Below are 57,671 nucleotides of genomic sequence, written 5' to 3' on the forward strand. Positions count from 1 at the left end.
CTGCCAAGCCTGTAGTGGACTTTCACCACCGAGTTATCGCCCATGCCGGGCGCACACGTACGAAAAAAGACTCATTCTCAGCAGAGATTGAGTCTTTTTTCTCAAAATAATAGAAAGCATAAGGTTTTAACTTATCCTGTTTCTATATTTCATCGATTATATCGGTAAGCGCGCCAGTCCAAAGGATGGCGAAGCCATTTATCCTTGTTACGTAACGTTGATAATGTATGGGTACACATTTACTTGATCGTTAAACTTGAATTCCGCCCAAATTTTATATAAGCCTGGCTTATGAAAATGAGTGTGAAAAACCGTTTTATCAGAAGATATCGGATGCACGTGCACAAAATTTTCCCCAGACTCATCCAAAATCACCACATGGCCTAACGCTCCCAAGTATGGCTGCGGCTTCCCGCCCAGCATGTCGAAATCAAGCGTCACTTCTTTATGAGCTTGGATGTCCGATTCCATTTTCAGTTCTATAGCCTGAGCATTAACCATTTTAGTAAATTGAGTATCTGGAATAAGCTTAGCATCATTGTTTGCCAGATCCGTATCGCCTACATGAATTTGAATAGGTTCAACGACATAATTCAGATTTTTCGGCTTAATGTCAACAAATACGTTATAAACATTATCTTTTAAATTTATCTTTTGCGAAAAGATACCATCCCGTTGTTTTTCAGGATGCAAATGAAAATATTGCTGCAAATCCGAGCTGACAACAATGACATGCATCAGCTTGTCGTGCGACGGCTCCAGCTCAGGAGCTTGATCGGTAAAATCCTTCAGTTCGATTAACAGCTCATCTTTCAAATAAAAAGCATCAGCCGTAACTTCATTGTCCGAAGGCTCCAGCTGATAATGCTCCGTGTAATGGTCTCCGGTATCCACTTTATTGTTTAAGCTCGCGTATACTTGATATCCAGCGGCTACTGAGCCGAAGCATATCCACGCTGCAATTACGCTTTTCCTTATTCTACTTTTCAAATACTCTCCTCCTTCTTGAAAATTAAGGAATACTACTCAAAAAGTATTTCTCGTGGTCATTTTTTTATACATTCAAAGACAAAAAAAGCCTTGTCGCAAACAGCGTCACTGTCGTCAACTAACTTAAAACTATGTTCACCATCTGCAGAGTTCTCCCTTGTAACAACATGCTGGTTGGTTGGTTGGGCAGCATTACCTTTCTTCCAACCTGGAATTACTCCATCAGCCAGTATAGGACTTTCAAAACCTCCATTTTCCAACAATGGAGTGGAAGCATTCGTTCTAGGAGCTATGGATAAAAACAACATCCACATTAAGGCAAGACATAGACATACTTTAATCATATTTTTCATTTGTTCCGAAATCATCTGGTCATCTCCTTAAGAAAAATAGTAATGTAACCGAAAGCGCTTGCAAAACAAATTGTAATAGTCTTTCCTTACATTGTCGTTGTTTCTTTTTGCCTTCTTACTTGTTCAAATTTGTTTGTCGAAACCGATACAAAGGAACCTCGATTAAAAAACAAAAAAACGGGACTCGTCGTAACGAGCACCCGCTTCATACAGTTATTCTCCAAGATCTACATTATGATAAACCTGCTGGACGTCCTCTAAATCTTCAAGCGCATCAATCAGCTTCTCAAACTGCTTCAATGCATCGCCTTCAAGCGTTACCTCACTCTGAGCTAGCATCGTCAGCTCCGCTACTGTAAATTCCGTAATACCAGCTGCCTTGAACGCTTCCTGTACTTCATGAAATTGATCAGGCTCTGCGTAAACGATGACTGCATCCTCTTCTTCAATCAAATCTCTTACCTCAATGTCGGCATCCATAAGCAGCTCAAACGTTTCATCCAATGTTTTGCCTGTGATGCCTATAACAGCTGTGGCGCTGAACATATAGGCTACTGAACCGCTGACCCCCATGTTGCCGCCATTTTTATTGAAAGCGGAACGAACCTCAGGCGCTGTCCGATTCACGTTATTGGTCAATGCATCTACAATAACCATAGTTCCATTAGGACCAAAGCCCTCATAGCGCAGCTCCTCATAAATCTCTTCGCCGCTGCCTTTCGCTTTATCAAGCGCACGATCAATGATTGCTTTCGGCACATTGTAAGTTTTAGCGCGTTCCAGTACAACCTTCAGAGCGCGATTAGACTCTGGATCCGGTTCACCTTTCTTTGCCGCTACATAAATCTCTACGCCAAATTTGGCATAAATCCGGCTCGTATTCGCATCTTTACTTGCTTTTTTTTCTTTAATATTATTCCACTTGCGACCCATACTGTACCTGCTTTCCGTTATAGAATATTCAACTTATTATACCATCAATTTGTCCAATGAAAAACTGCTCATGCCTGCTATTCTTCCAATGCAGGTTCTACTGCTTGATGCCCAAGCCTATAATAACATAATAAATGCTGTGATTTGATGAACGACACGAAACTTTCACTTGATTGAAACGGTTCAAATAGCCCTAAGTAGTCATGCCTGTATTCAGGAAATGATTTATGATAATAATAAGCCTATCCCATTATTTTGCAATAAGAACAATATGAATATAATCCAATTCTCCGAAAAGGAGCTGGACCGAATTGACTAAAAGCAATCATTCTGAAACGAAGGCAGCACAGCTGCTGTTTTTCGCCTGGGGAGTCGCTTTCCTTGCAACAGCGGGAAGCTTATATATGAGCGAAGTTTTACACTATATCCCTTGCGACCTATGCTGGATTCAGCGTATTTTTATGTATCCGCTAGCTTTAATACTTGGTATTGCATTTTTTCGAGAAGAATATCAAATTATTTATTACGCGCTGCCGCTTGCCATCATCGGATCGCTTTTTTCTATCTATCACATACTGGTACAGCAATTCCCAGATACGATCGGCTCGCTGGCTGCATGTGAGGCTGGCTCATGCATCGGTGATTATTTATACTGGTTTGGGTTTATTACTATACCAATGCTTGCTTTAACTGCCTTCATCCTAATAATCATCTCACTTTTGTGGATGAAGAAGCATGCTTCACGCGTTAGTAAGACATAATAAAAACAACTTGCCAACGCTATATCAAATTTCCACCGTGCAGCTTCAATATTTTAAAGAAAGGGGAAATACTTATGAAATGGATTATGTCAGTCGTATTAGGTCTTGCTGCAGTTCTGGCTGTTTATGTTATGATCTTTCAATTTCCGGAAAAGAAAACAATCGATGAAAACAAGCCTTCTATAGAAATTCCAGAGACGCCTAATGACGCTGCCACGGCAGAGGCTGTCTATCGCAGCAATTGCATGGGCTGCCATGGCGATCAATATCAAGGAAAGGCTGGACCGGCCCTTACCGGGGTGGGCACCAAAATGTCCAGAGAAGCCATCTATAATAAAATAGTGAAGGGCGGCGGCGGCATGATCCCGTTTGAAGGAAAGCTGCCGGATGAAGACATTATTAATTTGACCAACTGGCTTTCCACCTTCAAATAATACAATAAACAGCTTCGCCGTTCTTTGGACAGGGATGAGCAAAGGGAATGTAACAAGCATTTTCCTCTGCTCGTCTTTTTTGCTTCCCCACTCTACAGACCGCGTTCATACGCATATCTTGCCAGCTGAACACGATTTTCCAGATGCAGCTTCTGCAGTATATTTTTTAAATGATTTTTTACAGTATGCTCAGATATAATCAGTGTGTCCGCAATATCCCGATTCAGCATCCCGCGGGCAACGAGCGTCAATATTTCTTTTTCTCTCGGTGTCAAAGGAGTGTCTTCAGGTTCAGGCCTGTTCGCTTGGGAAAACTCATTCAGTATACGCTGCGCAAGCTCCTGCGACATAGGCGCCTGATCGAGCGCGACCGCTTTTAAATATTCATGCCAAGCGCTTGGATTTAAATTTTTGATCAAATATCCTTGTGCTCCTTTTTTAAGCGCTTCAAACAAATGAGCAATATTGTCAGATACAGTTACCATAACAATTTTAACGTAGGGATATTTATCTTTTATAAGCTTGGTAGCCTCCAGGCCATCCATCCGCTTCATATTTATGTCCATAAGTATAAGGTCAGGCATAACCTGCTCCGTCCATTCTATCGCCTGCTCGCCATTTTCCGCTTCGCCAACAACCTCGAATAATGGATCAAGTCCAAGAATGGAGCGCATCCCTTCTCTCGCATGAGGATGATCATCCACAATCAGCACTCTAATCGGCTGAGTCATATCATGCCACTTCCTTCCCAATTTTCATAACCTCTACAATTGTGTACGGTTCCTGCCGCTGGATAGAAAACTGCCATCCCAGCTCAAGCGCTCGTTCCTTTACAATTTTTAACCCGTAGCTTTCCGCCTTCTGAAGCGATTGCGGTGTAAAGCCTTGCCCATCGTCCATAATGCGGCATCTCCAGCCCGTATCCGTATACTCCACATAAATAAAAATATGCTTGGCATTATGAGCATGTTTGCGAATATTTACAAGCGCTTCGCGAATAAACTCATACAATCCAATTTTTTCTTTGACGGATAATGCTTCTTCCTCGATCTTCCATTCATATTCTATTTTTATATTAGTCTCCAGGTATATATCACGAATCAGCATCTCCATCGATTCCTTCCAAGGCACAGTAACGAGCTCAGGCGGATAGCGAAGATTGGATATCGATTGCCTCACATACTGATTCACTTCATGCACAGTTTGTTTAATAGATTGCAGCTTGCTATTTTCTTCCGCCAAAGCGGACTGCTGAGCCAGCTCTTCAACCTTGATCGACATCAAGAACAAAGATTGTGCAATGCCGTCATGAAGCTCTTTGGCCAAATTTTCTCTTTCATGCAGAGCTGCCTGAACTAATTTGGATTGCTGCAGTTCAGCTTGAATCGTCTCAAGCACACTGAACAGCTTCGTCAACAGCAGCATAGTTACTAGAAAAACGATAACCGGAGCTAGCCAGTTCCCTAAATCCATCGACACATACGACAACAAATATTCATGACGAACATATTCCCAAACGCCGATTGTAATCGTCGGAATCGTTAATATGAGCCATTTAATTCGTTTATACAACATGAGCTCTCCCTTCTAGCGCTTGCAATGCCTGCAGCTTCACTATCTATTATGGATGATCGAAACAAAGTTAGAAATGACTCTTTCGGGCTACTGCTTGCCAAGAAACAGAAAGCGACCGAAAAGTGTCGAGAAGTATTAGGAATCGAATCCCAATTTCTGACAAACATTGCATACAAGCTTTGGTATGATTACATTCGTGTCTCATTCGTTAAAAAATATGAGAATGGTATGAAGTGTACAAAAAGGAGTGTTACTCAGCATGGAATGGATTACAGATGAGCTGTTTGAAAATGAAACGATCAGCTTGGACGGGTTTAATTTTAAAAACTGCACCTTCCGCAAATGTGTCATTATGATTCAATCATTGGATATTAACTTACTTCACTGTTCATTTCTCGAATCGATGCTTTATATCAAACCGATGCTCTCCGCCGCTGATATATCTCATCGCTTATCGAAATCCACATATGACAAAACGACTTATTTTATAAGAAATGATTGCCGGTATCCCAGAACAGTACTTCAGCTTCAACTTCAGTAATCACATAATAACAGGGCTGCCACCCCGTCCATGAGACGTAATGACAGCCCTGCTGTATCCTTATTTGATAATGGATTGACAGGATACATAGCCGGCAATCTGCTCGTTCTCAATTCCGCATATTGCCTTTTGCTTATCCGTTACGAGCACCCGCTGCCCGTTTGGCACGCGCTCCACCTCTAGTTTCTCCAATACCTGTTTGAATTCAGGAGTTCTGCGCGCCTGGTCAAGCAGCTCCATATCCCCTATCGATTGTGTAACGAAGCTGCCTTCCAGCACTTCATATGTTTTGCCGACTTCAATTTCATTGCGATTAAATAACATATAGATGACTGCGACAATAAAAGATACAATAAAAATAATCTGCAAAATTCTGCTGAGCGTCAAGGCTTTACCGGTAAACATAACAAACTCCCTTTAATCCGATCATGCGGTGTATTTATGCTGCTCCTTCCAGTCTACAACAATGCAGACGCGCTAACAACCCGTCGGCTGATAGCTTAGCTTCTCTTTACGCCTACGGTATGCCTCTGGCACGATAATGCCAACTAGCACAAGCAATACCCCTGCCCATTTCAACCAGCTTACCTGCTCATGGAGTACGAGCGTAGACAGCATGACAGCCACAGGAAGCTCTACTGCTCCGAGAATGCCGGCCAAGCCTTCTCCAATATGCGGTACACCATAGGCGAAGAGCAGCGGCGGTATAAATGCGCCAAAACAGCCTAATAAAAGCCCGAACAAAAGCAAATCGCCCCACAAACGTCCATTTATCAAATGATGCGGCGGGAAGATCAGGCTTACAAAGAGCAGTGCGCCTGCTACCATCCAAAGCGTGCGATGCAAAGGGTTTGCTTTTGGCAGCACGCCTCCGCTTATAAGAATAAATACTGTATAGCTGACTGCTGCAAGTAGCCCAAATAGGATACCTGTCATGCTGACGGCTTGTACTTGCTCCTCCAATACACCAGCTGCAAGAACAGTTCCAGCAATTACGATAGCCAGCGACACCAGCATTATCGCCTGCGGCCATTTTCTCTGCCTCACGGCTTGTATTACCAAGCTGATCCATACAAATTGAAAAAGCAAAATAATTGCCAATGAAGCCGGAATGTATTTTAATGCATTATAGTATAACAAGCCTGTAGCAGCCTGAGGAACGCCTGCCAGCATCAGCCACGCAACCTTTTTGCCATTTAATCTCTCAAATGCTGCACCTGCCTGCTTCTGCTGACCTTTGCCTTTCCATTTCATTGCCAGACTTAACAGGCTTAATAATAAAAAACCAACCAGCAGCTGTGTGCCGACAACCTCCTGCAGTTTATAACCTTTATCATAAGCCAGAACGACAAAGGTTGATAAAATGCCATAGCTCGCGGCTCCAAAAAAAACTGCAATCATATGCTTCATAATACTATTGACCTCCTTAGTGCTGTAAAAATAAAAAAATCCTAGCCTCGAATAGGAATAATCTTCATAAGATCATATCCGCTATTCGTAGCTAGGAAGTTAAGGCTTCCTGTAGAGACCCTCACCCTAATGAAAGTGACTTTGTGAGGCTATACGAAATATTGCACAACAAAATATATTTTATCGTTTTTAATCATATTGTCAAGCGCTCAATTTTATTCTACCTCATGAATGCGGATTAAGTTTGTTGCCCCAGCCTTGCCGATCGGCACTCCTGCCGAAATGACAATATAATCTCCGCGCTGTATCAGGCGGGCTTCAACTGCTCTTTGTATCGACATATCGAATAAATCATCTGTGCTAGTAACAGGCTCGCCTTTTAGCGGCGTAACGCCTCGGACAAGCGTTAATCGCTTCATCACATGGTCATGAGCCGTAATCGCAATGATTGGCGCCTTCGGTCTATGCTTCGATACCATCCGGGCGGAAAATCCGCTTTCCGTAGGCGTAACTATCGCGCTTGTAGCAAGCTGCAAGGAGGTTGCCACAACTGCCTGGCTGATCACCTCAGTCGTTGTAGCAGGATGAGCATTGCGCTTTGCCGTAAATTGATCCTCATAATTAATCGTCGATTCTGTCCGGTGAGCGATTGTCGCCATCATTTTCACTGATTCAAGCGGATAATTTCCTGCCGCTGTTTCACCGGAAAGCATAATTGCATCGGCACCTTGCAGCACCGCATTTGCAACGTCGCTTACTTCAGCGCGCGTCGGCCTTGGATTAACCTGCATTGAATCAAGCATTTGAGTTGCAACAATGACAGGCTTGCCTGCTGCATTGCATTTATCGATCATTTGCTTCTGAATCATGGGAACATCCTCAGCAGGAATTTCTACGCCCAAATCACCGCGAGCAACCATAATGCCATCAGAGGTTTCAATTATACCGTCTAGATTGTCGACGCCTTCTTCATTTTCGATTTTGGAAATAATCTGAATATGACCTGCTCCTGCTTGTTCCAGCAGCTGTCTGACATGGAGCACATCCTCGGCCTTGCGGACAAAAGACATGGCAATCATATCTACTCCTGCAGCAACTCCAAATTGAATATGCTGCTTATCCCTTTCCGTTACGCCCGGCAACGATGTGCGGATACCCGGCAAATTAACGCCTTTGCGCGGCTTTAATGTACCGCCATTTACAATACGGCACTTGGTTTCCGTCCCTTGGGCAGAAATGACCGTAAGCTCAATTAGTCCGTCATCGATTAAAATACGGTCTCCCGCTTGTACATCTGCGGCCAGTTCAGCATAATTAACACTTACGACTGAAGCAGTACCCTCCGTCTGCTCGCTAGTTAGAATAATTTCAGCTCCGCTGACAAGCTCTACCGACTTCTCCTTCAGCGTGCCTATTCTAATTTCAGGTCCTTTAATATCCATCATTACTGCCACAACTGTGTCAGCTTTCTTCGCTGCCTGTCTAACAAGATCAATTCGCCCTTGATGATCCTGCAGCTCGCCGTGCGCCATATTCAAGCGCGCAACACTCATACCGGCAAGCATCATTTGCTCAAGCATTTCAACGGATTCACAAGCCGGTCCCATCGTACATACAATTTTCGTTTGATTCATAACGTTCATCCTCCGTTCTTGACTGCTGTTATTGTAATGGATAAAACAGACAACGTACATGAACTATAGTATGATAGAAAGACTATAGTACAACGAGGTGACTGGATGATTACGATACCGCATTGGCGCCGCGACCAGGGAATGAGCTGGTATGACAGTGCAGAACTAGCGAAAAAGCAGCATCATTTTATTGTTGTTACGTATGGAAGCTGCCTGTACTGGATAAATGGAGAAAAGGTAATGGTGAGTAAAGGCGATTTTTTATTTATACCTAGCTCTGTTCCATACTACGGAAAAAGCATTCCAACCGTTTTCCATGAGAAGCTGCATTTTGAAGTGCAGGAATTGCCGCCGTTCAGCGGGATAACGCCCCCAAGCAAAACTGTAAGACTGCCGTTGTTTCAATCTGACAGCTGGATAAAATCGAAAGCTGGCTGCTATGACTTAAGCGTGGAAAGAATTCGGACTGCTTTAAAGGAAATAGAAGAGGGGTTAGCCTTTGCGGAAGGGCGCTTGCTGGCAGCTTTGCTGGAGACGCTGACCTTGTGGAGCCGCGAGCTTGAGCAGGGAGAAATGACAGAGCCTGTCGTACAGCATGTGGAAAAAATGAAAAAGTACATCGCAGAGCATTATCGCCAGGCCATTACCAAGCAGCATCTGGGCAGCTGCATTAAACGCTCGCCAAACTATGCTGCGGCGATATTCAGTAAAGTGACGGGCCAGCCTATAAGTGCATATGTCCATGCCGCCAGAATAAAAACAGCTGTCTATTTGCTGCAGGAATCGCTGCTGACCGTCAGCGAAATAGCCGAATATCTCGGCTATCGCGACGTCACATATTTTCAGCGAATTTTCAAACGAATGCTTGGCCATCCTCCATCCGTTCTGATGAAGGATCGCCCTCCAACGCCTTAGCTAAGCCTGCGGGCAACATTTTGCGGCTGCGCTTCAATCAGTGCCATTTTCAAATTTTTTGCGCCCAGCATCGCCATATTAAATCTTGTATTATCGGTTGCTGAGCCGATATGAGGCAAAGTCAGCACATTTTTCATTTGCAGCAGCGGATGATCCTTCTGAATAGGCTCCTGCTTAAAAACATCCAGTCCAGCTCCTGCAATCCAGCCTTCCGACAGTGCTTCTACGAGCGCTTCCTCGTCAATCGTTTGTCCGCGCGACACATTAATGAAATAAGCAGACTTCTTCATCAGCTTGAATTGGTCGCGCCCAATCATGCCCTCTGTCGCTTTCGTTAACGGGGTTAACAAAAGCACGAAATCAGAAGTTTTAAGCAGCTCCTCCAAGGACGAATACCTTACGCCAAGCTGTTGTTCAACCGCTTCCTTCCGGCTGCGGTTATAGTATTGAACATCCATTGAAAATCCCAGCTTGGCTCTGCGGGCCACAGCCTCGCCTATTCTGCCCATTCCAATAATGCCAAGCGTAGCATGATGAACATCGGTTCCAAATATCGTACGTCCCGCATTGGCATTCCACAGTCCCTGTTTCACAAAATGATCAAGCTCAGCCACTCTGCGCGCGCAGCCCAATATTAGCGCAAATGAAAGATCGGCAACCGTCTCGTCAAGCACATTTGGCGTATGCATGCCAATTACTCCATGCTTCTCCATCGCATCGAAATGAAAATGATCATAGCCAACGCTGATCGTGCTGACCGCTCTCAGCTTAGGAGCCGCTTCCAACAAACGCTCATCGATCGTTCTGCCAGCAGTCAGTATGCCTTCTGCACGGCTCAAATAAAGCATCAAAGTTTCTTTGTCTATTTTTTCATTTTTATCCCAATAGTCAAGATTGAAGCTCTCTTCCAAATATTGCTTCACCTCAAGCGGCAATGGTCGATCAATAAATATCGTCGGTTTCATCACATAACTCCTTTGCGTCGTTATAAGTATGTGTTTCATTATAAATAATACGATGCCGTTTGGATAGGCTTGACTGAGCATTTTACAAGAAGAAACGGCTCGACCTTATATAAGGACGAACCGTTTCTTGAAAATTATTTTGCCTGAAGCTGTTTCACCAAGTCCTCACTCTTCACTCCAGGGCTGCCATTAATCCGTTTCAGCGCAAACAAAGTTCGCGGATCGCCCTTCACCAAGTAATTGACGCCAGATTCAGTAGTAAGTGTAGCCCGATAGCCCAGATCTTTAATTATCTGTTCGGATAGATGCGAATAATATCCAAATGGATAAGTAAACACCGTTACCTTCTGGCCTGTCTTCTCCTCAATGATTTGGCTTAAACCATTTATATCCGCTTCAAGCGCTTTAGCATAAGCTCCTGTCGTTTCACCATCCATCTGTAAAATACCGACACGCGTCTGGCCGTCATCCTTGCTCTCATGCATGTCTATCGTATGATTCTGCAAATCGACCAAGCCCGAATCAACCATTTCCTTTGCTTGCTCCCATGTAAAATGCGGATAAAAATTAACGCCTGGCAAGCGATGCTCCGTCCGTCCAGCTGACCAGCCGATCGGCGAAATAGTTGCCTTCATATTAAGCTCCTTCAACACTGGAAAAGCATGCTCGTAATTGCTTAAGTAACCATCATCAAACGTTATTGCAACCGGATTTGGCGGCAGCTCCTTCTTGCCGTCTACAAAATCGATCAGATCAGGTATAGATACCGTATTGAACCCCGCTTTCGCAATAGCGAGCATATCACTTCTGAATTTATCCGGCGGCGTAATTAATGAGTTCGGCTCAAAAGGATCTGCATCGATATGATGATAGACTAAAATCGGCACTTTTGTTTTTTCAGCTGCCGCCGCTGCTGGCGCTGTGAACACCTTTTCCGCATGAGCCGCTGCATTGTCCTTCGTTGTGTAATGACCAAAGTCAGCAGGCACGTATATATTCTCATCTTCGAAAATATATCCCAGCATCATTGTGCCAAGCGAATTGCGATAATGCATCGTATCATAAAAATATCTTGGGTCGCCGCTAACTCCCGTATAACCGGTAAAATCCCAAAAATCCGTTACTTCGGCGATCTTTACCCAATATTTTTTCAGATCGTCAAGATTGTAGCTTTTCAGCTCCTGCTCGGAAGTAGCACCTGTAATCAGCCTGAAGCTGATGCCGCGCTCATCGCAATATTGCTTCATTCTCTTTAATGACTCTACATTATTGTCCAGAGCGATTGGCTCCATCTTCCCGAAAGGAGCAAAAGCCGCTTTATTACGATCCATATATTGACCTAAATTATTAACATCCTCTGCATCTCGTTTAACCTTGTTGTAGACGCCGTTTTCAGGTATGAATTGAGCGTATTCAAAGGAATCTATTTGTCTTTCAGCCAATCCCTGCAGTTTATCGTAGCCGTAAGACGGATTGAGCAACAAATATTTCAAATAAAACGTCAGCTTCGACTCGCCAGAAACTTTGGCGTGCAAAGACTGCTTGAAGTCAGTCGCCTTCTCATTATAGTGGCTGATCTCCTGCAAGCTCATATGAATAACAATGTTTTTAGGCTTATATTGATCTACAATATAATACATCGTTTTTTCATAATCATGAAAATCGCCGCCATACATCAGCATGCTGTAAAATTTTGAGTCATCCCCATAATATTGATTTAACAATTCTGGAGAGATCGAGCTTGATTTGGAGCCTCCGATAATATAGGAATTATACTGCTCATGCCGCTCGTCCAAGTAAGCGATTTTTGCTACTCTCGGGTTATTAACCATATTGTATGAATGCCATTTTAAAAACTTATCACCGAACACTCCAAAAGGATCGACAATAATATTGAAGCCGCCAACTGCCAGCCCGCCTACGACAAGCGCAGCTGCAAAAGCTATTAACCATTTACGCAAGCTCATATGCTCACCTCAGCCTTAAAATTGAAAATACAAAAATTTAGAAACAGAAGTCATTTGCGTTAATGAAATGCCTAATAGAAAGGCAGCTGCAAAGGCATAGCGATAGCGCGGCTTGAAATCCTTCGTTATTTCGCTTGAATTTGGCGCAAAAAAAGCAATAATCATCGCAATAGCAAGCAGCACAATCGTATACAGATGATAGGCGCCAAAGGTAAGGAACTGGTAATACACAGCATTGCCTACGCCGTATTCCTTCCAGACAAACATCATTTTCATCACTTCCAGCGCATGTGGAAGATTGTCAGAAACGAATAAAATACGTGTGCCGACTACGCCCGCAAATGTAATTACCCATGCTAAAATAAAAGGCAGCTTCCACTTTTTGCGATACATGAAATGAGACATGCATACAAATACGCCATTAATAACGCCCCATAAAACAAACTCCCAGCCTGCTCCATGCCAAAAGCCGGATACAAAAAAGGTAATCATTACAGCACTATAGAAGTTAAAGCTGCCCTTTCCCTTTCGATATACGCTGCGAAATACATAATCGGATAAAAAGCGCGACAGCGTCATATGCCAGCGATTCCAATATTCTCTGAAATTTCTTGCCTTATATGGTGAATTGAAATTTTGCGGAAGACGAATATTAAACAGCAAAGCAAGTCCGATCGCCATATCAGCGTAACCGGATAAATCAAAATAGTAAGAAAGCGTATAGCCTACCGATGACAACCAGGCTGTAAGTGTATCACCCGCACTAATATTAGCAAAAAATTGCTGGGAGTAATTCGTTAGAGGATCAGCCAGCATTATTTTTTTGGCACAGCCAATTGAAAACAAGAATAGCCCCAGCATAATATTGGAAGCATTGAACAAGCGCTGCTTATTGTCCTGGTATTGCGGCAATACTTCAGCATGATGAACGATTGGACCTACAATCAACTGCGGGAAAAATGTAATAAATAAAAAGAAATCAATCGCTGGCGTAGGCTTAGCCGTACCGCGATAACTGTCTACCAAATAAGCAATCAACTGGAAGGTATAAAAGGATATGCCCAGCGGCAGCACAATATTAACAAGCCCGTAAGCTTGCCCAGTAATCATATTTACATTATCGATCATAAAATTCGCATATTTATAATAGCCCAAAAATAAAATATTCAGCGTCAGCCCTGCTGCCAAAAGCAATCGCTTGAGCCCATTCCTGCCGGCATTGCCACTCTTGATCATTAAATTGCCGAGCATTAAATTGACGCACATATCAATAATAAAAATTATAGTAAAGCTGCCGCTGCCTTGCGCGTAAAAGTATACCGAGGCTATAACGAGCCATAGCTTGGCCCAAAAATGAAGCTTAAAATGACTAAGCAGCCTGAATCCTAAAAAAACAATCGGCAAAAAAATAAAAATAAATGAATATGTTGAAAAAATCACTAAATACGACCTTCCTTCATCCGAATGCATAACTAGAATGAAATGGCAGTTGCCAAGAATTATTTCATTATAGCACAGATAAAGATCAATGCATAAATCGACAAATCTCTTTCTATTATTAACCAAGTGTTGAAAATCAGCGCAAACAGTTCTATCATAGAAATAATAATATGATAAAGATAGGAAGGTTTACCCAATGACACAAAAAGGCGGTTACCGCGTTTTATTGTACTATAAATTTGTTCCAATTCCCGATGCTGCAAGCTTTACAGCTGAGCATTTGACTTATTGCAAGGAGCTTGGCGTAAAAGGCAGAATTTTAATTGCGGATGAGGGCATTAACGGCACCTTATCAGGCACTTATGAGCAAACAGAGCAATATATGCAGCATATGCATGCCAACCCTCTGTTTGCCGATATGGTTTTCAAAATTGACGAAGCTGATAAGCATGCTTTCCGCAAAATTTTTGTAAGGCACAAAAAAGAGCTCGTCACTTTGCGGTATGAAAAGCCTTTAGATCCAAACAGCTTGAGCGGCAAGCGCTTATCGCCCAAGGAATTTCATGATTATTTGCAGCGCGAAGACGTCATTGTCCTCGACGGACGCAGCGATTATGAATATGATCTGGGTCATTTCCGCAACGCGATTAAGCCTACGCTGGAAACATTCAAGGAATTTCCGAAGTGGCTGCGTGAAAATATGCAAGACTATAAGGACAAGCCCATTTTGACTTATTGTACGGGAGGCATCCGCTGCGAGAAGCTTACAGGTGTTATGCTAAGTGAAGGCTTCACTGATGTATATCAGCTGGAAGGCGGGATCGTAACGTACGGCAAAGATGATGAAGTAAAGGGCAGACTGTGGGACGGCAAATGCTACGTATTCGATGAGCGTATTTCTGTAGATATTAATCATACTGATGAAGCGGTAGTTGTCGGCAAATGCTATCATTGCGGCACTCCTGCAGAAACGTATATTAATTGCGCGGATGATACCTGTCATCGACAGCATATTGTATGCGATAATTGCGAACAGCAATATAATCATTACTGTTCGCCCGAATGCGAAGAGCATGTGCATAGCCTAGCCCAGGGATAAACGTGCCCCGCTCCAAGGCATATAATAAACAGGGATATCGGCAACAACAACCGATATCCCTGTTTTATGGTTCGTCCCACTACGCAGACGAGCATTGTTTTTCATGCTATATTAAAAAGCTAATGAAGGATAGCTTTTTTGTAGTCACTCTTCATAATGGACTTCACTAATGAAGGCCATTTACTATTAGTTGGACAATACTTTTTAGCCACCTTTTCAATGGTATCCAAGCCTTTGCCCACATAATTTTTTGAAATCAGCTGCGCAAACTTCTCCACACTGTCGCTTTTCGTCTTAAAACTAAAGCCTTTATTAAACCCGTCACCGTCAATGGCATTCAATCCGAACAAGTTATTTTTCTGCTTGGCAAGCTTACTTTTGCCGTGACCGCTCTCCAGCTTCATCACCGCTACCGTGAAAAAAGCATTAACGCCGTACTTCACTTCCATTTCAAGCACAGCCTCGCCAAGCCCATGGCCTGCCAGAGCTGAATCTCCAAACAGCTTTTCAATTTGCTCGCTCGTAAGACCGGAAGCCTGGTCAACCGTCGAGGTAGGCTGATTGGCCTTTTTGTCTTTTTGAACGGTTTTCACAATTTTAGGCAAAGCTTCGCTCTTCAGCTTGGCAGACAGCTGCTGAGGATGCTGGTCTGTTGCCGACGATACTGCTTCCATATAGCTTTGAATCGTAACTGGCTTGTTCATTTCACGCTGTTCTAATGCTCCCTCTTCTGCTTGCTCAATCCGTTTCACATAATTTCCATTTATGTATCCATCCGACTCCAGCTCAAGCCAGCCATTTTCAAGCTCGCTTACAATAGTGAGCTGGTCGCCTTGCTTCACCGTTTTAAGTATTTTAGAATCGGCATGACCCTGCTCCCGTATATTCAAAAAGTAAGCTGTAACTTCAACCATGAAGGATGGGAGGCTGCCAGTAATCTCTGTTTTCTCGTTATATGTAATTTCATTCCTTTGCAATACCTTTTCTAAACTCTCTGTGATCGTTTCAGCATACAAGCTTGAATATGCCTCATCCATCGTTATGCTTTCATCCGCTAGAGCTCTATTATCGTCTTCCTCATCATTTTCCTCATAAATTTTATTCCATGCATTATTCAGCTTTTGAAAGGCGGCTAACCAGGCTGGCTTCCAATCGCTATGATGCGCTACGTCAATATGAACAGCCTCACTAGCAGGAACTTCCTCCATGACTGAGCTCGATGTTTCCAGATGGGCGGATTCAGTGCGTTGAGGCGGATTAAGCAAAAGGGTTATCACTAGCAATAAACAAATAGTCATTATACTTATTGGATGATTGATCATTTTTCTCATATCAAGTACCTCTTTCCTAAATTTATTTAAGAAGATCGGTCTTGGAAGAGTATATGTGGCAACGTCCAAGCTAAGACTGTCATTTTAAAAAAAATGCTTAAAAATAATAAAAAAACAGCTTTCCTGTAATAGGAAAACTGTTGATATTAGTGGATTTTCAGTCCTTAAAAAATATTTTTTCGCTATTTATTAATTTTTTTTCAGACAATTTATTAATGCTATTAAATTTATAGGCGTTTAGCAGAGAGAATACCGGGATACTGGCATTATTTGAATGATTTTATTCAAAATCGCATCATCCATTAACTGCTCGGACAGCAATACGATTTGACCGGCATCCTCGCGCGCCCGAATCAACCGGCCGATGCCTTGTCGCAATCTCAGCAGCATATAAGGCATATCAATTTGCTCGAACGACTGCTCCGCTTCCGCACGCAGCGCTGTAAAGACAGGATCATTAGGCGGAAACGGCAGATCCCAAATAATGACCTGTGTCAATGCAGGACCCGGAATATCAAGGCCCTCCCACAAGGTAGAAGCGCAAAGCACGCTGCTTTTATCCATTTGAAACTGTTTAATTAAATGACTGATTTCCTGTGTGCCTTCAAACAGCATACCGCTCAAATCGGCATTGGAATAACAATATTGTATAAACACTTCAAGCTGCTGCTGCGAGGAAAACAGGACGAGTGTGCTGCCACCATTTTTTTCTATCAGCTCAATCGTTTTTCGGGATTTTTCCGCTAAGGATATGGCTGGCTGCTTCATGATGGAAAGCTTCATTTGCACATCATAATCATATGGCGACTGAACGGTGAAGGATAGATGGCTTCCGATGCCAAGCGCATCGGCAAGCAGCTTGAAATCACCGTTAACAGATAAGGTAGCAGAGGAAAATACGATCGGCATCGTGCCGTTAAACACGTACTCCTTTAGCATTTCCTTTACTTTTTTGGGCATAATGATAAGCGACAACCCTAATTTGTCCTTGCTTGCCCAGCTAATAGGCTGTACAGGCTGCCGAAATTGTGACAAAGCTTGCTGAATCGTATCCAAATGCTCTTCGACAATTTTGAGCTGATAAGAATCGATCGTAAACATGCCGCCTTCATACACAAGCTGCTCTTCAATCTCGTTAATAGCGGCATGAAATTGATGCAGCTCTTTTGTCAGTCTGTCACTCCATAAAATCTCCATTCGGTCAGATGCTTCAACCTGCCTGCTGGACTGCTCCAACTGCTGAAACAAGCGTTCACTGGCCGATATCGCTTCCTCAATCGCAAGTGCGAGTGATTCTCGAATTTCACCCTGCAGCAGACGAACAACAATTTCTTCAAACACATCATGATTAAGCTTATAGGTCAATGCTTTTTGAGCCGCGGTTTCAAGCAGATGCCCTTCATCGAATACAACCGAGCTGTGTTCCGGCAGCAATGGAAGCTGTCCTTCACGCTTGCGTGATTCAAATGTCCATACATGCTGCATATAAAAATCATGCGAGCAAATAATGGCATCTGCTGTTTTACGGTAATAATCTCTCGACAGCGTTTGTCCGCAGCGATGCCTGCGATCGCAGACGAAGCAATCCTGAAATACATCCCAGCCAATCCTCGACCATTCCTTATCACTTAAATCCGGATAATCTCTGCGATCTCCGTACGGATAAAAGCTTTGCATCGTAGTCGGCTTCGTAACGAAATCTGGCAGCCCTTCATATATGTCGAACAAGCGGTCCGCGAACAGCTCATTCTCCTCTTCGCCTCTAGCTTCATCAAGCTTTTCCAAGCACAGATACTGATCTTTAGATTTCGCGAGTCTGGCATCAATTTGAAAATCCAAATGCTTGGCTATCTTGGCAAGATCGCCTTCCTCTTTTACGAGCTGCTCAATTAAGGACTCATCTGCACAAGCTATAATTGCCGGCTTTCCGCTATAGCGCGCGTAGCTGATTGCATATAACAAATAAGCTAGCGTTTTTCCTGTGCCTACACCAGCCTCGGCAAAAATAATCTCACGATCCGCATACGCGCGTTCCAACTGAAACGCCATATAAATTTGCTCATCACGCACTTCAAAGCCTGATTCTGGCAGCTTTTCATAAAAAACATCTGCAATCCAATCGCTAGCCTGCTGAATAAACGGCTGCTTATGGTCATAGTCAAACGGATAATGGTTAAGCTTCACTTCTCTGTTTCTCCTTTAAGATGAACCTTCCCATCGAATGGAATCTGTTCATGTACATACCTTATTTTTGGCGAAAATGCTTCAACTACTAGTGAAAATTTGTGTATAATACAATTGGAATTGCAAAGGAGAACCTAGTCATATGAATCATATTAAATTTATGCTATACACGATTGCAGCAGGCTTGCTGGCAGGTACTCTATCTGCTTTTTTTCTGGTTAGCTTAGAATGGGTCACCAGTATGCAAAACACTTATCATTGGCTGCTTTGGCTGCTTCCGCTTGGAGGAGCACTTGTATCGTATGCTTATATTAAATTTGGCAAAGATACAAGCCGCGGCAATGCGCTTATTTTTGAACAGATTCAGACCGGGCGAGGCAGCGTTCCCTTTCGCATCGTGCCGTTTGTACTTGGCGGAACATTGATCACCCATCTATTTGGCGGTTCCGCAGGCCGGGAAGGGACAGCGATGCAAATGGGCGGCGGAGCTGCCAGCTGGCTTGGTGCTGTCGGCAATTTAAACGCAGAACAGATCAGACTATTGCTGCTTGCCGGCATTAGCGCAGGCTTCGGCTCCTTATTCGGAACGCCGCTGGCAGCGGCTGTTTTCGCATTGGAGGCTGCAGCCAGAGGCAAGCAGCGCCTTCACGCTATCATCCCTTGCCTTGCAGCCAGTTATACCGCCCATTTCGTATGTCTGCTCTGGGGCGCAAAGCATCAGCATTACTTTATTAGCCTAGTACCTCATTTTAATTTCATAATTTTAATCAAGCTTATAGCAGCCTCAGCAGCGATTGGCGCAGCTGCCTGGCTGTTTAAAAAAGCACTCTCCAGCTTGAAAAGACTGTTTCAAGCCTATTTGCCGCATACGGCTTGGCGAAGCTTCGCAGGGGGAATCATCATCATTGCACTTGTCTATGCACTGGGCACCAGAGCTTACCTTGGCTTAGGGCTTCCCTTAATCGAGCAAGCATTCGATCAGCCGGCAGCAGCACAATGGTTCGCCCTCAAACTCATATTTACTGTTATAACACTGGCAGCAGGCTTTATCGGCGGCGAGGTTACGCCATTATTCGCTATAGGCGCAACGCTTGGCAGCGCGCTTGCTCCGCTAATAGGCACATCGCCTTCGTTTTTGGCGGCAATCGGCCTTTCTGCCATGTTTGGCGCTGCCACGAAAGCGCCGCTCGCCGCATTTGTGCTTGGCCTAGAATTGTTTGGCACGGATGCAGCCTTATATTTGCTGGCAGCTTGTCTTATCAGCAGCCTGTGCTCCGGGAAAAACAGCATTTATGCTGCCCCTGTCCGCCAATCGATGTGATTAGCCGAATCGCTTCCGATAGCCGCACTTCTTGCAAAGCTCCTCAACGGCTTCTCTTCTTGAGAAGCCGTCATAAATCCGCGTTGCCCGCTCTCCATCAATAATGTCCGAAAAGCTCTGTTCATGCACGTTGCCTAAGTTGATAATACCTTCACCATCCAGACAGCAAGGAATCACAGTTCCATCGATCAGCACTCCAGCCTGATTGCGCAGCGCGTAGCAAAAGCCTTTTCCCTCGTCTGCTGGAGCAGCCAGATCAGGCCAATCGAATTCAGGATCCTGATTCAAATAAATGCGATCAGCAATTTTGACGCCAGTGCCTGGCTTGAAGCGCTCTTCTATCTGATAATCCAGGCTATATTCCTTTTCTATCATCGCCAGCAGTTCGCGATTTTTTTGCTTTTGCTGATTTAGCTCATTGTCCATGTCGAGATTCCACAATCTGTACGAAACAATCAAGTTGCTGGCGGCATTTGCCTCTCGGACAAAATCTAAAATTTGCGACAGATAGCCTTCCTTATCCTTAGATCCGGGATGCCCGTCAAAGCTGTGCAAGGAAAAATTAATCTGGCGCAGTGCAGGTTTTCCGAGCAGCTTATGCTTATTTTTCGCAATCAGCGTGCCATTAGTCGTAATATTTACTTTAAAGCCCTTCTCATGGCTAATATCGAGCAATTGGTCAAGCTTCGGATGCAAAAGCGGCTCGCCCTTCACATGGAAATAAATATAGTCGGTAAAGGGCTTGACCTGATCCAGCGTTTTACTGAAATCTGCAACAGAAATAAACCCTTTGGCACGCTGAGTAGGCGGACAAAAGGTGCAGGATAAATTGCAAATGCTCGTCGTTTCTATATAAAATTTTTTAAATCGCTTCACTGCAATCACAATTCCTATCTTGTTAAAATCGTATTGATTATCCATCTAGTATACACTAGTTAACTGCTGTAGTCTCTAGCCCAAAAAAGCTTAAAAAACAAGTTGACCCCTGCTGAAAATCATAATATAATGGCGGTACGAATGAGGTAAACAGTTTTCTAGGGTTCCGCAGTCATCCACGGCTGGCCTGGTCCGAGAGAAAACACGCGTATTAGCCGCGTTAACACGGAGGGATAAAAGCCCGGGAGATATCATCGTGATATTTCTCGAGGCTTTTTTTGTTTTTTGCGCATCCTATAAAAATATTTGCAAGTATCCACTCGTGTGCGACGCGATTATTCGCGGCTACAAAATAGAAAGGGAGAGCAGCTATGACTGTAAATCGAAATGTGTACTGGATTTTGCTAATTGTTGCAGGCTTTTTTGAAATTATGTGGGTTGTAGGATTAAAGCATGCCGATTCTGTGCTGCTTTGGGGTATGACAGTCATCGCCATACTCGTCAGCTTTGGATTGCTTATACACACCAGCAAATTTTTGCCTACTAGCACAGCATATGCCGTTTTCGTTGGCATCGGCACCGCAGGAACGGTCGTATCCGAAATGACCATATTCGGGGAGCCATTCAGCTGGGGCAAAATTATACTCATTATTGTTCTGCTTATTGGAATCATCGGACTGAAGCTTGTTACAGACGAGCATTCGCAGGCACAAGAAACAAGTAATGCTAACGAGAAAGGAGCAGGAGTAAGCAAATGAGCTGGATATATATCATTTTGGCTGGATTATTTGAAGTTGTAGGCGTTTCTGGAATAGCTAGAATCAGTCAAGCAGGAACGATTAAAAATTATTTCATTATGATTGCCGGTTTTACGATCAGCTTCCTGTTTCTTGCTCTTGCCATGGAATCCATGCCAATGGGCACTGCATATGCCGTTTGGACTGGAATTGGCACGATCGGCAGCGCCATCGTCGGCATAGTAGTATTTCATGAATCGCGCAGTAAAAAAAGAGTGTTTTTTATCGCCCTCGTTCTTTTTTCTGTTATTGGATTAAAATTGATTGAATAGGCGTTTACAGCAAAAAGGCTGAAAACAGGGGCTATCCCTGCTTCAGCCTTTTTGAACTTGATCGCTGTGCATTCCCTTTTCATTTGCTAGCTGCTATTTTTGGACTTCAAGCATACGAAGCAATACTGTGATGACTTCTGCACGGGTTGCATGCCCATTAGGAATAAACTGTTTTTTGCCGCGTCCTTGCATAATGCCAGCTTCATGAACAGCGTTTACGCTTTCTCTCGCCCATTTTGGAATATCATGATAATCGGTATAGCTCCCTGTATTATCCTTTTTTGCCGGCAAATCGAGTGCACGAGCAATCATAACAGCAAGCTGTGCACGTGTAATATACGCCGCCGGTCTGAAAGTTCCATCCTCATAACCGCTTATTATGCCTGCATGAATTGCTTTCTCAACGGATTCCCGCGCCCAAGAGCTTATTGATGCATGATCGGCAAATGAAATTCCCCCCTTCGTACTATCAGACTTCAACGCATTCATTAGCATGACTGTAAATTGCTCCCTTGTCACATCGTCATTCGGTCTGAATGTGCCGTCAGGAAAACCATTTATTAAGTTTAAAGCCGCGGCACGCTTAATTAAGCTTTCAGCCCAATGATTTTTAATGTCATTAAATGTTGCTCCATTTTCAACCGCTGATTCGCTCTCGTTTTCATTTTCTTTCGAGCCGCTGGAATTATCGCCATCACCATCATCGGTGTCTCCCCCATTGCCGCCATTCTCATTTCCCCCTCCGGGAGTTTCTGTATCAGGAGGCCCAGCATCTGCAGCAGGACCGAATATAGCCACCTCCGCAATACTATTCCAGGCGTTGGATGTATTGCCGAATCCTTTTATGCGCACGTATCGTGCGGTTACAGGTGAAAAAGAATGCAATTCAAGCTCAATACTGCTGCCCGAGCTGAATCCGTCGAAAACCTTGCTCCATGCTATTCCATCCTCAGACAGTTCAATTTGAAAATAGCTGGACCTTATATTGCCTTGATACCATGCGACTGCCAGAGCGGCCACCTTTTTCAGCCCGCCCAAGTCATATTGTATCCACTGATCGCCTTCAGCCGACCAGCGCGTATTAAAATTATTGTCGAGCGTATTTTCCGGCACATTCCCGTCATGTGTACTTGCCGTCACACCGGCAGGAATTATTTTTCTATCCTCCGGCGGCATAGTCTGATCCACCGTCTGCTTAAACACGATGTAATATACAGCCGGTTTTTTCTGAGCATTCGGGTCTTTTACTTTAATGATGGTCGTACCTGGAAGCTGTGCAGCAGGCTGTACACTTACTTCAAATTGGCTGCTTGTACCTGTAACAACAGGTACGGTTTGACGATCACGCGGCAGCTCCACATCGTAAACATATCGATCCGATTGAAAATCAGCCAACGGCACTCCATCAATTGCCAAGCCGCTGAGCACTGCAATTTCCCCGGCCTCAATCTCCCACTCATCCAGCGGAACGACCGGCACATCGTCGAGCATCGACAAATCACCGTTTATTATTGGCGTCATACGAACAGTAATCGCAGCCTCCTTCACTTCCTCCAAATGAATTGCCAGCTTCTGAACACCGACATTCCTCGTTTGGCCGGCCGGATTCAATGAAGTTGGCAGGGGCTCGGCAGGCATAACGCTAAAGGAAGCATTGACCGGACTTAAAATCTCGACTGCAAGCTGCCGCCCATCTTGACTCAACAAGGCAATCGTCCCATTCTGCTTTAACTCAATGTCGGCACGCGTATGCATAAACCAATACAGCTCGGAAGGCACCTTCAGCTTGACCTCATCCTGTACGAGAAATTGACGGCGATGATCAATAAGCGCTGTCCCCCGCTTCACAGATACGGCAGATTTTTGATAAGCTGGCGTCAAATCAGCAATTGCAAATGCTCCCTCGCTGGATTCGAACGATGTTCGCGTAATTTCTGATATAGAGCTTGCGGACTGATCTACACCTGCAGACGGCTGTATGACGAGTGTATTATGGCCTTCCGCACGTTTACGGTAATAGGTCCATCTCAATCCGGTTTCACTCATATCCCAATATCCCGGCAAGTTATAATTTTCCGAACCCAGATCCAGCGCCCAGCGAACCCCATTCGCATCAAAGACAAATGAGCCCGTGTCAAGATCGCCGTGCGGCGCGCCGTTTTCCCCTCCTTTGAAGCCAACGAACAAAGCATTCGGATCATTCCAGCTGCTTCTCATAGTGACAGCCTTGGGAAGAATAAAATGCTGATCCAAATCTGCTGGCGGTGCTGCTCCATAGCTTCCTTCACGATACCAAAGCATATCGTATAAGCCAGGATTAATCGAAGCCCCGCTTGCAAACTGATGGTACCAGGTATATTCCGGCTTGTTAAAATGCTCTGCGAACCAAAGCAAAAGTCTGCCTGGGATTAAGGAGCTGCCATTGTCAAAATAATTGAATGCCCCTTTCGGTCCCGCAATGTAAATCGGATATTCAGCAGTTTCGGCTATTCCTTCTCTTTCTGAAAAGCCAAAATCATGACCAAATACACTATTTAATGAAGAAAGAAAGTAAATGAGATACATTGTACCGTATTCCCAATAAGCAGGCCCCTCAGTTGCCGAACCGTCGGGTGCATACTGCGGCAGCCCAAACTGAATCGATTTGAAGGCTTCCCTTAAAATCAGCCCGGCAAGCTCCTCCTCCTCATCGGCGATGGCAAGCGCGCCAAGCGTCATCCCTGCATTCGATACAAAATTCCAATTGTCGCGGTTATAAACCCACCAGTAGGTTTTGTTCAAATACATAGGCACTGCCGGCGTTAATCCTTTGTCAGCTATCGCCTCGCGAATCGTTGCCCGCTGCTGCTCTGTAAGCACATGGTAAAGCCAGTCATATCCTAGCGACACCCCGTGGGTCATCATTGCCGTATCCAGAAAGTGACCGGGACTCCAATCGGGATATGCGGCGCTAGACACATGCTCCAGCTCTTGCCAGGCTCTTTGCGCATAGCTATCGTCCTCTGTAATTTGATAAACAAATGCCAGAGTAGCGATTCTCGTTGCTGAGGTTGTATCGAGACGCAAGCCGTCCGGCTTGTTATAAACGCGCGGCTGCTCGGACAACATGGCATCTGCCTGCGATTTTACAAACTTGAACCACTCCTTCATTTGTGGATTATTATCAGCCAATTGCTGACGGATACGTGCAAAATCATCGGCAGTTGCCATCAATCTCGGATGGCTGTTGTTCGGCTGCTCCGCCTTCAGCTCAGCAATAATTTCTTCTGCTGTTGGAGCCGTGTATACATGAATGTAAGTTGAGGAGCTCCCTCCTAAAGAACTGGTCACACGCACGTAGAAAGTATCATTTCCTACATAATCTTGATTTGGCGTATACGTCCAGCTTCCTAGGCCGTCCATAACGAGCTGTCCATTGGCTGGCTGCTGCTCTACTTCATACTGCAAACCTTCCGGATGATTGCTAAGTGCTTTTAATGTACCGGAAACTGCAGTGTTTTTATTCGTCGGGTAGATCCCTTCCTCCAATTGTGGCGGCTTATGGACTGGTGTAACCGTAATAGCTACTCTAGCGGCAGCCAGATCGCCAGCTTCATTTTTAACAGTTACATAAAAGCTGTCTTCCCCCGTGAAGGATGGATCAGGATAATACTCCCATTTTCCATCAACCGTTAAATATGCCAGACCATGTGCAGGCTCTGTAAATAACTCATAGGCAAGCAAGCCTTCATCCGCTGATTCCGCTTCGATGGCACCGCTTACAAATCCTCCTTGCAGAACGGTTTCTTGAACATTCGATACCGTAATTCCAGATGGTTCACCCACATAGACAACAGCAACAGCCGATTTCCCCTTATTGGTCCCTTCTGTTTTGGCTGTTATTAGTGCGATCCCATCAGAAAGACCCGTCACTGCACCATCCGATACAGTTGCAACGGCTGGATTCGAGCTTTCCCATGAAATTAATGTCTCCACGGCGTCTTCAGGTGAAATTTGAAGGCTTAATGATTTTGTTTCGCCTGGCAGTAGAATGACCTGCTCCTCTAGTAACTTGATTCCATCAATCGGAATCCACTGCAGCATACTGGAATCATCAAACCAAACTTTTCCAGTCCCATTTTCGTAAAAACTTTCCCAAGTGACTTTGTGTGCGTCCGCTGGAATGTCTACCACCTTTTCTATTAATGTCCAGTCCTCCGCTGCAGCAAGGGAAGTTGATTCGATATAGGCAATGCGAGTGTTCGATTGATCGTAGACCTGAATTCTATAATATACCTTGCCAGTATAATCTTCCGTCTTAACCCATTGCTGCATCCGGTATTGCTTTCCTTTTTGACTGGCAGACAAAACGATACTCTGAATAAGCGCTCCCCGGCTCATGCTGTCCGCTTCTATTTTATAAGCGTTGCTTCCTGTTCTTGCAATCGTTTGATCAACCGAATATACCGGACTTCCTGAAAATGTATAAGTGGTCCATGGCGGGCTGGCACCATTGTTCATTGTTTCATAGCCGCCATTTACAAGAAGCTCTGCCGGTGCCGCATATTCATATAACTGAATATCATCAAACCATGCAGTCCCTGTTGAATTTTCTAAGAAACCTTCCCACATGATTCTCACAGTTCCTTCCGGTATATAAATCTGCTTTTGAATAAGCGTCCAATCATTCGTTCCCCGCAAAACACTGCTTTCAACAAGCACGGTTCTAGTGCCGCCGCTGTCATACATTTGAACTCTCGCATAAACACGGCCCGTAGATATGATATCTTCTGTTTTTACCCATTGCTGAAACACATAATCTTTACCTGCTTGTCCGCTTGTCAAATGAACAACTTGCCTGACTTGCCCTCTCGCTTGCTCGCTTGCACGAATCTGATAAGAATGTTCACCTTCCTTGGACTCGGAGTTCGTAACCCCATATTGAGGCGTACCTGTGAAAGTATACGTTTCCCAATGGCTCGGATTACTGCTGCCGTCGAGCATTTCAAAGCTGCCATTCGAAATCAAGTTGGCCGGGCCAGAGGCAAAGCTTTTTTCTGCATTACCGCCAATCCATGGGATACTTGGAATGAGCAGCACTATACACAGCAGCATTGCAATACTTTTTCTCCATAAGCTTCCTTTCATACAGTCTTTACTCCTCCTTCATATAAGTGTTGAGATTTACATAGCTGAAATTCATGTACATCTCCCTTTCACAATAAAAGAGGACCTCTCCATTTTCTATAAACAGTCTTGCAACGTGCTATCCAGATCACATCATTACAGCTATCTATTCTTAAAACAACTATTCATATTTAATATTTTGCCTCAATCTGACTTGTCTTTTGACTTTTTATAATATTCCTTTACAGGAATATTCCCTTTATGGTATATTCTTATTACGATATTATTGAATGGAAATGAGGAGTGAGACAGCTGTAAACAATGGACATTTCGATTTTTGCAGCACTTGCTGAACCAAGCCGGTTTCAAATCGTTGAACTTTTGCGGGATGGCCCACTCACTGTTGGGGATATCGCAGAACGAACTGGACTGCGGCAGCCGCAAGCCTCCAAGCATCTTCGCGTACTAAGCGAAGCCGGTCTTGTCGAAGTAAATGCCGAAGCCAATAAACGATTCTATAAGCTGCGACAGGAACCGTTTAAGGAAATGGAGCAATGGCTGGAGTCATGGCACCGTGTTTGGGATGAAAGATTCGACCGCTTAGACGATTATTTAAAAGAGCTGCAGAGCAAGGAAAAAGAAGACACTTAAGTCATGATTGCACACAAATTCAAATTATTTTATTTGGGAGTGAATGAAAATGACAACAAAAAATGATGCAACGAGCAAAACCGCAGTAAAAGTTGAAGGCCGCGAATTGATTATTTCCCGCAGTTTCCATGCGTCACGAGAGCTTGTATTTAAAGCTTGGACTGACCCTAAGCATTTGCCTCAATGGTGGGGACCAAAACAATTTACGACCACAGTGCAGGAAATCAATATTCAGCCTGGCGGAGTATGGCGTTATGTTATGCACGGGCCTGATGGTAATGATTACAACAACAAGATCACCTTTATCAAAGTAGAATCCCCTGAATATCTCGAGTATGCTCATGGGGACGATACAGATGATGAACAGTTCCGGGTAACGGTAACTTTCGGCCAAGAAGGCCAGTCAACTCAGCTTACGATGCGTATGCAGTTCAAATCCATCGAAGAGCTGGAGCAATCTGTCAAGCAATATGGAGCGATAGAAGGAGCACAGTCTACTCTAGACAGGCTTGAGGTGCAGCTCCCTAAAATTATGTTGACGAAGGCTCAAGGCCAAGCGTTTATGTTAGAGCGCATTTTCGATGCGCCCAAAGAGCACGTATTCAAAGCTTTTTCAGAAGCGGAGCATCTGAAAAATTGGTGGGGGCCTCGTGGATGGACGCTTACCCATTGCAATGTTGATTTTAGACCGGGCGGCTCCTGGCATTATTGCATGAAATGCATGGATAAAAACCAAGGCGATTTTTACGGCTTTGAATCATGGGGCAAAGCGGTTTACAAAGAGATTGCAGCAGGAGAAAAAATTGTATACGTTGATTATTTCTCAGACGCTGAGGGTAATGAATCAACGGAGCTGCCTCCAAGTGAAGTTATATTGCATTTCGAAGAGGCCGATGGCAAAACAATCGTTAGAAGCCAGTCCATATTCCATTCCGAGGATGCTTTGAAGACCGTTATCGAAATGGGCATGGAGCAAGGTATTACCGAGACTTGGGATCGTCTCGCCGAGCATCTGCTTTCGGTTATCAAATCATAAGGGTTATTCTACCAAACGCACAAGAAGCTGTTCATGAACCGAATCGTTCATGAACAGCTTCTTTCAACTTTTACTGCTGCAACCTTTCATTCGTTTCTAACAATCTGACGATAATCACTGCCGCTTCAGCCCGGGTGACAATGCCGTCTGCTACGAAACGGTTGCCTCCGCGGCCTTCGATCAGACCTCTCTCTGCCGCTGTAGCAGCGTAACCTTTGGCCCAGACCGGAATGAGCTCGTCATCCGCGAATCCGGTATTTCCGCCGTTTTTCACCGGAAGATTCATTGCACGGACAATAACAGCCGTCATCTCGGCCCGCGTCATATTGGCCTGCGGGCGGAAGCTGCCATCGCTATAGCCATTAATCCAGCCGGCTTGCACAGCAGACTTCACTGCATCAGCTGCCCATGCACCGATTTGTTTTTGATCTGCAAAGTCAAGCGCGGCTGTTTCATCCGACGGATCAAGAGCACGAACCAGCATAGATATCAACTCCTGGCGGCTTACCGCTTTATCAGGCTGGAAGGTATGATTGCTATAGCCCTGCACAATTCCAAGCTGTGTTGCCTTTTCGATCCAGACTTGTCCCCAATGCCCTTTGATGTCGGTCAATATGACTTGCTCTGGCTGCCCTGGCGTCCGATCCATGGCAAATACAGCAAATTTCCCAAAACTGCCGATCTCCGCCTTAATCATATCGCCATCCGCTTCCCCGCCGACTTCAATCCATTTCTCCTGCTTTTCGTCGTACTGCCAAATAGACGGATATTGTGATTCTCCCAGCTTCTTCTTGTCGAATGCAAGACTCAAGAGCGCCGGCTTATTCAGTTTAACCTCCGGCTCCCCTTGTACATCGACGATCGGACTAAGCAGTTGGCGCAACATACTGGCATAGTCGATGATCTCCTTATCATCCAGCTCCAGCAGCAACAGCTTCGTGCTTTGGTCTGTCGTGCCCTCGGCAATGATCAGCTTGGCGATATTGCCCAGGCTTACTTCCCCTGCTGCCTTGCCCGGCAAATACAATTGACCCGTATGCGAAATATTAGAACTCGGACCAGATCCTCCCTGATACGGCGGAGTTACAACCGCTTTTTCAATATCGACCTTTATAGTCGCAAGATTGGAATATTCAAAACCATCATATACCCGGAACGTAAACGTATCCTCTCCCGAGACAGCAGCATCCGCTGTGTAGACAAACTTACCCTCAGCCGCATCAGTAAGCACGGCTGTCCCTTTCTTGCCGTTTGCCACTATTTCGTAAGTAAGCTTAGTCCCTTCTACATGCTCCGCTTGCAGGCTTCCTTGTACATTCTGGCCGGCTTTAACGGTATAAGCGTCATCTTGGGCGGTTGGAATTGCCTGATTGAACATCCACTGCATCGACCGGAACTGACTTGGTCTCTTCTCAAGGCCAATACCGGAGCCCCATTCCATCCAGCCTCTTCTGCCAGCGCCGTTGTTATCATTCACAAGCAGCGATAGGCTCATCACATCTCCGCGCCCGGGCCGAATCGGCGTCAGTTCCGACCAAGGCAGAGCAAGCTTATAGATCGTCAGCTTCTGCTCTTCATCCCTCGTTACCGCAGCTTTGCCGTTAGATACCGGCCCTGCCGGCAATTCTCCCATCGTCGTCCAGCGATAAATTTGCGGGCCACCAGGCGTATCCGATATGCCATATTCATACCAGCCCAGGCTTTCACCGGGAATTCCGGGAGACAAGGCAAACTGGATACTGTCATTATTCCATATGTCAGCTCCGGAGGCCGGCGCCGCATGAACATCATCCTTTATTTTTGCAGTCAAATATAACTGATCCTGATCGTAGTGCAGCCAAACTTGCCCTCTCACTTCAATGCTGCCGGTATGACCGGACAACAACACGGGTTTCCCTTGCGACAAGTCGATTGTAGGTGGAAGAACATCAATCTCCGGCTCGATATGATCGTTGATCGCAATCGTGCCCCGGTTGACCGGATTAAAGCTGAAATTTCCTGTATACACATAGGGGTCTTGCTGAGCAAACTCAACGCGAATGGATGCCTGCTGGTCCCCTCCAAGAGAAATCGGGTCAAGCGCGATGCTAAATAACTGTTTGCCGCCCGGCTGTATAGTCGTGTTAACAAGCTCTTGGCCGGATTGTCCGCCAACTTTCCAGGTTATGTTGTTGACAGTAAGTTCTGCAGCTTCTCTAAAGTTTTCTACATTTACATTCAATATTTGAGTCAATGATCCTTCATTCTGCAGCAGCGCTGGTCTAATTGTAACCTTATGCGATATGCCGGTTGCAACCTCATGCCGCAGCTTGCCGATCTTGTTGCCTGCTCCGTCCAACAAATGAACCGCTACCGAACGGAAGCCTTCCCGCGTCTCGCCAATGGTCAGAGAAAGCTCTGCCGATTGCCCCTGCGCAGCCGCAAGCGAATATCTGTTTTCCTGCATTTTTGCAGTTACAGCCAGCTGCTGAGGTCCGGTTTTGTTGTTCATGGTTACCGTGAATGTATACGGATCACCTATTGCCGCTTGCTCGCCGGCAACTGCAAAAGTATCGTCCTGTACGATCCTGTCTATGCTTCCTTTGATATAGAAAGGTTCCCCCGACAGTGTCATATAAATTTTGCCGTTATACGGCGTATAGATCTCCGTGTTGCCCATCAGATCCGTAATTTCCAGATTGTTGTTCGTTTCGATAACAGCTTGGGTTTCTTGTTGGGCCCAGACGACCCGAAGAGCTTCGCCATCCTTGGTGAACCGATGGCTGCTGATCACGCTGCCGAATGACTCGATCTTCTGGAAAACCGCATCGGCAAGCTGCCTACTTGTGGCCGCGTAGCTCGCATAAGCCGGTTTTGGCGTGTAGGCTCCCATCAGATCATTCTTATGCCGGACCAAACCAAAATTGTCTTCATTGTAATCAGGTTGCAGCCCATCATTCATAAAATCGTACCAGGCCATCCGCTCCACTCCGTGCCCCAGTCCAAACACAAATGCCCGCAGCAAATAGTTGGCCTGTGTCTTCTCATCGACTCCTTTGGTAGATTGATGCGTCGGTATACCAAATTCCGTCACCCAGATCGGCACAAGCTCATCATCATTGTATTGCTTAATCAACGTTTTCAGGTCTGCCATCGGGTCGAATATTTCGTCCGGAGTGTTCGGGACCATGTATTTCTGTATGGACATGGCATCCAGATAGTTCAGACCGGCGTTTTTGTCCTCGCCTTCTCCCACACCTTTGAACACGCCTTCGATCCAGTTCAGATCGATGCCTGCAGAGACGATGCCTACAATTGGCACATCGGGATATGCCGGCTTTACTGCGTTATAGGTCTCCTTCATCAGCTTGAAGTAATAGTCCGGCTGCGAATTGGCAGGACTGTTGCCCCGTTTGCCAAAGCCGCCATTGAATTCATTGTACACATTCAGCCCAATAATCTGATCCTTATATCTCCCCACATAGGCCTTGGCGTATTCAGCAAACCCTTTTCTGCCCGCATCCGTATAAGGCGTGCCATTGTTGTCGTAAAACGGGTTATTGAAAGCCGCGACCAGAAGTACTTTAAGGTCATTCTCCGCAAGCTTCGCCATGTAATCATTCGGCGAAGGTTCAAAGGTGTATTTGCCTTTTTCCTTCTCAAGGGTCATCCATTCCACGCCGTCTCGTACGTAGGAAGCTCCCATATAACGAATAATCTCGGCCAGCTCCTTGCTCCACCCGCCAGCCGTTCTGTTCAGATGCGTATTGATGCCAAACGGCGAGTCACCGTTGCCGGGAGGCAAAGCAGAGGAGACAACCGCATAAGCGGTTTTGCGAACCAGCGGTTCAGTGCCTGGCCGCTCAGCTGAAACTTCCAGCGTAAAATATCCCAATTTGCTGAAAGGCACCGTAATCCCGGCCTGCCCGACATTTGTGTTCTCACTTCCCGATGCGACTTGCTCCCCGTAAATATCGAAAGCAGCCCAATTGATCACTGGCCAGGATGATCTTACGATAAATGTATTCGGTTCATCATCCAGAAATATGTTGCCAAGCGTCGTTTGCTGAATTTTCAGCTCCGGAAGCCAGTCGCCGATTCGAGCCGTAAACTGATCGAACAGCACTGTGGCAGTTAGCGCGGGGTTCTTAATGTCAAATCGGTCAAAAAGAATCGTAATCGCTACGGCCGGTTTATGCCATTCCCCATCATTCGCTCCGTTCCAATACTCAAACGATTTGGAACCCATTTCATTGATAACAACTTGCTGCCAATCAGATGTATCCTGCAACGTAATTCGCTGCTGGAATGTCTGTCCCGTCGCATCTGTTGTTCTTACACGCACGGACTTCAGATCCGAAGTTTTAATCCAGAAAGCCATTTGTTCAATATCAAGTTCGTCCACCTCTTTTTTGATGGAGGCATAGGGCGAGCCTGTAGGTCTTTGGCTGAAATCCGCCAGTATTTTCCCTGCATGGCTTCCTCTGTAGCTCTCAGCCGATTCGATCACCTGGTAACTGCTCTTGACGGCCGACGTATCTCCAAAGCTGAAGATCCATTCATCATTTGCTTGCTCGAAATCACTGATTACGCTATCAAAATCCTCCGGCGGCAGAGTGACATCAGCCGTAATCTGGTCGACCAGCACCGCGGCAGTTAAAGCGCCATTCTTAATGTCAAATCGATCAAAAAGAATCGATATGTTGTTCGTCGGTGCGTGCCATACCCCATCACTCGCCCCGTTCCAATGCTCAAACGATTTGGAACCCATTTCACTGATAACAACTTGCTGCCAATCGGATGTCTCCTGCAGCGTAATACGCTGTTGGAATGTCTGCCCTGTTGAATCCGTAGTTCGTATACGTATTGACTTCAGATCCGAAGTTTTTACCCAGAACGCCATTTGGGTAATGTCTAGGCCACTCATCTCTTTTTTGATGAGCACATACGGCGAACCGGTAGGCCTTTGGCTGAAATCTGCCAATAATTGCCCCATATAATTCCCTACGTAACTATCATCTGATTCGATCACTTCAAAGCTTCCCTGCACGGCAGGCGTATCGCCGAGACTAAAAATCCATTGATCAGTTCCTTGTTCAAAATCGCTGATTACGTAATTAAAATCCGTTGCAGCAGGAGCGAAGTCCGTTTCTTCAGCTGCAAACGCATGTTCTGTATTAAAATGAGCTATAACGTTCCAGATGCCTGACAAACAAAGGACCAGAAGGATGACACCAAACTTTTTAATCATACGCCTTTCATTCCTCCCTAATGTATTTTATATACATTCTTTTAGCTTAAATCTGTTATCCTTTGACAGCGGAACTTGAAAACCCTTGAATAATATACTTCTGACCCAGGAAGAAGACGATGAGCAGCGGCACGACTCCTGCCGTGGCGGCGGCCATCATCATGTTGTAGTCCACCCCCGCTTCTAGCATAAAATTTTGCATGCCGAGCGGTACCGTATACAATCTCTTGTCAAGCAGAAATATCAAGGCGTTCTCGTAATCGTTCCACGTCCATGTAAAATCAATAATGGCGAAGGTTGCCAGAACCGGCTTGGAAAGCGGCAGAAACAATTGAAAGAAAATCCGGAAATGGCCGGCTCCATCAATAAAAGCCGCTTCCGATATTTCATGGGGTATGCTCATGAAAAATTGCCGGATCATAAAGACGCCGAATACCGTAAACAAGCCCGGCAGAATGAGCGCCCAATGGGTATTGTAAATTTTCATCCAATCAAACATGATAAATTTCGGGACAAACAGCACTTGGGGCGGAATCATCATCAAACATAAATAAAGCAAAAAGATAGCATCCCTTCCTTTGAAAGGAATCCGGCTAAACCCATAAGCAGCAAATGCGGCCAACAAAGGAGCGCCGATCATTAAGATCAATGATATTTTTAAAGAGTTCAAATAAAACATCATAAATCCATCGCCTGTCATCCATACCTTGAAATGGTTAGTCCATACTGGATCAAGCGGAATCCACTGAATCGGATAAGTGAAGACGTCCTTCGGCTTCTTGAATGAGGTACTGATCATCCAGATCATTGGTGACAGCAGCAGCAAACTGGCTAGCGCCATAAGGATTGTGTTTAAGCTTTTGACCAACCGTTCTCTGAATATTCTGAAATTTCTTGTATCCATTTTACGTCTCCTCTCCCTTTAATAATGGACCCACTTTTTCTGGCCTACCCATTGAATAAGTGTGATACAAAGGATAATTAGGAACATGGTCCACGAGACAGCTGACGCATATCCCATTTCATAGAAGTTAAACGCTTTCTTATAAGCAAAAATAGAGAAAACCGTCGTACTATTGGCCGGGCCTCCTTGCGTGATGGCGTAAATCATGCCAAAGCCTTTAATGGAGCCGATAAAGCCGGTAATCGTCAGGAAAAGTGTCGTCGGGCTTACCAAAGGAAATATAATCAGTCGCAGCAGCTGCCCAAACGTCGCTCCGTCTATCTTGGCGGCTTCCAGTTGCTCTGAGGACAATTCCTGAAGTGCGGCTAAATAAATAATCATGTTATATCCGATGCCGCCTGCAGTCATCATCACTAGCACCGCATACATCGCTGTATCCGGAGAAGCGAACCATAAGGGAGGATCGGATACACCAACGGATCGCAGGAATGCGTTAATCGGACCATTGGTCGGTTGAAAAAGCACCATCCATACGAAGGCAACGGCTATGCCGCTGGTGAAATATGGTGCAAAAAAGAATGCTCGTAGCGTCTTCTGAAAATAAGTCCGATTGTTAAGCATGACTGCAATTATAAATCCAAGCATAATTGAAATCGGTACAGGAATTAACACCAGCAAGGTGTTCTTGACCGATACAGCAAACAAATCGTCCTCCACCATCATCCTGAAATTATCCAATCCGATAAAACGCGGACTTTGCCCGCTAGCGAATATCCAATCCGTAAACATTAAGTAAAATGAAAACAAGGCTGGAACTAGCATAAACACCGTCATTCCAATTAAATTGGGAGCAATGAATATATAACCAATCAGCCTCTGACGTTTCATCCAGTTCACGATCAGTCACCGCCTTTCTCTCTGTATAGTGTGTAGTATGAACCATCATGCAGCTTTCGGCCAAAGAGGAAGACGGCGCTCAAGCACCGCCTTCCCTAAATGCGGCTTTATTTAGATGACTCTTGCAAATTTTTGTTATGAACCCGCGCTAATTCCTTCGCGCCTTCCTCAGGAGTCAGCTTGCGTGAAAACACGTTGTCATAGACAGCCTGCTGCTCGCTTCCCGTTTTCCGGTCCAAACGGCTTAGACCGAGCGGAAGGTTCCCGAAAATGACCCGCTTAATTGATTCAAGGTCATACGTATCCTCTGCCCCTTTGAACATAAGCGCAACGGCCCCATCAATCGGGAAGTCCTTGGATGCCGGCACTCTGCCGCCTGCCGCCATCGGCAGCATTCCGCCATCCGCATACCACTGGATAAACTTCCAGGCTGCTTCTGGATGTTTGGTGCGAGGATTGATAGAAATAACATCACCCAAACCGCCGGCATAAATATAATCCGTTTGATCCTTTTCTACCTTTGGAGCTGGAGCCGCAGCCACTTTGAATGTCCGCGGAAATTCCGCCAGATTGTTCGTTGTACGGAAGACCTGATTCGTGGAGAACAGCATCGCTGTTTCACCTTTTACAAACATTTGATCCAGGGCAGGCTTTGAAGTAATCTGCTCCGTATGAGGCATCAAGCTTTTATCGGTGAACATCATGTCCGAATAAACTTGCAGCGTTTTTACCGTAAACGGATTATCAAAAGCCGAGGTGCCATCTGGATTCGTCAGCTGCAAACTCTGCTTCCTCATAGAACCATTGATCGGCACATTGAAGTAATAATCGCTTTGTGCAAGTCCCCATACGTTGTCATCCTTCAGCTTGGCAGCATAATCCCTAAACTCGTCCAGCCCCCATTCTGTCGGAACCTCCAGTCCCTTCGCATCGAGCATATCCTTGTTCAGCCAGACAAACGAAGGACCTTTCGTAGTCGGAACACCATAATACTTGTCATCCACTGTCCAGAAAGCGGCGCCTTCGCCCATTTTGTCATCCACGCTGTAGTCGGTGAATGCACTCAGATCAAGCGCATTCCCGGCTTTGATCCGCTTCTCGTAAAGACTGTAATCATAAGTTACGTACATGTCCACAGGCTGGCTGGACATCAGTGCTGTATCGAGCTTCAAATTACCAGCTTCGTCATTTACGAACCGCACATATTCCAATTTAATATCTGGATTTTCCTTGTTCCAGTTGTCGACTACCTCTTGGGGTCCGCTCTCGGGCGGCACGCCTCCCCACAACGTCAGCTTGATTGGGTCTGCGCTTGCTGTTGGGCTGGGCTCGACGCTTGAGGACGGCTTGGACGAAGGCGTCCCTTCTGCTCCTCCATTACCGTTATTGCTATTACTGTTTCCTCCGCAGCCTGCAAGCATCAGAGACACCGCCACTATCCATGCCAATCCTGCAACTAACCGCTTTCTTTTTCTCATCTTTCCTGTAACCTCCCTAAATGGATGTTTGATTCATCCCAAATATACCAATTCGCTCCTAATCCTATAAGGGACGAAACTTGCAGATTAGCAGTACAAAACTTATATATTATTCTCTCTCCTGAAAGAACTGGGAGTTTGTCCAACCAGGCGTTTGAATATTTTAATAAAGTAAGCATCGTCGGTAAAGCCCGTCTGACTCGCAATTTCCTCCATACTGAGTTTGGAATGCAGCAACAGGCGCTTGGCTTGTTCGATCCGAATATTCCGTAAATAGGCTATAGGCGTCAATCCTGTTTTTTTGCCGAACACGGTGCTCAAGTAGTCCACATTCATAGCTACCTGTCTGGCCAGATCTGTCACTTTAATGTTTTCCTTGTAATGCTCCAGCATAAATTGAATCACCAGGTTCACCTCTGGATGATCCGTAAAGCTCACGTGCTCTTCCTGTTTCTGACGAATAAGCTCACGTATTTCCTGCGCAACATGCGCAAGCAGCGATTCATGGCTGACTGCAGAGTAGATTTCTGCCCAATCCCCCGGTTTTCGTCCTGCCAGCATCGTCAACATATGAAGCAGATGAACCGCAGTTTTTTTCACTTCCACATGGGAAAATGACGATTCTTTCATGCTCTCCCAAATTTGCGACGTTACTTCAGCGCATTTGGATTCACTCCGCTCTTCAAAGCATCGAATAAGCTCAGCCTCCAACTCACCTAGTGGTGTTGTTACACTTTTATTATCTGTTGTATAGGTATCACAACCATACCAATTACCGTTTAATAGATTCAGAGCTTGCAGCCAATCATGGGATAAACGGGCTAAGCTGCTGTCTGACACCGATTCCATCATACGATCCGTTTGCATTCGGCATAATTCCATCTCCTTCTGAAAGCCCCAGCAAAAAAAGGTCGTTTGACCTGCATCATGAAACGATTGGACAAGCAAATATTGTTCCGGCCTGATATATGCCTGTTCAGCTTTTGCAGGAACAGCACCGCTTAACACAACTACAATTTCCAAACTCAGACTGCGAAATTTCTCCATCGGCATGAAGAGCTCAACTGAATCAGCTTGTAGGGATGCTCCCGTTCCCCAAATAACCGCCCAAATCCGATGATAAAGCGGATAAAGTGCCTCTCCCGCCGCTTTTAGCTCAGCAAGCAATTCATCCTTGATCCGCGCCAGACTATCCAGCAAAATATCATCATTTAAAGACAGTTTCAGCAAATAATTGGAAGCCCCGTATTGAAGGGCGTCCCGCGCATAATCAAAGTGGCTCATAGCCGTCAGCATAATAAAGCGACTGCGAATTCCTGCCTTCCTCGTTTCCTTCAGCAGTTCAATACCATCCATGCCGGGCATAACAATATCGGCGATGACGACATCGGGCTTCAACTCTAGAATAGTGGCTAACGCTTCACTGCCGTTTCCCGCTTCCCCGACAACACAAAAGCCGTGTCGTTCCCAATCCAAAATTTCTCTAATCGCTTCGCGGACAAACACTTCATCTTCCACCAATAAAATCGTCCACATGCCTGTCATCTCCTTTCTGTGAATACGGCGCTGCAATCAACAGAGGCAAACGAATGCGAACCAGGGTACCTTCTGAGTCCGATATAAGTTCCAAAGCTCCCTCCCGCTTAAAAAGCAGTTCCAGCCTTTCCCTTAAATTGCTCAGTCCGATCCCGTGTCCGCTGCGTCTTCCTGGCCTGCGTGCTGCCTCTTCCATACCGATGCCGTTATCTTCCACTTCCAGAACAAGCTCGCTTCCCTCTGCCCGCGCCCTGACCCATATGGTCCCTCGGCCTTCGGTCATGTTAAAGCCATGAGCGATACAATTTTCTGCCAAAGGCTGTAAACTAAACTTGGGAACGAGTGCATATTGCACCGCTTCCTCCGTTTCATAGATGATTGTGAAATGTTCCCTGAATCGAAACGCCTGTATAGATTCATAGGACCGCAACAGTTTGATCTCTTCTTGAAGAGGAATCAACTCGATATCTGAATTAAGACTAGCCTCCAGAATTAAACCCAATGAAGTGCAAATTCCCGCAATGGCGTCCTGCTTTTCTTTTCTGGCAATCCATTTGACAGTATTCAAGGTATTCAAAAGAAAATGCGGGTTCATCTGGTAAAGCAGCATTTGGAAACGAACCGCCTGTTTTTGCCGCTCCTCCTGTTTAAGCTTTGCAATGAGCGCAACAACATCATCGATCATCCGATTGAAGCTATCGCTAAGAGAACGAATCTCATCGGTTGCGCCTTTTTCGATGGCGATTTTAACATTCAACTTTTTGTCCGACGCTTCCTCCATGCTTCGCTTCAATACATAAAGTGGCTGAGTCATACGAGATGCCAAGAAGAAGGTTACCAATATGAAAACGATTACCAGGATAATCAGAAACAAATATATCATCAGCCTTAATCGTTGAACTTCCTGCTGCAGCTCACTCAAGGGCATTTGACTAACCACATACCAGTCTAAATCCTCCACATAACTATAATTGACAAGAGACAAAGCATGTTCATCCTTGAAATGCCCATTTTGTGTCTGAGAAGAAATGATTCTTTTCAAACTCTCCGGACTGAAAGCAGTCTCCTTGTTTTGCATAACTGTCTCACCCTGGCCTGTAAAAATGGTCAGATCCTGATAGGCTGGATTATCTTTTAGTGTATTGCGAAACCATTCTTGAATGTTGATGCTAATACGTGCCAATCCGTAATTTCCCCGAAGATCGTCATCCAGCATTATATATAGACTCAGAAGCTTGTTTCCTTGACTTCCTCTTACATCATTCCAATCATCCGCAACCCAGCGATAAGGGCGGTCGCCGGCTTGCAGTTTATTGTGCCAATCCTGCAGTTCTTTCTGCTCATTAGTCAACTGGTCATTGGGAGCATAGGAGGTATATACATTGCCGTTACGGTCGATTAAACGAAAATAAAGCTCTGTCTGATGGAAAAAAAAGCTGTTGTTGATTCCAAACATTTTGCTCTCTATTATTTTCTTTCGTTCAAGAGGATCATACTTATCAGGGGCATGCATAATCTGGATCAAGCTTTCATCCTGGCTCAGCATAATATTCGCTTTATAAGCAAATGCCATCATATCCGTTAAAGATATATAAACCTGCTGCATACGCTCAGACATGCGGTCTATCATATCAATCTGCCTAATGGATTCGAAATGTTGAAAAAGGTAATAAATACCGATGCACAGAGGAATCATTAAAAGTGTGATATAAGCGATAAAAAGTCTGTTTTTCAGCGTATTCGGAAGCCATTTTCGCCTGGTCTGCATCCTGTTTAAGTCACTCCTTATATGTACTCGAGTCTCCAAAATGTACCCTTCATTTTATCACATTCCAAAACTATATCAGCAGATTAAAAACTTGTATATCAGTATAACAATTCTAAGATGATAGAAGATTAAACATCTTTGAGCATCCAAATCATAAGGAGTATTCCGACAAACGCATAAGAAGCTGTCCATGAACCGGCTCGGTCATGAACAGCTTCTTTCTTGTGTACATCGGGAGTGTAGGAGTTCCATTTTTGAATATAAATCAATAATAAAGTCTAACCAAATTACATTTTAAAGCGATATGCTCTTTCCGGTAGCGATTGATTCATCTACAGCAAAGCTAGCTTCCATCGTTTTATAAGCATCGCGAAATTCGCATCTGGTTGGCGTTCCATTACGCAATGCCCGAATAAAATCATCAATCTCTTCGACAAAAGGATGATGGGAGACGTCCCCGCTATCCGGCAAAATCGTCGGTATAACAGCATATTCTGTTTGTCCAGGCAGCTTGTGTGTAAAGAGCTGATTATTCATAATCGCTCCCTTCTCCCCTAGCAAATGCACATTGAACCGATAAGGTGTTTTACACTCCAAGGAAGATGAGACTTTACCGATTCCGCCATTTTTGAGCTTGAAAATGGCAATAGCATTGGGGTCAAACTCATATTCAGAGTCAGCCCAGGTGCTGCAGCTGTAAGCTGTTACCTCTGAAATTTCACCGGCAAAATAACGAAGAGCATCAATCGCGTGGCAGCCAGCTGACAGCATGCTGCTTCCGCCTCTAGCCTTCGTCTTGCTCCAACGATACTGGCCATATTGCGGGCCAACATGATGCCAATAATCAATTTGAGCCATGTAGACGCGTCCGATCGCATCATCATCAATTAAAGCCTTCGTATTTGTAAAAGAAGGATTCCACCGCAAAACAAAGCTGACAGCTGTGCGAACCGGGTGCTTCTCGAACGCCTCGGACATCGCATAGAGCCCTGCTCTATCCATCGCCAGCGGCTTCTCCAGCACCAAATGCTTGCCGTATTGTGCTGCTAGAACGGCCTGTTCAGGACGAAGATCAGGCGTGGAGCACAATACTACTGCGTCTACATCCGACGCCTGGATAGCCTGCTCATAATTATTCGTAACATCCGCTTGGATTCCCAATTGTACCAGCCTGCTTTTTGCAAATTCGATATTTTGACTTACTACTGCTGCAACTTCAGCATCAGCTCTCTCTGCAATCGCTTTCAAATATTCACCAGCTACCCAACCCGTACTTACTACAACAAACCTCAACTTTCCCATACGATTTGTCCTCCTAGAATTGTACTTTTTTGTTTTTGCTGTCTCATATTCTTTTACTTATGCGGAGTAAGTCCTTAGAAATACCACTAATTTTAAGACCGTAACGCTTTGAGGTACCATTGCTCTTCTGCGGGCCGCTCCTTCGCAAGCAGCCATATTTCTGTGAATGCAGCTGATGGTGCTGCGATTTTGTCCCAGGCATTATTAAAATCACTCCAGCCGAAGCTTGGGGACAAGTTCCGGATAAGCAAGGCTAGTGGATAATCTGAGCTATACCCCTTGCTTTTAGCTTCCTTTCGCAAAACCAGCTGATTTAACGATTCGATTAAACTATCGATCGATTCGATACAAATAATGGAACGATGTTCTCTCAGAAACAATTGCCGTGCCTCCTGCTCGCTGTAAAACAAATGGGTAATCTCCAATCCCAGCTTGCTCCCCCGGCTATCCATCAAAACAGCATCCGGCTTTTCCTGCTGATAAAGCAGTCTCAAACGATTGTCCGCCGTTTTGTTATACAAGCTAATAAACAGATCAACCGCTTCGCGCTCCAGCTTTTTTTTCGTGCTGACCGCCATATTCCGTTCACCTCACTGCCCATAAATGCCTTGGAAGGCGTGCAGTTCCTTCCAACTCTCTTTATATAATCATATTATCATTTTTGCCGCTTAGTTACACGACTCGTTTCACTCTAAAAAACGATCCCGCAAACCGTCAACCCCAGCCCTGCATAAACTTTGCGGAAAAGGGCATTATACCAGATAATGTATTTTCCTGTATTGGAGGAATTTTAGTGCAAGTATCTTTCTCAAGACTGCAGCTTATATTTTTGCTGCTGCTGTCGCTTGGCATATCCAATCATGTACTTATTATTCCACACCTTCTCCAAGAAGCAGGCCGGGATGCATGGGTAAGTATTTTAGCTGCGTATGTGATCCTTATAGGCTGGAGTTTTTTTCTATATCTCATTTTAAAATCAATGGGGATCACTCCGTTCAACAGCTGGCTTGAAGCCAAGGGCGGAAAAATCGGATACTGGATTATCGTCAGCGGATTAACTTTATATTTACTGGTTGCCGGAACGATGATTATTTTTGATACTGTAAAAAATATTAATATATTTTTTCTGCCAAGTACGCCTAATGCCGTTATTATTTTCAGTTTTATTATTTTGTCCTTCGGCGCAGCCAGGTCAGGTCTGAAAACTTTAATCTATTTGTCTGTTCTGCTATTGCCTATTGTGTGGATTTTAGGAATCGGCGTTTCATTCATGACTGTTAAAAGCAAGGATTACAGTATGCTGTACCCGCTTTTTACGGAAGGTTTTACACCCGATTTGCGAGGCATAGTCATTGTATTCGGCGGGAGTATAGATTTAATGATTTTATTGCTCTTGCAACATAAATTAAAAAAACCATTAAATTATGGCACGGTTGCTATATTATTGACGCTGTTGGCAGGATTGATTATGGGTCCGACAATCGGATCCATTACTGCATTTGGCCCTTTTCAAGCCGCTAATATGAGGTTTCCCGCATTCGAACAATGGAGATTGGTTATGATTGGCAACCATATTTCCCATGTCGATTTTTTGGCCGCCTTTCAACTGATGGCAGGCAGTGTAATGAGAACGGCGTTGATTATTTTTTTAGCAGCTGAGCTTATCGGATACCGCATGCAAAAATATAAACAAGCAATTATGGTCGTCGCCACACTCATTATGGCCCTGCCTTCTATTATGCAATTAAGCGATATTAGAGCTCAAAAAATAATTCACAGTTATTTTTACGGCTATTCGTTTTGGTTTGGAGTAATGATTACGGCTGCTCTTTTGGTTATAGCTTATTTTCCTAGAAAGAAGGCGGATATTGCAAATGAAAACTTCACCTGAAGAAAAAGCATTATTTGCAGATTTGGATATCTTGCTAAGCAAAGGATCCTTGAAAATAAGCCGATTAAAGGAAGTATTGTCCTTTTATGCAGACATTCACTTTCCTACACTTCCGGAATTGGAAACAGCAAACAAGCTGACCGCCTTTTATTGCGAGGGGATGGTCGATAAAATACAGCTTAACGAGTATTTGTCCAAAATGTGTCAATATATAATAAATCAGCCTTCCTTAGATCCTCTCAGTTTTTCAAAAGATTTGGAAAGCTTGCCACTATTCGAAATTAACCATACATTTCTCGAGTTATTTGAAAAGCTGTTTACAGGATATTTAATTATTTATCATGAGGGCGATAAAGGCTTCTGGGCAATAAATATTTGCAATGTACCCCAGCGCTCACTGCAAGAATCCAATACAGAAATTTCCATAAAAGGACCAAAGGATGCTTTCACGGAAGATCTTTTTACCAATATATCGCTTATTAGGAAGCGGCTTCAAACCAGTCTGCTATATAATGAACAATTTATGGTCGGAACGTTAAGTAAAACGCGCATTTCTTTGCTTTACCTCAAGCACAAAGCAAATCCGGAAATGATTACAGAAGCGCGCCAACGCTTAAATACTTTTAAAGTGGAAAGCCTGGTAAGCAGCGGGCAGTTAGAGCAATGGCTGTCAAACCGCACCTTTTCCTTATTTCCATTGATTGATTATATTGGACGGCCAGACTTTGTCGTGGAAACATTATTACGCGGCCGATTCATCCTGATTGTAGATGGGTCCCCTATGGCGCTGATTGGCCCAAGTAATTTTCTAGAACTGCTGAAGTCGCCTGAAGACGTTCATTTTCCCTATTACTATGTAATGTTTCAAAGAATATTGCGAATCATCGGCTTGCTGCTCAGTATATTTTTGCCCGGCTTCTGGATTGCTATCGCAACCGTTAATTTGGATCAAATCCCTTTCGCCCTGCTTGCAACTGTCGTCATTTCACGGGAAGGCATACCGCTCCCCTCTTTTCTTGAAGCGTTGCTGCTGCTGTTCCAATTCGAGCTGCTTCGCGAAGCGGGCATCCGGCTGCCTAAAGCGGTTGGCCAGACAATCGGAATTGTTGGCGGTTTAATTATCGGTGATTCACTTATTCGCGCCGGTCTAGCCTCACCTACACTGCTGGTTGTTATCGCGATATCAGCTGTTGCTACATTTTGCTTAGTCAATCAATCGTTATCAGGGACGGTAGGCTTGTTAAGAGCATTTATCTTGTTGGTCTCCTCTTACCTTGGCGTATATGGATTTTTTTTAAGCATGTTTGCGATTTTAATTTATCTTTGCCGGCTCGAATCATTCGGACTTGCCTATCTTGAGCCTTTAACCTCCTTGAAATTCAAACAATGGATGGATGCGTTTTTAATGAATCCGTTCAAACGATCACGAATGTCCTCCGCCATGCTAAACAAACGAAAAAGGTGAGCGCTTTGAATAATATCAAACGATATTTTCTGAGTATAACAACATTTGCAATATTGATCTTCATCTCCGGATGTGCTTCCACCGACATTTATGACATTGAAAAACTAAACTATGCATCAGCAATTGGTGTCGATTTTAAGGATGGAAAATATCACGGATATATTCAGTTTCTCGACTTTCAATCCGTTGCAAAAACGAGCGGTCAAAAAAAATCTGTTAATGTATGGGTTGGCGAAGGAGTAGGAAATTCTTTTGAGGAAGCCTTTTTCAATTTATATAAAAGCTCTCAGGAAAGAGTGTATTGGGGGCATGTGACTTCCGTTTTAATAACAGAAGCTGCCTTCAAGAAAGGTTTTGAGTCCATCTCTGACAGTATTAGCCGATACTATGAATTTCGCTTGACTCCTTGGGTATTCGGTACACGTGAATCGATTAAGGATATTTTTTCCACTGCAGGCTTCTTCGGCCAATCGCCGCTCAGCACGATTCTCCATGAGCCGGAAGGCACTTATTCACAAGCATCTATCATTAAATCAATCAAGCTGCATCGATTAATTGCGCAAGTCCATGAACCTGGTTATACAACAGCCATTCCTGTATTGTCTTTAGATAGCAAAAATTGGAGCAACAAAGAAAAAAAAGAGCCTAAACTGACATTTGATGGGGCCTTTTTTCTTAAAAACACTACTTTTCAGAACTATATGACGTTAAAAGATTTGGAAGGCTTGCGCTGGATTCAAAAAGGCTCCATACGCATCGGTGTCCCGGTTCCGAGAAATGAACCTACCCTGCAAATCGTATTTGAAAAACCAAAAACAAAGTTGAATTATGTTCCTGCAGAAAAAAAACCTAGTTTTACAGTTAACATAAAGGCAAGAGGGTATATCGTCAATCGCTCTAAAAATGATCTGCAGGATCTCGATCAGTTGACAGAAAAAACAAAAGAAGAAATTAAGCGGGAAATTGAAGAAACATTTCGTGCAGGCAAAGAAAAACATATAGATGTTTACAATCTTGAGCATACCCTTTATCAAAAACATTTTCACAACTGGAAATCCCTATCTTCCTCAGACAGTCCATTGATCGACGATACTGCCATTCGCGAAATTAATCTCAATATCGATATAGAGCATTCAAGCTCAGACAAAAACAGGCAAATTAAAAGTAATAAATAGTCAAGGATAAACGGCTCCGCCGTCCTTTGGACAGGCGCGTTTACTGGTGAAATATAAGAACAGATATAAGGTTGCAAAAACTTATACTTTCTTAGATTGCAAAAAAAGCTTCCAACTCCATAACAATTATGGAATTGGAAGCTTCTTTTTTAATGCTAGTGCTGACGATGCAGCTCAATAAGCGCATCTGCATTCAGCTCTGCTGTGCAGCTATAAGTTACATGAGCATGGGGGAAATGCTCCTTTTTGCCAATTGCAACAGCTGTCATATGGGCGGAACGGATCGCTTCAACACCAGCGACTGCATCTTCTATGCCAACGCATGCCTCTGGCTTTACGCCAAGCTGCTCGGCTGCTGCGAGAAACACTTCTGGATCAGGCTTGGAGTTTTTGATTTCGGCAGCATCGACGATAATATCGAATTGCTCTTCCATCTTCAAGTTTTTAATAACGGAAAAAGCGTTTTTGCTGGCAGAAGCAATGGCTGTTTTAATCCCTAACCGCTTCAGCTGACCAAGCAGCTCCGGTATGCCCGGCAGCACATCGGAAGGCTTGATCTGAGCGATCAGCTCCTTGTACAAATCATTTTTTCTCTCTGCCAACGCATTTAATTGTTCTTCTGAATAATTGAGCTCTACAGGCGACAGACTGAGCAGCAGGCGCAAAGACTCCAATCGGGAAACTCCCTTCAAATTCTCGTTGAAGTCTCGAGTAAATGGAAGATTAAGCTCATCACCGATTGCTTTCCATGCGAGGTAATGGTGCTCGGCTGTATCAGTTATAACGCCATCCAGATCAAAGATGACGGCTTGCAGCTTATCGCTCATTGCATTTTCTCTCACTTTCTATACTTGGATTAGCTCAGCCTTGTAAGTCTCGTGCGGCTGTAAAGGTATGCTCTTTCCGAAAAGTGTAACGGATAGCGAATCGCCACTTGCCAAAGTAAGCTCAATACCTGATTTTGAAACAACCATTTCAATTGAACGCCCTTTGTATTGCAGCTTAAATTGATATTGGTCCCAATCGGCTGGCAGCTTCGGTGCAAGTGATAAAGTGTCTGGCTTAATACGCACTCCCGCGAAGCCGAATACGATTGCCATCCAAGTGCCGCCCATGTTGGCAAGATGCAGACCATCCTTGGTATTCCCATGCGTGTTATCCAAATCTAAACGGGCAGTTTCTTTGAAATAGTGATAGGCTTTATCCGCATAGCCGATTTTTGAAGCCATAATGCTGAAGATACAAGTCGATAACGAAGAGTCATGTGTTGTAATCTGTTCATAATAATCATAGGAACGTTTAATCGTTTCTTCCGTCTGCTCATCCTCCAGCAGAAAATGCGCCAACACAGTATCTGCCTGCTTGCAAACCTGGTAACGATAAATCGTCAACGGATGGAAATGAAGCAGCAGCGGATACTTTTCCTTCGGGGTGTTTTCAAAATCCCATACTTTTTTATTTAAAAATGAATCGTCCTGCGGGTTAATGCCAAGCGCCGCGTCATACGGCAAGTACATGTTTTGCGCCGCATTTGCCCAAACGGAAATTTCATCCTCAGACAACTCCAGCTGTATTAGCAGTTCATTGTAGCGCTGCTCGTTATGAGCTTGCAGAAGCTTCAGCGTTTTTGCTGCCCATGCTAAATTATGCTTGGCCATAACATTCGTATAGTAGTTATTATTTACGCAGCATGTATATTCGTCCGGACCGGTAACCTCGTCAATATAAAAGCGGCCGTCACGTTCATGGCCAACTTCGATCCAAAGCCTGGCAGTCTCGGCCAGCACCTCGCACCCGTAGCCCGCTAAGAAATCATAATCCTCTGTTGCCATAAAATATTGAATGTAGCTATAAGCGATATCAGCGCTAATATGGTACTGTGCCGTACCTGATGGGAAAAAGGACGAGCACTCCGTGCCAGCAATCGTACGCCATGGATAAAGAGCCCCCTTCTTATGGCCCATCTCTCGAGCGCGCTGCTTCGCAAACGGCAAAATATGATGACGGTAAATAAGCAGCCCCCTGGCAATATCGGGTTGCGTAAGCAGAAAGACAGGCAGCATATATATTTCTGTATCCCAGAAATAATGTCCCTCATAACCTTCTCCCGAAAGCCCCTTCGCTGCAATATTGCTGTATTCATCGCGGCCTGCCGATTGCAGCAGCTGGAAAACATTAAAGCGAATGCCTTCCTGCAGCTCATCATCATTTGAAATGACGATATCAGAACGAAGCCAAAAATCTGCTAAATATTGCTGTTGCTGCTCCATGATCTGGGCAAAGCTTAGAGCAGTCAGCTCAGATGCTTTTTGCTTCGCAATAACAAGCGATTGCTCACCATGCCGAAGTGTATCCGTAAATACATTCCACTTCGTGAATGTGATCGGCTCAGCAGCAGCAAACACTGTGCGATATTTTACTTGCTCGGTTAAGACAATATGTTCATTTTCTAATGCTTCTGAATGGCTGTATGTGGTTGCGCAGTTGACTGAAAGCTTAGAAGCCAATGTCTCATTGCGCACAAATCCGATGCCGCTTTCCGTACCGATCGCTTTTGTTGTAAGCAGCTTTGCATGTCCAGAAGCTACGCGCGGATCATTGACAGCGGTATAGTTTTCAACATCGCCATTCAAATGTGATTCGATAGCAATTGTCCCTTGCACAGCGATTGGCTCAATGAGAATATGAATGGCAAGCAATTCACGAACCGTAAACGAAACTAGGCGTCGAAACGTTATTTTAAGCTCCTGCCCGGAAGGCGATTTCCAATGAATGAAGCGTTCGGATATGCCTTCCTTGAGCTTGAGCTCCCGCTTATAGGAAATGACTTCTCCCGTAAAAAGATTAAAATGCTCCCGCGCATCTCCTACGTAGATATCAATGCCTTGGGCATCCATAATATTAACCAGCTTTTGCTGCGTAGAAGGAAAACCGTAGAGCTTTTCACCATATGGAATATTGATGACATCATGAAAGGCGTTAATATAGCTCCCGCGAATCGTTTTCATATTGCCGCTATAGCCTTCCTCGAAATTGCCGCGTACTCCCAGATAACCGTTGCCAAGCGCATAGATACTTTCCTGGTTAAGCAAATCAGCTTCTGCAAGCGATGTATGATTAATAGACCAAGTCATTTTGATTGCTCCTATCCGTGTTATTCGGTAACGATCTTTACGTCCAGACCTGTTGTATTCGTTAAAATAGTTGCATACGTTTCATCGCTGTCCTGATCGATGTACAAATATAAATCTAGTTTTCCTGATCCGATTGTTAGTCCCACAACATTCATATCTTGAATATCAAGCGGCAAGCTTGGCGACAGCGTAATGATGCCATTGGGCACATCAACCTGCAGTCCAAGCATCGCCTGCAGCATAACAAACGCAGTTGCAGCTGACCAGGCCTGAGGGGAGCAAGTCGTCGGATAAGGCACAAGGCGATCGCATTCCTGTCTGCTATATCCGCAAAACAATTCTGGGAAGCGCTGATCTGGAACTTCAGCAGCAGCATGCAGCAAGCCCGAAACGAGCAGCTTAGCTTCCTTCAAGCGGCCGCTTCGCAAAAATCCGAGCAATATCATCCCATTATCATGCGGCCAAACACTTCCGTTATGGTAGCCCATCGGATAATAGCCTGTTGAATGGCTGCTCATTGTGCGAATTCCGTAGCCTGTAAACATATCCTCGCTCAGCAGTCTGCTGCTTACCGCTTCCTTCTTCGCATCGTTTAATATCGAGGACAATAGCAAATGGCCTGGATTAGAAGTTATGGAACGCACTGGCTTAAGCTCTCCATCAAGCGCAATGCTGAAAAACTGTTCTTCCTCCAGCCAGAAATACTGAACAATTTGCTCGGCTAGATGATTGGCTTCGGAACGTAATTTCCCACTTCGCTCATATTGATTAAGCGATTCGTAAATCGACGACAGGCCCTGCTTCGCCCAGCAAATATAACCCTGTACTTCAATGAGCGCGATAGGCGCAGCAGCAAGCTGCCCATTCTCTTGGACAATACTATTGCTAGAATCTTTCCAGCCTTGATTCGGAAAGCCTTGCTCCGCCTCTTGCTTATAGGTCAGAAAACCGGCAGCATTTCCTTGGCTGCGCCGGTCAATCCAGCCAAGGGCTGCATCGACCGCATCCTGCAGCTCATTGATGATGGAGATATCTCCGCTCCACTTCACATATTCGACAAGCAGCACGAGAAATAATGGAGTAGAATCTACCCCTCCATAATAAGGCGAAAAAGGGGACTGGCCCGTTTGTACAAGCTCGCCAAATCGAATTTCATGCATTATTTTCCCGACTTCCTCATCGCGCCACGGATCTTCTTTTTTACCTAGATGAGCTGCAAGCGTGCGCAGCGTGCCAAGCGCGTGAGCGGGATGAAGAGGCAGCATGAATAATGCTGTAATAAGACTGTCTCTGCCAAATACAGTTGCAAACCATGGCAATCCTGCAACCGTTGTAGCCCCGTAGCCAATATCGGTTTGCAGCATGCGCAAATCCTGCAGGCTCCGCTCGTATAGCGAATTAAACATGGCATTTGAACTCGTCATTCTCGTATTGCGCGTTAACCATAAATCATAGCTGAACTGCAGCTTTTCTAGCCCCTGTTCAAACGGCAACAACGCTCGCTCGGTTTGATTGGTTACAGGTACGAATGCAAACTGGATTGCAGTATGCTTTCCAGCTTCTAGTGTCAGCTCATACATCAGCTCTTGTTCCTGTTCATTGACATCAGGATTGCCATCCCATTGAATGAGCGTTTGCCGCAGCTGCACATCTTTTCCTATATATTGAAGCAGCATGCTATTGCTTTTAAATACGGCAGCAGTCTTCTCTCCTACTTCACCGGAACGATAGCGGCGCACGATAAACATATCCTGAAAATCTGCATCAAATTTCACAGAAAGCTTAATTGGCTGTTCAGTTAAGAAATAGTTCGTCAGCGTCAACTGCTCACGCAAGGCGCCATCATATAAATAACTGCTTCTTTTGATCTCTATAGCGCCGCAATCCTTGATTTCATGCTTTAAAATGGTGGTCTGCATATAGCTTTCAGTCGTTCCCTCGCCTAACAGCTCAGGCTGCTCCCCGTTAATACGCAGCTCGTAGTGGCTTAGAAACCGTGTATCCTTCATATATAATCCATGTCCTAAATCTTGCCGTGAATCGGCATTGCCATATTGATCGGTTACATAAAACAACGGATGCTCCATCAAAACTTTGTTGCTCATATAGCTCCTATTCTCGCATCAGATAAGCCATTATTTAACGGCTCCTGCGGCTATTCCTTTAATGATGTATTTTTGCGCAAAAGCATAGAATATGACAACTGGAATGATCGTTAATGTCAGGCCTGCCATAGCTTGATTCCATACGATTGTAAATTCACCGAAGAAATAGAAGGTTGACAGCTGTATCGTACGCAAACCTTTGTCTGAAAGCACAAGTGAAGGAAGCAAATAGTCGTTCCAGGATGCAATAACATCCAAAATGGCTACAGTCACCGTAATGCTTTTCAACAATGGAAATACGATGCGCCAAAACACGCCAAAAGTGCTGCAGCCGTCCAGGATCGCCGCTTCCTCAAGAGCAATCGGGATCGATTTGATAAATCCGTGGTATAGAAAAACAGCAATGCCTGCATGGAAGCCGATATTCATAAAAATCAAGCCCTCATGTGTGTTTAATACAGGCAAGTGCAAATAAGTACGGATCCAGTCCATAACCTGCATAAGCGGCATCATTAACGTTTGGAATGGAATGAGCATCGTCGCTACGAAGGAGAAAAATATTATTTTACTCATTGCATTATCGCGGCGCACCAGCATCCACGCCGTCATTGATGAAAGCACGATAACGAAAACTACGGTAGCTATCGTGACATACAACGAATTGCCGAAGACGGTCAGAAAGTTCATTTTTTTCATTGCGCCAGCATAATATTCGAAGCTAAAGCTTGAAGGCAGCGCAAGTACATTTTCATAAAGCTCGGATCTCGTCTTGAACGAGTTAACAAGCATGATATAAATCGGAGACAAAAAGATAAGCGCAGCAATAATGATTAGCACGGAAATGACGCCATTATTAGCTTTTCTCATTACATTTGCACCTCTTTTCGTTTCGTAATAATAACCTGTGTAATGGTAACAAGTGCAACGATGACAAAGAATATAATCGCTTTTGCTTGACCTAACCCATAGTTGCCATAGCCGAATATTTCATTGAAAATATTCATGGCAAACAGCTCTGTTTTATGCATAGGTCCGCCATTAGTCAAGGAAAGGTTGACGTCGTAAATTTTGAAGGCTCCTGACAGCGTCAAGAACAGACAAATTGTAAAAGACGGCATAAGCAGCGGGAATATAATTTTGGTCATGCGATGCCATAAATTTGCCCCGTCAACCTTTGCAGCCTCCATAACCTCATCAGAAATACCTTGAATGCCTGCAATATAAATAACCATTGTGTAGCCTGCCATTTGCCAGGTAAACACTATTACTAGCGCAACCAATGCAAATTGCGGGTTGATCAGCCAGTTAAAGAAAACAGAATCAATTCCTGTAATTGAACCGATTTGCTTGAAGCCGTCCGTAAATATAAAGCGCCAAATATATCCTAAAATCAATCCGCCAATCAGGTTCGGCATAAAGAGCAATGTACGTGCAAGATTGCTCGTTTTAAATCCGGCAGTTACGATTAATGCGAAAATTATACCCAGTAAATTAACGCTGATTAAAGCGAAGATTGTAAATTTGATCGTAACCCAGGCTGAATCTAAAAAACGCTGGTCTTGAAACAAAGTGGAGTAATTATCAAAACCAACAAACACTTTCGGGTTGCTAGGGATGCCATCCCAATTAATAAACGAGTAATAAATACCGATTAGAAATGGGATTACGACTACGATCAGAAATATTAAAAATAACGGCATTGTGAACAAGCAATACCAAAGCTTGCTTTTGTTATTCGACACGGGTACCACCCTCTCACTTGTCTAGTCTTAACGGATATGAAGAAAGCCTAACATCCTTCAAGAAAGAGTTAGGCTTTCGATATTGAATGTCTGAGTATTATTTAGCAGCTTTTACCCATACCTCTTCGATTTTCTCCAAAAATTGCTGTGGAGTCATAGAAGCGTTAAGGAAGAACTCAGAAGTTAGCGGTGCAAGATCGTTTATAATAATACCTTGAGGGAAGTAATTAAGAGCCCAAGGAATCGTATTTCCTGCTTTCGTTGCCTCGAATACTTCTTGAGATAGCGGATCAAGTCCAGTTGCCTCAATTGTGGTTACCGCAGGAATAAAGCCAAAGTCATTCACGATTGTGTTTTTACCTGTTTCGCTAGTGTATAGCCAGTCAATGAATGCATTTGCCGCAGCAATTTGCTCTTTGGATGCTTTATTGTTAATTACCCAGCCTGCCGGGATATCAACTGCAAGCTTGTTATTTCCCGTAATTGGAAGTGGAGCCATGCCGATTTCCATTTTGTCATAATCAGCTAACATGCCGTAGCTCCAGTTGCCTTGGTGAACGATAGCCGTTTTGCCTGTTGCAAGATCACCCATTTGTGTATCATATGTGACTTCCATAGGGTTCGTGGAGTTGGCGCGAATCGCTTCCATCACTTGTGCAAACTCTTGGAATGCCGGCACTTCATTAAGTTTAACTTCGCCTTTGTTCATTTTCTCAATAAATGCAATCGGATCTTCTTGAAGTGCAAACGGTGTATTAATAATGTGACCGATTAAGAAGTATGCTTCTTGAGACAAGCTTAATCCATTTACGCCGTCTGCTTTAAGCTTCTCTAGCGCCTTGATAAAGGAGCTTGTATCGGTAGCTGCTGATGGATCATACAATTTTTTGTTGTATACCAAGCCAAAGCCTTCAACCCCAGTTGGCACACCAACGATTTTACCATCAATTTCTAGCGCCATATTTGGTGAAATATAAGATGCATATTTTTCATTGCTCATGTCGTAGTAGTAAGAAGCGAATTTTTCAGCCTCTGCACCTGGTTGAACGGAGAAGATCGTTGGACCTTCATTTGCTGCAAGCTTTGTTTGCAGCTGTGTAATGTAAGAGTCTCCGGCAGAGCCCCAAACCTCTACTTCATTGCCTGTTTCCTTCTTGTACTTTTCAACAAGGTTTTCCAGAGATTCAGCAATTTCTACCTTACTCTGGAACAATGTAATTTTGGCTTGAGCCGTTGATTGATTGCCTTCATTGCCAGCGCCATTGTCTTTGTTGCCGTTTGAGCTCTTGCCGCCGCATGCCGATAATGTCAGCATAATCGCAAGCAGTAAGAAAATAAAACTTCTTTTCTTCATGATGATACCCCCTAATCGATTGTCGATTTGTATACCCTCATTATAAGTTCTATGGTTTACAGCCTACAGGTGATATATTCGCCTAAATGAGTAAATTTTGAATCTGCTTATAATTAAACATAAAAAAAGCACATGAAACAGAACATTTCTTTCTTAAAAGGACTCGTTCTGTGTCATGCGCCTAGTCATTTATTGCTTGAATTTTTTTCTATAGCTCGTCGGAGAAAGATTAAAGTGCTTTCGGAATACTTTTCCAAAATAATTTAGTTCTTCAAAACCGCTTTCTATAGCGACATCCTGAATAGATAAGTCAGTATGAATTAATAATGAACTTGCCTTCTCCATACGCAAATGTGTTAAGTAATGGATAATTGTCGTATTATATTCCTCTTTAAATCGCTTTGCCAAGTATTGTGCTGAAAAATGAAAACGCTCTGCCAAGCTGGCGAGTGTAATATCGTCCTTAATATGGTCGTTAATATAGTTGCGTATAGCAAGGATATGCTGAGTATGGTTTAATTCCAACTTGCTATAATCAATCAATTCCATCATATCGCTAAAAATTTGCTCCAGCCGAACTGCCCACTCATCTAAACGGCTGATCCATAACGGCATCGTTTCATGCAAGCGATCATCCTTAAACTGAGAATAAATACGCATAAGCAATAAGTTGATTTCAACGGTATAATGCTGCAATTCCCGCAAAGTAACAACTTGCTTGGCAGTTAGCTCATCTAAAAAGCTGGCGATCATTTCTTTGATATGCTGTATGTTTTTCGTACGGACCGCTTCCAGAATGACAATTTCCTTATCCATAAAAGAGTAAAAGAAAGCAGGATGATCACCTTGCTTGCCATTGTTAATAATATTGCTGCTTAGTATCAATGACTTTTCTTCTAACAATGTCGGCTGCAGCAGCTCATAAGAAATCTGCTCGTTATGAAAGCCCACGAAAGTCGTTAATCGAAGGGTTCGATTCCAAGCCTCTTGCAGCTGGTTTATTTTACTTGGCACAATATACGGCGCTCGATTCGAGCTGATCAAGATCACAATAAACGATTCATGCTGTATAAAGTACCATTCTCCAACAGAATCAAAAAATTCCTTTGTAATATTTTTTAAAGCAAAATTGAACAGCCGCTCATCTCCGGCATAATATTGTCTAACAAGCTCGTCCTTGTTTCTGGGCAGAAAAGTAACGACATAAAAGTTGTTTGCAGCTATGCCCAGCGAGTTAAGAAAAGCTGAGATTTCCTCTTTTTCAAGGTCCTCCTTTTCAAATAAGCTTGAAAAACGCTGCTCCTTGGCTAAATGATTCGCCTCATTAATACGAAAATTTGTACTCAGCTCATTTAATTGCTTCTGCCTCTCTTCGTTCACCTGTGAGCATGCTTTTCGTATCGCTTGATCAAGATCATGAATTTTAAACGGTTTTAGCAAATAATCAACACCGCTTGCAAGAAGCGTGGCCCGTGCATAATCGAATTGCTGGTATCCGCTAAGCACGATAACCTTTGAAGTCCAGCCTTCCTCTCGCAGCTTTTCTAAAAATTGCGGGCCATCCATAATATGCATGCTCATGTCGCAAATAATAATTTCAGGCTGATGCGCTCTAACTAATTCAAGTGCCTCCAGACCATTTTCCGCCATATAGATTTGATCAATATGATGACTTTCCCAATCGATCGAAAGCTCGATCCCTTCTCTTACATGCTCTTCATCATCAACGATCAGAAGCTTCATGCTCGTTCCCCCCTGTTGTTTCAAATGGCAAATACAAGGCTACTACTGTGCTTTCGTAAGATCTGCTTGTAATCGACCAATGGAATTGCGGCCCGAAATATAACCGCAATCGTTTCAATACATTAGATAAGCCAATGCCCTGCCTCTCTGCGGCAACAATCTGATGCTCCAAGTAAGAGCTTTTGATGTTTTCAATTTGCTCATCCGTAAAGCCTTTGCCGTTATCCATGACCTGGATTAATATCGTGTCAGGCAAAACAGAAATGTGAACTGAAATTTTAATCTGCCCCTTTCCACGCTCTAAACCGTGAATAATACTATTTTCAACTAGAGGCTGAAGGATCATTTTGGGAACACGAATTTTGGCTGCTTCTTCAGGACAGTCAAGCTCATACTCCAGCTTTTGCTTATAGCGTCCCTTTTGCAAAATGGCATAGTGCTCCAGATGCTCAATTTCTTGATATAAATATACATTTTCGCTTTCAATATCCATAGAATAACGGAACAAAGCGCCAAATTCAGCCAAACGATCACTTACTTCACGCGCGTTTGATTTAATCGCAAGCGTACCTATAGATTGCAAGGTGTTATAAAAAAAGTGCGGATTAATTTGTGCCTGCAGCATTTTCAGCTGAGCCTGCGACAGCTCCAGCTGATGCCTGTACTGCTTGTTCCATAGCTCATCCAATTCACTTGCCATTTCTTGAAATCTTATTTCAAGTAAATCAAGCTCATCCGGGGTAGCGGGCACAGGCTTGCGCTTCAACTGAAAATTTCCCATCTGCAGCTTTTTAATATGCTGTAAAATAAGTTTAATTCTTCGCAGCATATAATAAGCGACGAAAGCGGCTAGTATAGATACAAAAGCAATCGAACCAATTTGAATCGCTAAAGTTTTGCTCAAGGCATTAGTCCTGGCTTCATTAATTAAAGACTGCGGAATTAGCTTTACTATCGTTAACGCTATTCCATTATGTGAGTCGCGGTAGTATACATAGCTTCCTTCAGATGCTTGCAGCTCGCCTTTTTCTATTGCCGAAGCATGAACCAGCTTGCGATTTAGCTCAGGCTGCCAAGGCAAGGCTTGCTCGCTATTTCTATCTGTTGTATAAAGCAGCTCCAAGTCATCACCTAAAAAAACATAGATAGGTCCCAGCTCGCTTGTTGATAATGAATGAACGACAGATCGGATATGAGCCGGCTTCACATCGAAGGTCGTCAAGCCGATGACTTCGCGAGTTGATATGTCAATAAAAGGCTTATTGATTCTAAGCCGCCGCTCTTTATTAAAAAATGTTACTTGATAAGGCTGCTGAAGCTCGTTATGGGCAGAAGACAGCTCTCCATCAATGAAAT

Annotated in this window: 44 protein-coding genes, 1 pseudogene and 2 riboswitches (1 of these 47 running past the window's edge); of the genes and pseudogenes, 14 read left to right on the top strand and 31 right to left on the bottom strand. The window is 44.3% G+C overall.

Going from position 1 to position 57,671, the window contains the following annotated elements:
* Window positions 1–207: 207 nt before the first annotated feature.
* The 3 genes from V1L65_RS12490 to V1L65_RS12500 all read right to left on the bottom strand — a co-directional run bounded on the left by V1L65_RS12490 (window position 208) and on the right by V1L65_RS12500 (window position 2,276).
* On the bottom strand, window positions 208–990 hold the full coding sequence (locus V1L65_RS12490) for a hypothetical protein (protein WP_331699490.1): 783 nt from the start codon (window positions 988–990) through the stop codon (window positions 208–210).
* A gap of 56 nt (window positions 991–1,046) precedes the next feature.
* Window positions 1,047–1,358, bottom strand: coding sequence for a hypothetical protein (locus tag V1L65_RS12495; RefSeq protein ID WP_331699491.1), 312 nt, complete (start codon window positions 1,356–1,358; stop codon window positions 1,047–1,049).
* Window positions 1,359–1,556: 198 nt separating this feature from the next.
* A complete protein-coding gene (locus tag V1L65_RS12500; RefSeq protein ID WP_331699492.1) occupies window positions 1,557–2,276 on the bottom strand; it encodes a YebC/PmpR family DNA-binding transcriptional regulator in 720 nt (239 codons plus the stop codon).
* 311 nt (window positions 2,277–2,587) lie between these two features.
* On the opposite strand from V1L65_RS12500, the gene V1L65_RS12505 reads away from it, so the two are divergent.
* Window positions 2,588–3,037 (top strand): disulfide oxidoreductase, encoded by a 450-nt coding sequence (locus tag V1L65_RS12505; RefSeq protein WP_331699493.1) that lies wholly within the window; start codon window positions 2,588–2,590, stop codon window positions 3,035–3,037.
* A gap of 74 nt (window positions 3,038–3,111) precedes the next feature.
* Window positions 3,112–3,471 (top strand): c-type cytochrome, encoded by a 360-nt coding sequence (locus V1L65_RS12510; RefSeq protein ID WP_331699494.1) that lies wholly within the window; start codon window positions 3,112–3,114, stop codon window positions 3,469–3,471.
* Between the two features lie 92 nt (window positions 3,472–3,563).
* On the opposite strand, the gene V1L65_RS12515 is transcribed toward V1L65_RS12510, so the two are convergent.
* Complete coding sequence (locus tag V1L65_RS12515; protein WP_331699495.1) at window positions 3,564–4,202, bottom strand: response regulator transcription factor; 639 nt, start codon at window positions 4,200–4,202, stop codon at window positions 3,564–3,566.
* A gap of 1 nt (window position 4,203) precedes the next feature.
* Window positions 4,204–5,046 (bottom strand): sensor histidine kinase, encoded by an 843-nt coding sequence (locus V1L65_RS12520; protein ID WP_331699496.1) that lies wholly within the window; start codon window positions 5,044–5,046, stop codon window positions 4,204–4,206.
* Between the two features lie 259 nt (window positions 5,047–5,305).
* Here V1L65_RS12520 and V1L65_RS12525 point away from each other — a divergent pair, with 259 nt between their 5' ends.
* Window positions 5,306–5,587 (top strand): hypothetical protein, encoded by a 282-nt coding sequence (locus V1L65_RS12525; protein WP_331699497.1) that lies wholly within the window; start codon window positions 5,306–5,308, stop codon window positions 5,585–5,587.
* A gap of 60 nt (window positions 5,588–5,647) precedes the next feature.
* Here the strand turns inward: V1L65_RS12525 and V1L65_RS12530 are convergent, their stop codons facing one another.
* The 3 genes from V1L65_RS12530 to pyk all read right to left on the bottom strand — a co-directional run bounded on the left by V1L65_RS12530 (window position 5,648) and on the right by pyk (window position 8,631).
* The gene (locus tag V1L65_RS12530) at window positions 5,648–5,992 is read right to left on the bottom strand and encodes a hypothetical protein (RefSeq protein ID WP_331699498.1); all 345 of its coding nucleotides are present in this window, start codon (window positions 5,990–5,992) and stop codon (window positions 5,648–5,650) included.
* Window positions 5,993–6,064: 72 nt separating this feature from the next.
* Entirely contained in the window at window positions 6,065–6,997 is a 933-nt protein-coding gene (locus V1L65_RS12535; protein ID WP_331699499.1) for an EamA family transporter, read from the bottom strand.
* Window positions 6,998–7,065: 68 nt separating this feature from the next.
* Window positions 7,066–7,174, bottom strand: a riboswitch (purine riboswitch).
* 38 nt (window positions 7,175–7,212) lie between these two features.
* Window positions 7,213–8,631, bottom strand: coding sequence for a pyruvate kinase (gene pyk, locus V1L65_RS12540; protein WP_331699500.1), 1,419 nt, complete (start codon window positions 8,629–8,631; stop codon window positions 7,213–7,215).
* 105 nt (window positions 8,632–8,736) lie between these two features.
* Between pyk and V1L65_RS12545 the strand changes: the two genes are divergently transcribed.
* Window positions 8,737–9,546, top strand: coding sequence for an AraC family transcriptional regulator (locus V1L65_RS12545; RefSeq protein ID WP_331699501.1), 810 nt, complete (start codon window positions 8,737–8,739; stop codon window positions 9,544–9,546).
* Here V1L65_RS12545 and V1L65_RS12550 read toward each other — a convergent pair.
* The 3 genes from V1L65_RS12550 to V1L65_RS12560 all read right to left on the bottom strand — a co-directional run bounded on the left by V1L65_RS12550 (window position 9,543) and on the right by V1L65_RS12560 (window position 13,918).
* Complete coding sequence (locus V1L65_RS12550; protein ID WP_331699502.1) at window positions 9,543–10,511, bottom strand: 2-hydroxyacid dehydrogenase; 969 nt, start codon at window positions 10,509–10,511, stop codon at window positions 9,543–9,545. The two genes, V1L65_RS12545 and V1L65_RS12550, sit on opposite strands and share 4 nt — an antisense overlap.
* Before the next feature lie 134 nt (window positions 10,512–10,645).
* Complete coding sequence (locus V1L65_RS12555) at window positions 10,646–12,478, bottom strand: polysaccharide deacetylase family protein (protein WP_331699503.1); 1,833 nt, start codon at window positions 12,476–12,478, stop codon at window positions 10,646–10,648.
* A gap of 15 nt (window positions 12,479–12,493) precedes the next feature.
* Window positions 12,494–13,918: an MBOAT family O-acyltransferase gene (locus tag V1L65_RS12560; RefSeq protein WP_331699504.1), complete on the bottom strand. Its 1,425-nt coding sequence runs from the start codon at window positions 13,916–13,918 to the stop codon at window positions 12,494–12,496.
* 196 nt (window positions 13,919–14,114) lie between these two features.
* Here V1L65_RS12560 and trhO point away from each other — a divergent pair, with 196 nt between their 5' ends.
* Window positions 14,115–15,017 carry an oxygen-dependent tRNA uridine(34) hydroxylase TrhO gene (trhO, locus tag V1L65_RS12565; protein ID WP_331699505.1) on the top strand — a complete coding sequence of 301 codons (903 nt, stop codon included), beginning with the start codon at window positions 14,115–14,117 and terminating at the stop codon, window positions 15,015–15,017.
* 119 nt (window positions 15,018–15,136) lie between these two features.
* Here the strand turns inward: trhO and V1L65_RS12570 are convergent, their stop codons facing one another.
* Both V1L65_RS12570 and V1L65_RS12575 read right to left on the bottom strand, forming a co-directional pair.
* The gene (locus V1L65_RS12570; protein ID WP_331699506.1) at window positions 15,137–16,348 is read right to left on the bottom strand and encodes a glucosaminidase domain-containing protein; all 1,212 of its coding nucleotides are present in this window, start codon (window positions 16,346–16,348) and stop codon (window positions 15,137–15,139) included.
* A gap of 237 nt (window positions 16,349–16,585) precedes the next feature.
* Entirely contained in the window at window positions 16,586–18,532 is a 1,947-nt protein-coding gene (locus tag V1L65_RS12575; protein WP_331699507.1) for an ATP-dependent DNA helicase, read from the bottom strand.
* Window positions 18,533–18,674: 142 nt separating this feature from the next.
* Between V1L65_RS12575 and V1L65_RS12580 the strand changes: the two genes are divergently transcribed.
* Window positions 18,675–19,853 (top strand): chloride channel protein, encoded by a 1,179-nt coding sequence (locus V1L65_RS12580; protein ID WP_331699508.1) that lies wholly within the window; start codon window positions 18,675–18,677, stop codon window positions 19,851–19,853.
* Here the strand turns inward: V1L65_RS12580 and V1L65_RS12585 are convergent, their stop codons facing one another.
* Window positions 19,854–20,729 carry a radical SAM/SPASM domain-containing protein gene (locus V1L65_RS12585; protein WP_331699627.1) on the bottom strand — a complete coding sequence of 292 codons (876 nt, stop codon included), beginning with the start codon at window positions 20,727–20,729 and terminating at the stop codon, window positions 19,854–19,856.
* 147 nt (window positions 20,730–20,876) lie between these two features.
* Window positions 20,877–20,979: riboswitch (guanidine-I (ykkC/yxkD leader) on the top strand.
* A gap of 121 nt (window positions 20,980–21,100) precedes the next feature.
* On the opposite strand from V1L65_RS12585, the gene V1L65_RS12590 reads away from it, so the two are divergent.
* Complete coding sequence (locus V1L65_RS12590) at window positions 21,101–21,487, top strand: DMT family transporter (protein ID WP_331699509.1); 387 nt, start codon at window positions 21,101–21,103, stop codon at window positions 21,485–21,487.
* Window positions 21,484–21,798 (top strand): DMT family transporter, encoded by a 315-nt coding sequence (locus V1L65_RS12595; RefSeq protein WP_331699510.1) that lies wholly within the window; start codon window positions 21,484–21,486, stop codon window positions 21,796–21,798. The genes V1L65_RS12590 and V1L65_RS12595 overlap by 4 nt, the downstream gene beginning before the upstream one ends.
* 93 nt (window positions 21,799–21,891) lie before the next feature.
* Here the strand turns inward: V1L65_RS12595 and V1L65_RS12600 are convergent, their stop codons facing one another.
* On the bottom strand, window positions 21,892–26,925 hold the full coding sequence (locus V1L65_RS12600; RefSeq protein WP_331699511.1) for an S-layer homology domain-containing protein: 5,034 nt from the start codon (window positions 26,923–26,925) through the stop codon (window positions 21,892–21,894).
* A gap of 300 nt (window positions 26,926–27,225) precedes the next feature.
* Between V1L65_RS12600 and V1L65_RS12605 the strand changes: the two genes are divergently transcribed.
* From V1L65_RS12605 to V1L65_RS12615, 3 genes and pseudogenes are all read left to right on the top strand, one after another.
* Window positions 27,226–27,555 carry an ArsR/SmtB family transcription factor gene (locus V1L65_RS12605; RefSeq protein ID WP_331699512.1) on the top strand — a complete coding sequence of 110 codons (330 nt, stop codon included), beginning with the start codon at window positions 27,226–27,228 and terminating at the stop codon, window positions 27,553–27,555.
* A gap of 49 nt (window positions 27,556–27,604) precedes the next feature.
* Window positions 27,605–28,057 (top strand): annotated as a pseudogene (locus tag V1L65_RS12610) (SRPBCC family protein); the annotation flags it as partial.
* 30 nt (window positions 28,058–28,087) lie between these two features.
* Window positions 28,088–28,591, top strand: coding sequence for an SRPBCC domain-containing protein (locus tag V1L65_RS12615; protein WP_331699628.1), 504 nt, complete (start codon window positions 28,088–28,090; stop codon window positions 28,589–28,591).
* Between the two features lie 70 nt (window positions 28,592–28,661).
* Here the strand turns inward: V1L65_RS12615 and V1L65_RS12620 are convergent, their stop codons facing one another.
* The 8 genes from V1L65_RS12620 to V1L65_RS12655 all read right to left on the bottom strand — a co-directional run bounded on the left by V1L65_RS12620 (window position 28,662) and on the right by V1L65_RS12655 (window position 42,284).
* A complete protein-coding gene (locus V1L65_RS12620) occupies window positions 28,662–33,821 on the bottom strand; it encodes an S-layer homology domain-containing protein (protein WP_331699513.1) in 5,160 nt (1,719 codons plus the stop codon).
* A 55-nt stretch (window positions 33,822–33,876) separates the two neighbouring features.
* A complete protein-coding gene (locus V1L65_RS12625) occupies window positions 33,877–34,725 on the bottom strand; it encodes a carbohydrate ABC transporter permease (RefSeq protein ID WP_331699514.1) in 849 nt (282 codons plus the stop codon).
* Window positions 34,726–34,743: 18 nt separating this feature from the next.
* Entirely contained in the window at window positions 34,744–35,613 is an 870-nt protein-coding gene (locus V1L65_RS12630; protein WP_331699629.1) for a carbohydrate ABC transporter permease, read from the bottom strand.
* A gap of 116 nt (window positions 35,614–35,729) precedes the next feature.
* Window positions 35,730–37,100, bottom strand: a complete 1,371-nt coding sequence (locus tag V1L65_RS12635) for an ABC transporter substrate-binding protein (protein WP_331699515.1) — start codon at window positions 37,098–37,100, stop codon at window positions 35,730–35,732.
* Between the two features lie 102 nt (window positions 37,101–37,202).
* Window positions 37,203–38,636 (bottom strand): response regulator, encoded by a 1,434-nt coding sequence (locus V1L65_RS12640; protein WP_331699516.1) that lies wholly within the window; start codon window positions 38,634–38,636, stop codon window positions 37,203–37,205.
* Complete coding sequence (locus tag V1L65_RS12645; protein WP_331699517.1) at window positions 38,608–40,404, bottom strand: cache domain-containing sensor histidine kinase; 1,797 nt, start codon at window positions 40,402–40,404, stop codon at window positions 38,608–38,610. The genes V1L65_RS12640 and V1L65_RS12645 overlap by 29 nt, the downstream gene beginning before the upstream one ends.
* 294 nt (window positions 40,405–40,698) lie before the next feature.
* Window positions 40,699–41,706, bottom strand: a complete 1,008-nt coding sequence (locus tag V1L65_RS12650) for a Gfo/Idh/MocA family protein (protein ID WP_331699518.1) — start codon at window positions 41,704–41,706, stop codon at window positions 40,699–40,701.
* Between the two features lie 92 nt (window positions 41,707–41,798).
* Window positions 41,799–42,284 carry a hypothetical protein gene (locus tag V1L65_RS12655; RefSeq protein WP_331699519.1) on the bottom strand — a complete coding sequence of 162 codons (486 nt, stop codon included), beginning with the start codon at window positions 42,282–42,284 and terminating at the stop codon, window positions 41,799–41,801.
* Between the two features lie 215 nt (window positions 42,285–42,499).
* On the opposite strand from V1L65_RS12655, the gene V1L65_RS12660 reads away from it, so the two are divergent.
* Genes V1L65_RS12660 through V1L65_RS12670 form a run of 3 tightly spaced genes read left to right on the top strand, consistent with a single transcriptional unit; the run spans window position 42,500 to window position 46,237 of the window.
* The gene (locus tag V1L65_RS12660; RefSeq protein WP_331699520.1) at window positions 42,500–43,597 is read left to right on the top strand and encodes an endospore germination permease; all 1,098 of its coding nucleotides are present in this window, start codon (window positions 42,500–42,502) and stop codon (window positions 43,595–43,597) included.
* Window positions 43,581–45,062 (top strand): spore germination protein, encoded by a 1,482-nt coding sequence (locus V1L65_RS12665; protein ID WP_331699521.1) that lies wholly within the window; start codon window positions 43,581–43,583, stop codon window positions 45,060–45,062. Before V1L65_RS12660 ends, V1L65_RS12665 begins: the two co-directional genes overlap by 17 nt.
* A 5-nt stretch (window positions 45,063–45,067) precedes the next feature.
* A complete protein-coding gene (locus V1L65_RS12670) occupies window positions 45,068–46,237 on the top strand; it encodes a Ger(x)C family spore germination protein (RefSeq protein ID WP_331699522.1) in 1,170 nt (389 codons plus the stop codon).
* A gap of 155 nt (window positions 46,238–46,392) precedes the next feature.
* Here V1L65_RS12670 and pgmB read toward each other — a convergent pair whose 3' ends face one another.
* From pgmB to V1L65_RS12710, 8 genes are all read right to left on the bottom strand, one after another.
* Complete coding sequence (pgmB, locus tag V1L65_RS12675) at window positions 46,393–47,064, bottom strand: beta-phosphoglucomutase (protein ID WP_331699523.1); 672 nt, start codon at window positions 47,062–47,064, stop codon at window positions 46,393–46,395.
* 18 nt (window positions 47,065–47,082) lie between these two features.
* Entirely contained in the window at window positions 47,083–49,371 is a 2,289-nt protein-coding gene (locus V1L65_RS12680; protein ID WP_331699524.1) for a glycoside hydrolase family 65 protein, read from the bottom strand.
* Window positions 49,372–49,391: 20 nt separating this feature from the next.
* Window positions 49,392–51,476 carry an amylo-alpha-1,6-glucosidase gene (locus tag V1L65_RS12685; protein ID WP_331699525.1) on the bottom strand — a complete coding sequence of 695 codons (2,085 nt, stop codon included), beginning with the start codon at window positions 51,474–51,476 and terminating at the stop codon, window positions 49,392–49,394.
* A gap of 30 nt (window positions 51,477–51,506) precedes the next feature.
* The gene (locus V1L65_RS12690; RefSeq protein ID WP_331699526.1) at window positions 51,507–52,343 is read right to left on the bottom strand and encodes a carbohydrate ABC transporter permease; all 837 of its coding nucleotides are present in this window, start codon (window positions 52,341–52,343) and stop codon (window positions 51,507–51,509) included.
* Entirely contained in the window at window positions 52,343–53,218 is an 876-nt protein-coding gene (locus V1L65_RS12695) for a carbohydrate ABC transporter permease (protein ID WP_331699527.1), read from the bottom strand. The genes V1L65_RS12690 and V1L65_RS12695 overlap by 1 nt, the downstream gene beginning before the upstream one ends.
* Before the next feature lie 97 nt (window positions 53,219–53,315).
* Window positions 53,316–54,572: a sugar ABC transporter substrate-binding protein gene (locus V1L65_RS12700; RefSeq protein ID WP_331699528.1), complete on the bottom strand. Its 1,257-nt coding sequence runs from the start codon at window positions 54,570–54,572 to the stop codon at window positions 53,316–53,318.
* Between the two features lie 189 nt (window positions 54,573–54,761).
* Window positions 54,762–56,315 (bottom strand): helix-turn-helix domain-containing protein, encoded by a 1,554-nt coding sequence (locus tag V1L65_RS12705; RefSeq protein WP_331699529.1) that lies wholly within the window; start codon window positions 56,313–56,315, stop codon window positions 54,762–54,764.
* A protein-coding gene (locus V1L65_RS12710; RefSeq protein ID WP_331699530.1) for a sensor histidine kinase crosses the window boundary here: on the bottom strand, window positions 56,296–57,671 show its 3' portion. The gene runs 412 nt beyond the window's last position; the window shows 1,376 of its 1,788 coding nt (coding positions 413–1,788); the start codon falls outside the window, past its right edge — the gene reads right to left on this strand; the stop codon is at window positions 56,296–56,298. Before V1L65_RS12710 ends, V1L65_RS12705 begins: the two co-directional genes overlap by 20 nt.

Source organism: Paenibacillus sp. IITD108 (genome assembly GCF_036541265.1).
GTDB lineage: Bacteria > Bacillota > Bacilli > Paenibacillales > Paenibacillaceae > Pristimantibacillus.

Coding starts and splice junctions, on each gene's coding strand:
- V1L65_RS12580 (WP_331699508.1), top strand. CDS start 18,675: ATGAATCATATTAAATTTATGCTATACACGATTGCAGCAGGCTTGCTG.
- V1L65_RS12530 (WP_331699498.1), bottom strand. CDS start 5,992: ATGTTTACCGGTAAAGCCTTGACGCTCAGCAGAATTTTGCAGATTATT.
- V1L65_RS12600 (WP_331699511.1), bottom strand. CDS start 26,925: ATGAAAGGAAGCTTATGGAGAAAAAGTATTGCAATGCTGCTGTGTATA.
- V1L65_RS12630 (WP_331699629.1), bottom strand. CDS start 35,613: ATGAAACGTCAGAGGCTGATTGGTTATATATTCATTGCTCCCAATTTA.
- V1L65_RS12570 (WP_331699506.1), bottom strand. CDS start 16,348: ATGAGAAAAATGATCAATCATCCAATAAGTATAATGACTATTTGTTTA.
- V1L65_RS12620 (WP_331699513.1), bottom strand. CDS start 33,821: ATGATTAAAAAGTTTGGTGTCATCCTTCTGGTCCTTTGTTTGTCAGGC.
- trhO (WP_331699505.1), top strand. CDS start 14,115: ATGACACAAAAAGGCGGTTACCGCGTTTTATTGTACTATAAATTTGTT.
- V1L65_RS12705 (WP_331699529.1), bottom strand. CDS start 56,315: ATGAAGCTTCTGATCGTTGATGATGAAGAGCATGTAAGAGAAGGGATC.
- pgmB (WP_331699523.1), bottom strand. CDS start 47,064: ATGAGCGATAAGCTGCAAGCCGTCATCTTTGATCTGGATGGCGTTATA.
- V1L65_RS12615 (WP_331699628.1), top strand. CDS start 28,088: ATGTTGACGAAGGCTCAAGGCCAAGCGTTTATGTTAGAGCGCATTTTC.
- V1L65_RS12550 (WP_331699502.1), bottom strand. CDS start 10,511: ATGAAACCGACGATATTTATTGATCGACCATTGCCGCTTGAGGTGAAG.
- V1L65_RS12700 (WP_331699528.1), bottom strand. CDS start 54,572: ATGAAGAAAAGAAGTTTTATTTTCTTACTGCTTGCGATTATGCTGACA.
- V1L65_RS12640 (WP_331699516.1), bottom strand. CDS start 38,636: ATGTGGACGATTTTATTGGTGGAAGATGAAGTGTTTGTCCGCGAAGCG.
- V1L65_RS12525 (WP_331699497.1), top strand. CDS start 5,306: ATGGAATGGATTACAGATGAGCTGTTTGAAAATGAAACGATCAGCTTG.
- V1L65_RS12500 (WP_331699492.1), bottom strand. CDS start 2,276: ATGGGTCGCAAGTGGAATAATATTAAAGAAAAAAAAGCAAGTAAAGAT.
- V1L65_RS12650 (WP_331699518.1), bottom strand. CDS start 41,706: ATGGGAAAGTTGAGGTTTGTTGTAGTAAGTACGGGTTGGGTAGCTGGT.
- V1L65_RS12645 (WP_331699517.1), bottom strand. CDS start 40,404: ATGCAGACCAGGCGAAAATGGCTTCCGAATACGCTGAAAAACAGACTT.
- V1L65_RS12635 (WP_331699515.1), bottom strand. CDS start 37,100: ATGAGAAAAAGAAAGCGGTTAGTTGCAGGATTGGCATGGATAGTGGCG.
- V1L65_RS12515 (WP_331699495.1), bottom strand. CDS start 4,202: ATGACTCAGCCGATTAGAGTGCTGATTGTGGATGATCATCCTCATGCG.
- V1L65_RS12545 (WP_331699501.1), top strand. CDS start 8,737: ATGATTACGATACCGCATTGGCGCCGCGACCAGGGAATGAGCTGGTAT.
- V1L65_RS12680 (WP_331699524.1), bottom strand. CDS start 49,371: ATGACTTGGTCTATTAATCATACATCGCTTGCAGAAGCTGATTTGCTT.
- V1L65_RS12555 (WP_331699503.1), bottom strand. CDS start 12,478: ATGAGCTTGCGTAAATGGTTAATAGCTTTTGCAGCTGCGCTTGTCGTA.
- V1L65_RS12605 (WP_331699512.1), top strand. CDS start 27,226: ATGGACATTTCGATTTTTGCAGCACTTGCTGAACCAAGCCGGTTTCAA.
- V1L65_RS12495 (WP_331699491.1), bottom strand. CDS start 1,358: ATGATTTCGGAACAAATGAAAAATATGATTAAAGTATGTCTATGTCTT.
- V1L65_RS12625 (WP_331699514.1), bottom strand. CDS start 34,725: ATGGATACAAGAAATTTCAGAATATTCAGAGAACGGTTGGTCAAAAGC.
- V1L65_RS12665 (WP_331699521.1), top strand. CDS start 43,581: ATGAAAACTTCACCTGAAGAAAAAGCATTATTTGCAGATTTGGATATC.
- V1L65_RS12655 (WP_331699519.1), bottom strand. CDS start 42,284: ATGGCGGTCAGCACGAAAAAAAAGCTGGAGCGCGAAGCGGTTGATCTG.
- pyk (WP_331699500.1), bottom strand. CDS start 8,631: ATGAATCAAACGAAAATTGTATGTACGATGGGACCGGCTTGTGAATCC.
- V1L65_RS12510 (WP_331699494.1), top strand. CDS start 3,112: ATGAAATGGATTATGTCAGTCGTATTAGGTCTTGCTGCAGTTCTGGCT.
- V1L65_RS12595 (WP_331699510.1), top strand. CDS start 21,484: ATGAGCTGGATATATATCATTTTGGCTGGATTATTTGAAGTTGTAGGC.
- V1L65_RS12535 (WP_331699499.1), bottom strand. CDS start 6,997: ATGAAGCATATGATTGCAGTTTTTTTTGGAGCCGCGAGCTATGGCATT.
- V1L65_RS12590 (WP_331699509.1), top strand. CDS start 21,101: ATGACTGTAAATCGAAATGTGTACTGGATTTTGCTAATTGTTGCAGGC.
- V1L65_RS12690 (WP_331699526.1), bottom strand. CDS start 52,343: ATGAGAAAAGCTAATAATGGCGTCATTTCCGTGCTAATCATTATTGCT.
- V1L65_RS12685 (WP_331699525.1), bottom strand. CDS start 51,476: ATGAGCAACAAAGTTTTGATGGAGCATCCGTTGTTTTATGTAACCGAT.
- V1L65_RS12520 (WP_331699496.1), bottom strand. CDS start 5,046: ATGTTGTATAAACGAATTAAATGGCTCATATTAACGATTCCGACGATT.